At 66.8% G+C, this 57,671-nt stretch carries 48 protein-coding genes and 4 pseudogenes (1 of these 52 running past the window's edge); 35 read left to right on the top strand and 17 right to left on the bottom strand.

Translation table 11 applies throughout. The features are described 5' to 3' along the window. Positions 1-227: the 3' end of a cupin domain-containing protein gene (locus CFB82_RS25805; protein WP_069251544.1), read on the top strand. Its footprint begins 280 nt before the window's first position; 227 of the gene's 507 nt are visible here — the last part of the coding sequence; its start codon lies beyond the left edge, outside the window; its stop codon occupies positions 225-227. 188 nt (positions 228-415) lie between these two features. Continuing rightward, a complete protein-coding gene (locus CFB82_RS25800) occupies positions 416-1,441 on the top strand; it encodes a DedA family protein/thiosulfate sulfurtransferase GlpE (protein WP_089447621.1) in 1,026 nt (341 codons plus the stop codon). 278 nt (positions 1,442-1,719) lie between these two features. Here the strand turns inward: CFB82_RS25800 and CFB82_RS43380 are convergent, their stop codons facing one another. After that, complete coding sequence (locus tag CFB82_RS43380; protein WP_174943684.1) at positions 1,720-1,866, bottom strand: hypothetical protein; 147 nt, start codon at positions 1,864-1,866, stop codon at positions 1,720-1,722. Between the two features lie 21 nt (positions 1,867-1,887). Between CFB82_RS43380 and CFB82_RS25795 the strand changes: the two genes are divergently transcribed. The 9 genes and pseudogenes from CFB82_RS25795 to CFB82_RS25755 all read left to right on the top strand — a co-directional run bounded on the left by CFB82_RS25795 (position 1,888) and on the right by CFB82_RS25755 (position 12,039). Then, positions 1,888-2,133: a helix-turn-helix domain-containing protein gene (locus CFB82_RS25795; RefSeq protein WP_256990472.1), complete on the top strand. Its 246-nt coding sequence runs from the start codon at positions 1,888-1,890 to the stop codon at positions 2,131-2,133. Between the two features lie 133 nt (positions 2,134-2,266). Further along, the gene (locus CFB82_RS25790; protein ID WP_089485832.1) at positions 2,267-5,119 is read left to right on the top strand and encodes a type VI secretion system Vgr family protein; all 2,853 of its coding nucleotides are present in this window, start codon (positions 2,267-2,269) and stop codon (positions 5,117-5,119) included. Between the two features lie 25 nt (positions 5,120-5,144). Beyond that, entirely contained in the window at positions 5,145-6,410 is a 1,266-nt protein-coding gene (locus CFB82_RS25785; protein ID WP_089485831.1) for a VRR-NUC domain-containing protein, read from the top strand. 38 nt (positions 6,411-6,448) lie between these two features. Beyond that, a complete protein-coding gene (locus tag CFB82_RS25780; protein ID WP_089485830.1) occupies positions 6,449-7,792 on the top strand; it encodes a type VI immunity family protein in 1,344 nt (447 codons plus the stop codon). Positions 7,793-7,819: 27 nt separating this feature from the next. Beyond that, on the top strand, positions 7,820-8,389 hold the full coding sequence (locus CFB82_RS42440) for a hypothetical protein (protein ID WP_143750967.1): 570 nt from the start codon (positions 7,820-7,822) through the stop codon (positions 8,387-8,389). Between the two features lie 105 nt (positions 8,390-8,494). After that, on the top strand, positions 8,495-8,782 hold the full coding sequence (locus CFB82_RS25775) for a PAAR domain-containing protein (RefSeq protein WP_089485829.1): 288 nt from the start codon (positions 8,495-8,497) through the stop codon (positions 8,780-8,782). Between the two features lie 66 nt (positions 8,783-8,848). Beyond that, positions 8,849-9,058, top strand: a pseudogene (locus CFB82_RS25770) (cytochrome P460); the annotation flags it as partial. A 444-nt stretch (positions 9,059-9,502) separates the two neighbouring features. Then, on the top strand, positions 9,503-10,885 hold the full coding sequence (locus CFB82_RS25760; protein ID WP_089447622.1) for an amino acid permease: 1,383 nt from the start codon (positions 9,503-9,505) through the stop codon (positions 10,883-10,885). A gap of 218 nt (positions 10,886-11,103) precedes the next feature. After that, positions 11,104-12,039, top strand: a complete 936-nt coding sequence (locus CFB82_RS25755; RefSeq protein WP_089485828.1) for a universal stress protein — start codon at positions 11,104-11,106, stop codon at positions 12,037-12,039. A 550-nt stretch (positions 12,040-12,589) separates the two neighbouring features. Here the strand turns inward: CFB82_RS25755 and CFB82_RS25750 are convergent. Beyond that, positions 12,590-13,024, bottom strand: a complete 435-nt coding sequence (locus CFB82_RS25750) for a hypothetical protein (RefSeq protein ID WP_089485827.1) — start codon at positions 13,022-13,024, stop codon at positions 12,590-12,592. Between the two features lie 555 nt (positions 13,025-13,579). Between CFB82_RS25750 and CFB82_RS25745 the strand changes: the two genes are divergently transcribed. Both CFB82_RS25745 and CFB82_RS25740 read left to right on the top strand, forming a co-directional pair. Then, positions 13,580-13,834, top strand: a complete 255-nt coding sequence (locus tag CFB82_RS25745) for a DUF3562 domain-containing protein (protein WP_089485826.1) — start codon at positions 13,580-13,582, stop codon at positions 13,832-13,834. A gap of 342 nt (positions 13,835-14,176) precedes the next feature. Next, positions 14,177-15,976: a methyl-accepting chemotaxis protein gene (locus CFB82_RS25740; RefSeq protein ID WP_089485825.1), complete on the top strand. Its 1,800-nt coding sequence runs from the start codon at positions 14,177-14,179 to the stop codon at positions 15,974-15,976. 30 nt (positions 15,977-16,006) lie between these two features. Here the strand turns inward: CFB82_RS25740 and CFB82_RS25735 are convergent. Continuing rightward, positions 16,007-17,054: pseudogene (locus tag CFB82_RS25735) on the bottom strand (sigma-54 interaction domain-containing protein). Positions 17,055-17,440: 386 nt separating this feature from the next. Between CFB82_RS25735 and CFB82_RS25730 the strand changes: the two are divergent. Then, positions 17,441-19,432, top strand: a complete 1,992-nt coding sequence (locus CFB82_RS25730; RefSeq protein WP_089485824.1) for a hybrid sensor histidine kinase/response regulator — start codon at positions 17,441-17,443, stop codon at positions 19,430-19,432. Positions 19,433-19,538: 106 nt separating this feature from the next. Then, positions 19,539-20,150, top strand: coding sequence for a DUF4142 domain-containing protein (locus CFB82_RS25725; protein ID WP_089485823.1), 612 nt, complete (start codon positions 19,539-19,541; stop codon positions 20,148-20,150). A 12-nt stretch (positions 20,151-20,162) separates the two neighbouring features. Here CFB82_RS25725 and CFB82_RS25720 read toward each other — a convergent pair whose 3' ends face one another. The 3 genes from CFB82_RS25720 to CFB82_RS25710 all read right to left on the bottom strand — a co-directional run bounded on the left by CFB82_RS25720 (position 20,163) and on the right by CFB82_RS25710 (position 21,758). Further along, on the bottom strand, positions 20,163-20,678 hold the full coding sequence (locus CFB82_RS25720) for a PRC-barrel domain-containing protein (protein WP_089485822.1): 516 nt from the start codon (positions 20,676-20,678) through the stop codon (positions 20,163-20,165). 59 nt (positions 20,679-20,737) lie between these two features. Then, a complete protein-coding gene (locus CFB82_RS25715) occupies positions 20,738-21,169 on the bottom strand; it encodes a CBS domain-containing protein (protein ID WP_069251557.1) in 432 nt (143 codons plus the stop codon). Positions 21,170-21,509: 340 nt separating this feature from the next. After that, the gene (locus tag CFB82_RS25710; RefSeq protein ID WP_069251558.1) at positions 21,510-21,758 is read right to left on the bottom strand and encodes a hypothetical protein; all 249 of its coding nucleotides are present in this window, start codon (positions 21,756-21,758) and stop codon (positions 21,510-21,512) included. A gap of 141 nt (positions 21,759-21,899) precedes the next feature. On the opposite strand from CFB82_RS25710, the gene CFB82_RS25705 reads away from it, so the two are divergent. The 5 genes from CFB82_RS25705 (at position 21,900) to CFB82_RS25685 (ending at position 27,993) form a co-directional block, all read left to right on the top strand. After that, positions 21,900-22,208, top strand: coding sequence for a hypothetical protein (locus CFB82_RS25705; protein WP_089485821.1), 309 nt, complete (start codon positions 21,900-21,902; stop codon positions 22,206-22,208). A 301-nt stretch (positions 22,209-22,509) separates the two neighbouring features. Beyond that, positions 22,510-22,821 (top strand): hypothetical protein, encoded by a 312-nt coding sequence (locus tag CFB82_RS25700; RefSeq protein ID WP_041492268.1) that lies wholly within the window; start codon positions 22,510-22,512, stop codon positions 22,819-22,821. Between the two features lie 205 nt (positions 22,822-23,026). Beyond that, the gene (locus CFB82_RS25695) at positions 23,027-23,905 is read left to right on the top strand and encodes a MipA/OmpV family protein (RefSeq protein WP_089485820.1); all 879 of its coding nucleotides are present in this window, start codon (positions 23,027-23,029) and stop codon (positions 23,903-23,905) included. 96 nt (positions 23,906-24,001) lie between these two features. Further along, positions 24,002-25,696, top strand: coding sequence for a VRR-NUC domain-containing protein (locus tag CFB82_RS25690; protein ID WP_089485819.1), 1,695 nt, complete (start codon positions 24,002-24,004; stop codon positions 25,694-25,696). Beyond that, positions 25,693-27,993 (top strand): ATP-dependent DNA helicase, encoded by a 2,301-nt coding sequence (locus CFB82_RS25685; protein ID WP_089485818.1) that lies wholly within the window; start codon positions 25,693-25,695, stop codon positions 27,991-27,993. Before CFB82_RS25690 ends, CFB82_RS25685 begins: the two co-directional genes overlap by 4 nt. A 105-nt stretch (positions 27,994-28,098) precedes the next feature. On the opposite strand, the gene CFB82_RS25680 is transcribed toward CFB82_RS25685, so the two are convergent. Further along, positions 28,099-28,869 (bottom strand): IclR family transcriptional regulator domain-containing protein, encoded by a 771-nt coding sequence (locus CFB82_RS25680; protein WP_011355232.1) that lies wholly within the window; start codon positions 28,867-28,869, stop codon positions 28,099-28,101. Between CFB82_RS25680 and CFB82_RS43375 the strand changes: the two genes are divergently transcribed. Together CFB82_RS43375 and CFB82_RS25675 are read left to right on the top strand one after the other, a co-directional pair. Then, on the top strand, positions 28,783-29,004 hold the full coding sequence (locus CFB82_RS43375; protein ID WP_179255455.1) for a hypothetical protein: 222 nt from the start codon (positions 28,783-28,785) through the stop codon (positions 29,002-29,004). The genes CFB82_RS25680 and CFB82_RS43375 overlap by 87 nt on opposite strands. Positions 29,005-29,165: 161 nt before the next feature. Beyond that, positions 29,166-29,777 (top strand): hypothetical protein, encoded by a 612-nt coding sequence (locus CFB82_RS25675; protein WP_089485817.1) that lies wholly within the window; start codon positions 29,166-29,168, stop codon positions 29,775-29,777. 86 nt (positions 29,778-29,863) lie between these two features. On the opposite strand, the gene CFB82_RS25670 is transcribed toward CFB82_RS25675, so the two are convergent. Next, the gene (locus tag CFB82_RS25670; RefSeq protein WP_069251564.1) at positions 29,864-31,165 is read right to left on the bottom strand and encodes a UDP-N-acetylglucosamine 1-carboxyvinyltransferase; all 1,302 of its coding nucleotides are present in this window, start codon (positions 31,163-31,165) and stop codon (positions 29,864-29,866) included. A gap of 211 nt (positions 31,166-31,376) precedes the next feature. Beyond that, complete coding sequence (gene shiA, locus CFB82_RS25665; protein ID WP_089485816.1) at positions 31,377-32,684, bottom strand: shikimate transporter; 1,308 nt, start codon at positions 32,682-32,684, stop codon at positions 31,377-31,379. A gap of 357 nt (positions 32,685-33,041) precedes the next feature. On the opposite strand from shiA, the gene CFB82_RS25655 reads away from it, so the two are divergent. Next, positions 33,042-34,169, top strand: a complete 1,128-nt coding sequence (locus tag CFB82_RS25655) for a 4-hydroxyphenylpyruvate dioxygenase family protein (protein ID WP_089485815.1) — start codon at positions 33,042-33,044, stop codon at positions 34,167-34,169. Positions 34,170-34,222: 53 nt separating this feature from the next. Here CFB82_RS25655 and CFB82_RS25650 read toward each other — a convergent pair. Beyond that, positions 34,223-35,458, bottom strand: a pseudogene (locus CFB82_RS25650) (NADH:flavin oxidoreductase). A gap of 218 nt (positions 35,459-35,676) precedes the next feature. On the opposite strand from CFB82_RS25650, the gene CFB82_RS25645 reads away from it, so the two are divergent. Beyond that, positions 35,677-36,894, top strand: coding sequence for a DUF2252 family protein (locus CFB82_RS25645; protein WP_089485814.1), 1,218 nt, complete (start codon positions 35,677-35,679; stop codon positions 36,892-36,894). Positions 36,895-36,920: 26 nt separating this feature from the next. Here CFB82_RS25645 and CFB82_RS25640 read toward each other — a convergent pair whose 3' ends face one another. The 4 genes from CFB82_RS25640 to CFB82_RS25625 form a co-directional block, all read right to left on the bottom strand. Further along, positions 36,921-38,255 carry a type II toxin-antitoxin system HipA family toxin gene (locus tag CFB82_RS25640; protein WP_089485813.1) on the bottom strand — a complete coding sequence of 445 codons (1,335 nt, stop codon included), beginning with the start codon at positions 38,253-38,255 and terminating at the stop codon, positions 36,921-36,923. 2 nt (positions 38,256-38,257) lie between these two features. Further along, entirely contained in the window at positions 38,258-38,686 is a 429-nt protein-coding gene (locus CFB82_RS25635; protein WP_089485812.1) for a helix-turn-helix domain-containing protein, read from the bottom strand. A gap of 152 nt (positions 38,687-38,838) precedes the next feature. Continuing rightward, positions 38,839-39,963: a bifunctional 3,4-dihydroxy-2-butanone-4-phosphate synthase/GTP cyclohydrolase II gene (gene ribBA / locus CFB82_RS25630; protein ID WP_089485811.1), complete on the bottom strand. Its 1,125-nt coding sequence runs from the start codon at positions 39,961-39,963 to the stop codon at positions 38,839-38,841. Beyond that, positions 39,960-40,898, bottom strand: coding sequence for an alpha/beta hydrolase (locus tag CFB82_RS25625; RefSeq protein WP_089485810.1), 939 nt, complete (start codon positions 40,896-40,898; stop codon positions 39,960-39,962). Before CFB82_RS25625 ends, ribBA begins: the two co-directional genes overlap by 4 nt. Positions 40,899-41,179: 281 nt before the next feature. Between CFB82_RS25625 and CFB82_RS25620 the strand changes: the two genes are divergently transcribed. After that, a complete protein-coding gene (locus CFB82_RS25620; RefSeq protein WP_089485809.1) occupies positions 41,180-42,370 on the top strand; it encodes a helix-turn-helix transcriptional regulator in 1,191 nt (396 codons plus the stop codon). Between the two features lie 213 nt (positions 42,371-42,583). Here CFB82_RS25620 and CFB82_RS25615 read toward each other — a convergent pair whose 3' ends face one another. Then, positions 42,584-43,768 (bottom strand): thiolase family protein, encoded by a 1,185-nt coding sequence (locus CFB82_RS25615; protein WP_089485808.1) that lies wholly within the window; start codon positions 43,766-43,768, stop codon positions 42,584-42,586. A gap of 518 nt (positions 43,769-44,286) precedes the next feature. On the opposite strand from CFB82_RS25615, the gene CFB82_RS25610 reads away from it, so the two are divergent. After that, positions 44,287-45,309, top strand: coding sequence for a DNA-binding protein (locus CFB82_RS25610; protein ID WP_089485807.1), 1,023 nt, complete (start codon positions 44,287-44,289; stop codon positions 45,307-45,309). A gap of 116 nt (positions 45,310-45,425) precedes the next feature. Here the strand turns inward: CFB82_RS25610 and CFB82_RS25605 are convergent, their stop codons facing one another. Beyond that, positions 45,426-46,997 (bottom strand): hypothetical protein, encoded by a 1,572-nt coding sequence (locus tag CFB82_RS25605; protein WP_089485806.1) that lies wholly within the window; start codon positions 46,995-46,997, stop codon positions 45,426-45,428. A 307-nt stretch (positions 46,998-47,304) separates the two neighbouring features. Between CFB82_RS25605 and CFB82_RS25600 the strand changes: the two genes are divergently transcribed. The 8 genes from CFB82_RS25600 to CFB82_RS25565 all read left to right on the top strand — a co-directional run bounded on the left by CFB82_RS25600 (position 47,305) and on the right by CFB82_RS25565 (position 57,199). Beyond that, positions 47,305-47,925, top strand: coding sequence for a TetR/AcrR family transcriptional regulator (locus tag CFB82_RS25600; protein ID WP_089485805.1), 621 nt, complete (start codon positions 47,305-47,307; stop codon positions 47,923-47,925). A gap of 234 nt (positions 47,926-48,159) precedes the next feature. Next, positions 48,160-49,218, top strand: a complete 1,059-nt coding sequence (locus tag CFB82_RS25595; protein ID WP_089485804.1) for an NADP-dependent oxidoreductase — start codon at positions 48,160-48,162, stop codon at positions 49,216-49,218. Between the two features lie 99 nt (positions 49,219-49,317). After that, positions 49,318-49,617 (top strand): putative quinol monooxygenase, encoded by a 300-nt coding sequence (locus CFB82_RS25590; RefSeq protein WP_069251575.1) that lies wholly within the window; start codon positions 49,318-49,320, stop codon positions 49,615-49,617. Positions 49,618-49,752: 135 nt separating this feature from the next. Beyond that, positions 49,753-50,208: a (2Fe-2S)-binding protein gene (locus CFB82_RS25585; RefSeq protein WP_089432687.1), complete on the top strand. Its 456-nt coding sequence runs from the start codon at positions 49,753-49,755 to the stop codon at positions 50,206-50,208. 1 nt (position 50,209) lies between these two features. Next, positions 50,210-52,432 carry a xanthine dehydrogenase family protein molybdopterin-binding subunit gene (locus CFB82_RS25580; RefSeq protein WP_089485803.1) on the top strand — a complete coding sequence of 741 codons (2,223 nt, stop codon included), beginning with the start codon at positions 50,210-50,212 and terminating at the stop codon, positions 52,430-52,432. A gap of 15 nt (positions 52,433-52,447) precedes the next feature. Then, the gene (locus CFB82_RS25575; protein WP_089485802.1) at positions 52,448-53,746 is read left to right on the top strand and encodes a c-type cytochrome; all 1,299 of its coding nucleotides are present in this window, start codon (positions 52,448-52,450) and stop codon (positions 53,744-53,746) included. 152 nt (positions 53,747-53,898) lie between these two features. Continuing rightward, positions 53,899-55,344 carry an NAD-dependent succinate-semialdehyde dehydrogenase gene (locus CFB82_RS25570; RefSeq protein ID WP_089485801.1) on the top strand — a complete coding sequence of 482 codons (1,446 nt, stop codon included), beginning with the start codon at positions 53,899-53,901 and terminating at the stop codon, positions 55,342-55,344. A 376-nt stretch (positions 55,345-55,720) separates the two neighbouring features. After that, on the top strand, positions 55,721-57,199 hold the full coding sequence (locus tag CFB82_RS25565) for a sensor domain-containing diguanylate cyclase (RefSeq protein WP_089485800.1): 1,479 nt from the start codon (positions 55,721-55,723) through the stop codon (positions 57,197-57,199). A 54-nt stretch (positions 57,200-57,253) separates the two neighbouring features. On the opposite strand, the pseudogene CFB82_RS25560 reads toward CFB82_RS25565, so the two are convergent. Beyond that, positions 57,254-57,427 (bottom strand): annotated as a pseudogene (locus CFB82_RS25560) (type VI secretion system-associated FHA domain protein); the annotation flags it as partial. A 10-nt stretch (positions 57,428-57,437) separates the two neighbouring features. Between CFB82_RS25560 and CFB82_RS25555 the strand changes: the two are divergent. Then, positions 57,438-57,671, top strand: a 234-nt coding sequence (locus CFB82_RS25555) for a hypothetical protein (protein ID WP_218829056.1), incomplete at its 3' end; no start/stop codon positions are given.

The raw sequence follows: 57,671 nt of genomic DNA, 5'->3' as shown, positions 1-57,671 counted from the left end.
GCAACCCGCTCACGCATCCGGGCACCGTGTTCCAGGCGGTCGTCCGGGCCGGAAGCTGGTTCGGCGCGCGCTGCGCGGCGCCGGAGCACGTCGCGCTCGTCGGCTGCACGGTGGCGCCGGGCTTCGAGTTCGCGGAATTCGAACTGGCCGACGCGGCCGCGCTGGCCGCCGCGTTTCCCGACTACGCGGAACACGTCGGGCAGCTCGCCCAGCGCACGGACATGTGACGACGGTCACGGCGGTGCCGCCAAGGGCGCGAAGCCCGTGCCGACGGTGCGTGTTCCGCGCGGTCGCGGCCAAACCCGTTTAGAATGCCGTGGTGCATCGGGTCGGCCGCGGGCGTGCCGCGGCAGCCGTTGCCCAGCAGTGCCGACGGCCCTCGTCGCACGGCTGCATGCCTTCCAGGAGCGCCGCCGTGTGGCACTTTCCCATCGCTATTCCATCGTCGCTCGGCCCGTGGGCCGTGTTCGCGAGCGTGTTGATCACGCAGCTCGGCGTGCCGGTGCCGGCCGTGCCGATGCTGATTCTCGGCGGCACGATGGCGGCAATGGGGCAGGCGTCCTGGGTCAGCATGTTCGCGGCGGCGATCGGCGCGACGATGCTGGCCGATTCGCTGTGGTTCTTCATGGGCCGCACGCGCGGCCGGCGCCTGCTGAACGGCCTCGTGCGCTTCTCGCTGTCGCTCGACACGACGCTGCGTTTCGCACGTAACGTGTTCGAAAGATACGGCGCGCCGCTGCTGGTGCTGTCCAAATTCCTGCCGGGCCTCGGCCTCGTGTCGGCGCCGCTGCTCGGCACGACCGCGATCGGCGTCGGCGTGTTCCTGTTCTGGGACCTGGCCGGCGCATCGCTGTGGGCCGCGTTCTGGCTGGTCGGCGGCGCGGCCATTCACGACCAGATCGTCCAGTTCGTGCTGTGGGTGCGCGCGAGCGGCGGCACGATCCTCGATGCATTCCTCGCGATCTTCATCACGTTCCTGCTGTACCGCTGGGTGCGTCGCGTGCAGTTCCGCCGCTATCTCGCGCAGGTGCGCATCTCGCCGCCGCAGCTCGTCGAGATGATGACGTCGGACGAGCCGCCGCTGATCTTCGACGCGCGGCCGAAAGCGATCCGCGAGCGCGAACCGTACCGGATCGCCGGCGCGGTGCCGGTCGATCTCGATTCGCCGGACCTGCTCGATCCGGAAATGCTGAAGCGGCCGATCGTCGTCTATTGCGTGTGCCCGAACGAGGCCACCGCGAAGCGCTTGATCGCGAAGATGCAGCGCAAGAAGATGATCCACAACATCCGCGCGCTGAAGGGCGGCCTCGATGCGTGGGAGAAGCACGGCTATCCGGTCGAGCCGATGCCGGCCGATCTTGATGCGTCGCGTTATTTCGTGCGGCCGGATCACGCTGCGATCGAAGGCGAATACACGGTGCGCGCGACGCTGTCGAAGTGATGCCGGGGGGGCGTTCCTGACAGAAAGTGTCCAAAAAGTGCACCAAATTTTTGTCGGTAGCATGGACCGCGCTGGATCGTTGGTGCAGATATCGGCAGAACAATGGAGCAGTCTGGAAAAAGAAACTGCATGCCTCGCGTCGCCTTTCCGTACAACACTCTTAGGTTTAGATTGCGCGCGAACTGCTTTCAGCCGTTCGCGTGCGTTCCTTGCAACCTCATCAGGCGGGATGCTTGGCAGGGCGCTCCTCAATTGATCCCAAGTAACAGGCGGGGCCGTCAATCAACGGCCGCATGTACCGCATGCGTCGCATCGAAACAGATCGCCGCGTGACTTTCTGGCGGCAAAAACAACTCCTTCACCCGCCGCATGATTTCCCGCTGCTGGTCGGACATCAACGCTGAACGCAGTTCCGATTTCAACAAGACGCTCTGCTTGCGTCTCGTGTGGGGGAGGCTATTGCGGAAATTCGCCGCGCACGCGGCCTGACGCAAGCCAAGCTTGCGGAAATGATCAATCTTGAGCAGGAAGCGATTAGTCGATGGGAGCGCGGGAGGCGCGCCCCGACGCTCTACCGACTACAACAATCCAGTGATGCACTGGATTGTTCGGTAGATCAGCTTTTGCAGCGTGGGTCGAAGCATCTACGCTTTCCGGTCGTGCGCCCTGTCTTGATATCTCGGCCGCGTTAATTTTCGCCAAGTCGGTAAATATTCCTCAGACTTTAGCTACAATGACGCGAGAGCGACGTTACTTCGCCGCTGGCTGACCGTTTTTGTGTCGTTTCTCTGACGGTAGCTCGAACCTGAGAGAAGGACGACAAAGATGGCACTCAGACCACCCGCATCCGGGGACCTGAAGAATCGCGACCTTTACGAGGCCGTTCATCGTGGCTTGTTACAGCACGACCGGCTGTTGATGCTGGATACCCCACTCGGCAAGAACGCGTTGACCCCGTTGCGGGCGCGCGGATCGTCCGGGATCGGTGGTGACTACCACTGGACAATCGACGTTGCATCGCTGCGCAGTGATACCGATTTGCTGTCGCTGATGCATCAGCCCGTCACGCTGTGGATTCAGCAGCGAACAGCGCCTTACGTGGATTCGGTCTATCGGCCCGTGCACGGCTTCGTGCATCAGGTTGGATACTTGGGGGGCGACGGTAGCGTATCAACTTACCAGCTTGAATTCTCGTCCGCGCTGATTTTCCTGAGCAAGACTCACAACGACGAGGGTTGGCTCGAAAAGGACGCGCGCGAAATCATTTCCGACGTTCTCAATCGCTATCCGCAGTTCCAAGGGCGGTTCCGGTTCGACCTGACGCGTGAGCCTGCTGTGCGCTCATGGTGTCGTCAAAGCGAATCCGACCTGCATTTCGTACACCGCCTTCTCGAAGATGAAGGCTGGTACTTCTATTGGGTGCACGAACCGACGAAAGAGGGTGAGCCGCCGAAAACGACGCTCGTCATTCTTGATCGCGTGTCGTCGCTGCCGGACGCAAAACCAGCCGAATACTATCGCGGCAACGCTGATCACGAAGCAGACGGATTTACACAATGGGCGGTCGTGCAGACGATACAGAGTCTGCGCTACATGTCGCGCGCGTTCGACTACAAACGACCGACTTCGCATTTCCAGACAGACAACGCCTTGCAATCCACTGTCTACGAGGCGGGCGATGGCCGGCAGTCGGAATCGCGCAGCGTTCCTGCTGCGCCCATGACCGTCTACGAGCCGACCGCATATGGATACCCAAATTCGGACAGCGGTGCGGCGCGCGCACGTCGCCGTGTAGAGGGATGGGATGCGCGCGCTCGGCGTTACTTCGGTGTCGGTGGTCTGCGATGGCTTGATGCCGGATTGCGATTCACGCTGAACAATCATCCCCGCCATCCCGACAGCGATCCGAAGAAACGGGAATTTCTCGCCATCGAGACGCGGTGGTACATCGAAAACAACGTGTCGATTGGTCAACAGGTGACCGAATATCCGCGCAGCCTGCGCACCATGCTGGCCGAACAGCAGGCAGCACACAGAATGCGTTTCAAGACACCGGAGCACCCGCAAGATGGAACGGCGGGATTTTTCGTCATTGAGGTTGAGGCGCAAGAGGCGAGTGTTGAATATCGCAGCCCGCTCGCGCACACGAAGCCGAACATGTCGATCGAACACGCCATCGTCGTGACGCAGCAAGGATCGGAAGCGTGGACGAACGAGCGGAACCAGGTGCGCGTTCATTTCGCATGGGACCGCAAGAACCCTGATGGCGCGTTCGCTTCGTCGCCGCTGCTGTCGACCATGCAGGCTGATACCGGCAACGGTTACGGATCGGTACACGTGCCACGCGCCGGTGAATGGGTTTTGGTCGCCTATTGGGCAAACGATTGCGACAAACCGTTCATTTTGGGGCGCGTCAACGGTGGCACGACGCCTTCCCCATGGCATTCGAATGTGCTGATGTCGGGTTTTCAGTCGCAAGGGTTCGGCGGTACGGGGGCGTTTAACGCGTTCGTCCACGATGATGCGACGAACCAAGGTGGTACGCGGCTCGTCAGCTACACGGGCAGCAGCTACGCATCGATCGCGCAGGGCTATTTGATTCAGCAGAGCGGCAACACGCGCGGGCGGTATCTCGGGTCGGGGTTGCTGCTGCACGCTGACCATTACGCGTCGATGCGCGGGAGCCGTGGCGTGTCGATTAGCGCGCACCCTGTTTCGCGCGACAGCGATCAGTTGGACGTTGACGAGGCGCGAGAACAGCTTACGCGCTCGAAAAACTTGCTCAGCAGCATTTCGGATGCGAGCGAACAGCATCAAGCGGAGAGCCTGAAACCCGGCGTCGATGCGCTGACGGCGTTCACCGACGCAACGAAGCAGTCGGCCACGGGCGAGTCGTCCGGCGGCCATACGGCGGGCGGAGGAACAGGTAACGCCAACGCATTCGCTGAACCGCTGTTGTTGTTCGGCAGTCCGGCCGGGATTGGCCTGTCCACGCACCAGTCCTTACACGCAAGTGCAGACCAACAGGCGAACTGGATCAGCGGTCAGGATTCGTATCTTGCGGCAGGCGGCTCGATGCACGCGGCCGCGATTGATCACCTGAGCCTGTTTGCGCGTAATCAAGGCATCAAAGCCGTAGCTGGCAAGGGCAAGGTCGAAATACAGGCGCAGGATGGCGATCTTGAAATGATCGCGCAGCAGCTTGTGAAGCTGCTGTCAGTGGCCGGACGGATGGAAATCGCAGCCGACCAGGAACTGGTCCTGTACTGCGGTGGAGCGACGATTCGCGTCAAGGGCGGCAACGTCTCGATACACGCACCGGGTAACGTTGACTTCAAGGGTGCGTCATTCAGTTTCTCCGGGCCGGTCAGCGACTCTTACGCGATGCCGCAGTTCAAGCCGTCGTATCAGGCGCAATACGTCCTCAAAAACGAGAAAGACGGCACGCCGATGATCCGACATGCTTACGAAATGAAGCTGCCATCGGGACGAACCGTGGTCGGGCACACAAACGATCTTGGAGAAACAGTGCCGGTTTTCACGCCGAGTGCGCAGAGCGTGAGTCTCAAAGCGTTCGAGCAGGAAAAGCAGGATGTCGAGCCGTGGAAGTATGCAGGTGGTGGGGAACCCGACATTTGGGCCGATTACCTGAAGGTTGACCCTGACGAGCGCACGTGAGCGCCGACGACACTAGGAGAACACAATGGGCGGATCACTTCAACCGGCTGGCGCGTGCGAAACAATCAAAGAGCGTGTACCTGAATACGCGCTTCTGCCGCCGGGAACCAAGGGATACTTGCAGGAGAAGGTCGAGACTGCGCTGAAAACGGCGAAATACATTCCCGTCAAGTTGCGCGATGGATCGATCGTTCACCGGTTGCTCATGCAGTCCGCGATGAGTGTGCCGATGATGATCGAGGAAGAATTCAAGTCGAAGTGGCTATTCAAGTACAAGGCCGAAGTGAGCTTCGACATGATGCCGTTCTTCGCGACAGGCGGCGTTGCCGCTCCGATTCCCTTCTTGAGTAATGAAAAGCCCCACGGTACAGAGCGCCGTCGAAGCCGGAACCCGTTTCCGCCCGGAGCGAAGGTAGGTGCTCTTCGGCGACCCGACGTGATCATTGTGGAAAGTGAGGCGATTCTCTGGCCCGGGCGTGGAACCGTCGATCGCGAAGGCGGGCATCACGGCAATAATATGTTGCGATTGGTCGAAGTCAAATTCCCGGGTGACAATTGGGGGCCGGGGCAAGAGGAAGCTTACCGAGCGATTTCCGGCGACTTCAAAAACCGCATGACCGTTATTGACGTGACTGACTGCAATGGGGACTTGCAGAAAATCCCTAAGCCAGCGCCCATTCCCGCACCGAAAGCCAACGACGAGAAGGAGCGGCAGACAGTACCCATTCGCAGTATTCCCGCTGTCCCGCACCATGTCTGGTACGAGGACTGGTGGCAAAAGGCACATGAGTTCGGCGAAGAGGTTGAACACGCTGTCGCCCCTGTTTGGGATGCCGTTCATCGTGGGTATTCATACGTGTCTGCTGAAACTAGCGCGTTCCTGCATCAGCATGCGGCATGGATGTTTACGGCTGGTCAGTGGGTCGCCGACAAGGCGCATAGCGCTTGGGTGTGGGTTGACGAGACCGGGCACGAAATATTCCGCTACACAGCTGCGCAACTCAAGGCCGGGTGGGAAGCGATCGTACGTATGACCGATATGACGTGGGACGTGCTCACGCATATCGATTGGGCGCAGGTCGGCGTGACGCTGCTGAAGGGAGCCGCGATCGCGGTGGCCATTGTCGTCGGCGTCGCGATCGTCATCTTGTTGTTACCTGAGTTGATCGCGATCTTTGCTGCGCTGTGTGCAATTATCGCGGCTGGTGCGGAAGCCGCTGCGGCATTGGCTGCAACCCTTGGTGTAGTGGTCGGCGGTGGGAGCGCAGTTGCGGCGCTTTCCGCAAGCTGACTGAATTCATGTGCGATTGATCAATAGACGATCCGATTATGACTTTGAGTGATCCGAAACCTGTCTTGACGCCGTTGCAGGCGCTGTCCCGCTATCAGGAAGATTTGAGCGTGCGCCTTGCCGACAACTCGATGGGTGTGTTGCCGGGTGTCATCGGTACAGTGTTCTTTGAGCGTGGCTCGCAGCCTGAGGTGCGTCAGGCGATCCTTGACTGCTTTGACCGCTTTGACGAAATGTTCGGCGAGCATCTGAAGGGAGGGAAGGATGCTGACCTTGGAAAATTCACGACGCGAAATGCCAAGGGTGTGGAGAAGATTCGTCGTGCAATTTCCGATACACCATCATATATGCAGGTCAGTGTGTTGCGTTCCAGTGCAACCGACCAAGATACAGCGGCAGAATACAATATCGGGGTGCTAACCGGGACGGCACTTCAAGAGAACTACGTTTCGCCCACCGGACGATTGAGGGTGCCTAAGGGACGGGAGACGGGTTTATCGCATTTGAAATTCAATGTGCCGATGAACTTGGTCACTACCGCCGAAGGAATCGCGAAGTACGAGGAATTTCTGCGTTATGTGTGTAACAGACTCGTAGTGCGCGGTGGCTATGGTGGGTTGGCGCCTGTTCTTGCGTATAGCTACCACCGATATATGCCGCAAGAATGGGCACTTGCGGAACGTTTCAGCGGGTTAGACATTGACAGTACCGCGCACCTGCAGAAACAAGAGTACGACCCGGTGTCCTACGAAGGCGAATCCAAGGACGATCTAACCGCCTCCTATGATCATTTGCATCCCGGCGCGAAAGTCGGCCGGTGGGGCTTCATCAAGGGGGTGAACTGGTACACGATCCTAGGTGAACTGTTCATCGATCGCTTGGGCGGCGAGGTCGCGATCCGGGAAAAGCTTGATCGTCCCGACATTCACATCGAGCGCGCGAATGCGTGTTTGATGATCCGCGCGGGCGCTTTCCCGCGCCTTGGTGCTCCTGAAGAAGGGTTGCCCGAGCCGTACGTGTTCGTGAACAGTGTCTTGCGTGTGCTGCGTGATCCGAAGCCCGATGCGCTACACACCTATATTCCCGATCTTCCGAGCGCGGATGTGAAGAACGCGCGCAAGTGGGTAGCTCGATTTGATTTGCCTGACGCCCCGCCGATCCCTGAGCCGCCCACGATCGTTCCGCCGCCTGTGAGTCGCGAACCTGCCCGCAGGAGCGTGCGGGGCGGCAACCCGTGCCCTGAAGCTGGCTGGTGGCACACACCGGCAAAGGCGGGAAGCCGCCGTTACTTCGAAGCTGGCGAAATCATGCCCGTGATAGAAGGCAGTTCGTGGGGTACAACGAATTGGCACTGGTCGCCGGACGAGAAGCAAGGTGGGTAACGTGGCTTATTCGACCCGGGGGGACGCATGGCGGATGAGATTGAAGTGATCGTCAGGAAAAATATTTCAGGTGTATGCGATTCGTTTGTCTTGAGTACAGTGTGTACCGCGCTCAAGGACAACGGTTTTGTCGAGGCTGCGGGGCAGAATCTGTCCTGCGTCCGAGCAATTCATCGAGCCAGTGAGCGAATTTGTCCGGAAGTCATTAAAACAGACTTGCGATTCCAAAGGTATTTGTCTGAGCGCATCATGGCGGCGAGCGTGAGGCCGCAGCGACACTGGCTTATCGAGGAGCTTGAGAATTTGGATTCGTGTGTCGATAGATGCAACATTCTCAAGCAAGCAATTACACCGAAAACGTCTCTGCTGACGTTGGTTTGGGGAATTCCTGCTCTTTTTGCGGATGTTGCGTTAGGGATTCGAGTCAACTTTTTTCGTCAATTTACTGCGCACGGGAAGCTCGACAGGCTGCTGGAAGAGCATGTGAACTCTGAGAAAATTGACGAGCGTGTGATATTCGAAGAGTTGCTGGCCGGAAATGACGGAGTTCCTGCACGATACCGTCAGGGAGTTGAAGAGGCTTTGAGGACGTATTGATCTAAGCAGGGGCATGGCTACTTCAGGGCTGGCGAAGTTACGCTTGTCATCGAAAGGAGCCAGCGGCGTGCGGTACCAGAGGAAAAATACACCAGCTAACCGATCATGACTCGATACCTGATTCTCGACGGTGATCACACTACAGTGGCGGGAACGGTGCAAGCCAAGGCTACGCCGTTCGCGCTTGACGGCAGGCACATCGCGCACGAGAACGATGATGTGTTCTGCACGGTGTGCAAAACGATCGGCAAAATTCAATGCGTTGGTCCGCGACTTCCAATGACCGGGCCAGACGGTCGTCGCGTAGCGCTGAGTGACGATCTGTGCGTTTGCAAGTGTCCGGTGCCACCGCTGCTCATCGCGTCGCAGCACCTCATGTCGGTTGATGTCTGAAGCGACAGTCGTTGGTTGCGAATGTAGTCGCCAAGAACGTCAACAAGTACAAAGGGGATGGTATGGGCCACCGCGAAGCGCCTGATCGCGAAGATGCAGCGCAAGAAGATGATCCACAACATTCGCGCGCTGAAGGGCGGGCTCGATGCGTGGGAGAAGCACGGCTATCCGGTCGAGCCGATGCCGGCCGATCTTGATGCGTCGCGTTATTTCGTGCGGCCGGATCACGCTGCGATCGAAGGCGAATATACGGTGCGCGCGACGCTGTCGAAATAAATCCGCGCGCGAGAGTCGCGCGCATTCGAATTCCACTACCGGTTTCACGTCCCCGCGATTTTTCCGAAAATCGACTGGCGTGAAACGGCTTCTCCTCCCTATAATCCCGCCTGCATATTGCGTGCGCCTGATCGCGCACATTCGACGCGTGTTCGTTCACGCCGAAAGCGATTGATCCCGTCGCCGTCCGTTACGCGCACAGCCGCGTCGAACGGGCCGCGCGGGCGTATTCCGCGAAAGGCCCGATCCGTTTCCCGGATTGTTCCGGAACCTACGGATAATCCGCGGCGATTCCTGTCGGATTGACGCAGTATCCGTGTCGTTTCTAATTTGGAAAACGACGGCGGAGATTATTTCGTTTTCGGCATGCCGGAATCGGCATGAACGGTCGCGCATTGACATCGACAATGACGGCGGCTCGTTCACGGCTGCCAGGAGACGGACTTGAAACAACCAGAAGACCAGTTGCATAGAGGGCTGGAAGAGCGACACATCAACCTGATGGCGCTCGGCGCGACGATCGGCGTCGGCCTGTTCCTCGGCTCGGCCACCGCGATCCGCGTCGCCGGCCCGGCCATCCTGCTGACCTACCTGCTGGGCGGCATCGCGATTTTCCTGATCATGCGCGCACTCGGCGAGATGGCGATCGCCAATCCCGTCGCCGGCGCGTTCAGCCGCTACGCACGCGACTACCTCGGGCCGCTGGCCGGCTACCTGACCGGCTGGACCTACTGGTTCGTGTGGATCGTCACCTGCATGGCGGAAATCACGGCGGTCGGCGTCTACATGCATATGTGGTTCCCCGGCGTGCCGAACTGGATCTGGGCGCTCGCGGCGCTCATGGCGATGGGCTCGGTGAACTTCATCGCGGTCAAGCTGTACGGTGAATTCGAGTTCTGGTTCGCGCTGATCAAGATCGTCACGATCGTGCTGATGATCATCGGCGGCGGGTTGATGATCGCGTTCGGGATCGGCAACGGCGGTGTCGCGATCGGCCTGTCGAACCTGTGGGCGCACGGCGGCTTCATGCCGAACGGCATCGACGGCGTGGTCGCCGCGTTGCCGATCGTGATGTTCGCGTATCTCGGCGTCGAGATGCTCGGCCTCACCGCCGGCGAGGCGCGCAACCCGGAGAAGTCGCTGACGAAGGCCGTGAATTCGGTGTTCTGGCGCGTGCTGATTTTCTACATCGGTGCGCTGTTCGTGATCATGTCGCTGTATCCGTGGGACCAGATCGGCACCCAGGGCAGCCCGTTCGTGATGACGTTCTCGCGGCTCGGCATCCCGGCCGCCGCCGGCATCATCAACTTCGTCGTGCTGACCGCGGCGCTGTCGTCGTGCAACAGCGGCCTGTTCAGCACCGCGCGGATGCTCTACAACCTCGCGCAGCAGGGCCAGGCGCCGAGCAAGCTCGGCCAGGTCAATCGCCACGGCGTGCCGGTGTACGGCGTGATCGTGTCGGTCGCGCTGCTGCTGATCGGCGTGCTGCTCAACTATCTCGCGCCGCAGCACGTGTTCACGTGGCTCACGTCGGTGTCGACGTTCGGTGCGATCTGGACGTGGTGCGTGATCCTGATCGCGCAGATGCGCTTTCGCCGCACGCTGTCGGCCGACAAGATCGCGCGCCTGCCGATCCGCGTGCCGTTTTATCCGCTCGGTTCGTTCGTCGCGCTCGGCTTTCTGGTGCTGGTTGTCGTGCTGATGGCGTTCACGCCCGACACGCGCGTCGCGCTCGTGATCGGGCCGGTCTGGATCGTGCTGCTCGGCATCACGTATGCGCTGTTCTACGCGAACCGTCCGGCGGCATCGGTGCCGACGAAGTCGTAAGCAGCACGGGCAGGGGCCCGCACGACCCTTGATCGCGATCATGCACGCGCGGGCCGAACGACCTATGCTGAACGAATCGATTGTCCGCGCTTCGCGTGGCAACCCGCCGATCCCCGTGACCGCCGCGACCGCGGCGGCGGTCCGGCCGCCGTGCGCCGCTTCCGCGCGAAGCTCCCGTCGTCGTTCCGCGACGACGCGCACGCACGGAGGCCTTCGCCATGCAGCCTGCCCAGCCAATCCCGACGCTTGCGCGGATCGCGCTGGCCGTCGATCCGACGCCCGAATCGCTGTCCGCCGCGCGCTATGCGCGCACGCTGCTGCGCCCCGGCATGCGATTGCGCATCGTCTGCGCCATCGACAACCCGCGACTCGTATTGCCCGACATCCCGCGCATCGACGCACTGCTGACGTCCGCGCGCGAGGACATGATGCGCGAGGCGCAAGCCATCAACGAACGGATCGCGGCGATGTTCGCCGACAGCGGGATCGAGGTCGAGCAGGCCATCATCGATACGTCGGTGACGGGCGGCTCGGTGGCCGATGCCTTGGTGAGCGATACGTCGGCATGGCATGCGGACGTGCTGATGGTCGGCGCGAATCCGCATCACGGGCTGCTGCGGCTCGTCGAAGGCGCGATGTCGGACACGTTGACGACACGCGTGCGCTGCGCGTTGCTGATCGTGCCGGCAGACTACGTACGGCCGTCGGACGGCGGCCTGCAGCGGCTGATGTTCGCGGTCGACGGCAGCGAGCCGTCGCTGCACGCGGTGCGCGTCGGGCTCGGCTTCGCGGCGCCGACGACGTTGCTGTACGCGGCCTACGTGATCGATCGCGCGGTTCGTCTGACGGATATCGTGCCGGTGCGCGCGCTCGAGGATGCCTATCGCGCGGAGGGCGAGGATGCGCTCGCGAAGATCGGCCCGCTGTTCCATGCGACCGGGAACCCGAGCAAGCGCGGTGTCGTCGAAACGCGCCCGACCAGCGACGACGTGGCCCATGCGCTGATGCGCGACGCCGTGCACTGGCGCGCCGAACTGCTGGTGGTCGGTACGCATGGCAGGCGCGGCATCGCCGCCTGGCTGATCGGCAGCGTTGCGCGCCGCATTGCGCATCTCGCACAGGTGCCGGTGCTGCTCGTGCGGGGTAGCGAATGAATCGCGCGGTGTCGCGATCGAAGCAGGCTTGGCTTGACCTGCATCAGAAACGGCGCGCCTCGCGCGTGAGACATTGACGGAACATCCGGCAACGCAGCCGGTCCGTCGTGCACGTACCGCGCGGCCACACTGCAACACGCGTGTCGATGGCGGTGATCGACGGTGCATTCGCAGCCGTTACATCAATTTCCGGAGCCGCAACGTGCGATGCACGGCGCGTCATCCGACCGAGAACTCTCCGGCACGAGGGTAGGCAGCCACGGTTGCCTTGGAGGACGGGCGGGGTGCAAGTCACCCCGTCCGCTTTCCGCGCTCGTGTTGTAGTTGGCCCCGTCTGGATTGCTTTCCCCGCAGGAATCGTCGTCATTGCGGCCGTGTCGAACGGCGCGTCATGATGCGCGGTGGCGCGCGGTGACGCCGATGCGGATCGGTGAGGGTCGCGGCATATGCACCGGCGTCGTACAGGCACCGCGTGCGGCAGGCGCTGCCGACGTTGCGAGCGATTCAGCCGTTGCACGGCCCCCGTGCCGGACAACGGCTGCTTGCACGCTCAGGTGACGCGAAGCGTCGACCGCAAGTCGTGCCGTCGGCCGGCACCGCGGCGCACCTGCGGACGCTGGCGCCCGACATGCAGCGGCGCGCACGCGCTGCACGCGCGGTTGCGCAGGCGGTTCGCGTGCGGCCAGCCGGGGCGCGCCTTGCGATGTGGCTCGGCATCGGCCGGCGCGTCGGGTGCGGCCCGCGCGCAGAGTGCCGCGGCGAACCGTTGCAACGCGAGCACCGAACCCGCGACGCTCTGGTACTTTTCGCGGCCGATCTGCCCGTCGAGCGTGACGAGCAACCCGGCTTCGCGTGCGAGCGCAAGCAAGGTGTCGATATTGTCGGACGGAAGGTTGCCGGCCGACACGGCCTGGGCGGGCAGGGCGCGCGTTTTGCCCGACGCGCGCCGCTGGCCGTCCCGGCCCGGTAAGTTGCGATGTGTCATGGTTGGTCTCCTGCGCCAGGCCCCGCATGCCGGCTCGATGGCCGGCTAGCGATGACCCGTATGAACGTTTCGTCCATGTCACCAGTATCGTGTCGCGCCCGTGCGCTGCCAAGCAGCGCGCGCTGAAGTCGCTGTCAGGTATTGCGCTGCGACTATCGGAATCCGCTGACAAGCCAATCGGCCGATCGGCCGTCCCGGCGACTCGCCGGCCCGTTCGTTCGGACGAATGGGAACGCGTGGAGGAGATTGCTTGACGCATGATTTCGGCCGGTCTAACTTGGCCAGTGCATCGGCGTCGGGCGGCGTTCCATCGTTAGCCTCTGTCAGCCGGTGCCGCGCCCCGGGGTGGCGTGGCAGGGCTTTCAGTCTCGTTCGCGGGCAGTTTGCGCCGCGAATCTTGCGCGGCCGGTTCCGGGACGGATCGGCACGGCGGCACGCAACGGGCCGTTGATCGCGCGCAAACACGCGCCGGCGCATCGCACGCCGCGCCGCCATTCAGTCTTTAAGCTTCCGGTACCTTCTTCTTTTCGTTCCTCGACCGTCAGGAGTCCGTCGATGTCCAAGGACAATTTGCTCGATTCACTCAAGGAAGCCGCCAAACAGCGCGCGATCGGTTCGGATCAGTTGCGTGCGATGCTCGATGACGAAGTACGCGCCCTGTCGTCCGACGCGCGGGTGCACGACTACATCCACGTATTCGCGATCCGGCACCTGCGCGAACGGATGCGCCGGCAGGACGATCTCCACGACGACACGCGTGCCGATGCGCCATCCGCGGACGCCGATCCGCGTCCGAGCCATCGCCTGTGACGGGCCGGCGCCGCGGCTGATGCCGCGGCCGTGATACGACCCGTCGCCGAGCCGGGGCCGGATCCTGATCGACATTCATGTGTCGATCGACAGCGAACCGGCCCATTCCAACGCCTTTTTTGATTGCCGTGCCCGGGATCGACGGTGCCGTCGTCGCGTCCGCGGGCGGTGCGCGCACGGCGCCGTGCGGCGTGATCATCCTGACGATCCGCTAACAACCGGCCTGCGTTTTGTCATACGTTTCACTGAATTGTCACGGCGGCCTCAAGTAAGTGGCGCGATTGCCGTTTACCCGGTGAATTCGTCCACCGGGCGTTCGCGCTCCCTTACCGAGTCGTTGCCATGCTCTCGTCCATCCGCGCCCGCATCCTTGCCGCGTGCGTCGCCATCGTCGTATTCGCGCTGGTCGCCACCACGCTCATCAACTATTTCATCGCGCGCTCGTACAACGACGACGCGATCGACCGCAACCTGACCTCCGTCGCCAGCGGCCACGTGGTCGGGATCGCCGACTGGGTCGCCACCCGGAGCCGGATGATCGCGTCGCTGCAGGATGCCGCGTTGACGCCCGACCCGCTTCCGGTGTTCAAGCAGATGGCCGCGGCCGGCGGTTTCACGAACGTCTACGCGGGCTACGCCGACAAGGCGTTCCACTTCTCCGACCCGACCGGCATTCCGCCCGACTACGATCCGACCGGCCGCCCGTGGTACAAGCAGGCCGCGCAGGCCGGCAAGCCGGTCGTCACGCCGCCGTACGTCGACGCCGGCACGGGCAACCTCGTCGTCACGTTCGCGGTGCCGATCCTGCGCGACGGCGCGCTGAAGGGCGTCGTTGCAGCGGACGTCTCGATGGACACCGTGATCGCGAACGTGAAGACGATCCACCCGACGCCCGCGAGCTTCGGGATGTTGATCGACAGCAACGGCCACGTGGTCGCCCACCCGGACGCGAAGCTCACGCTGAAGCCGGTTGCCGACGTGTCGCCGGAACTCGGCGCGACGAACGGCGCGACGATCGCGGCCGCGACCGCGCCCGTCGAGGTGAGTGTCGGCGGCGACGCGAAGCTGGTGCGTGCGCGCCCCGTGCCGGGCACGGACTGGTACGCGCTGGTGCTGCTCGACAAGAACGAAGCGACGGCCGGGATGCGCTCGCTGCTGACCGCTTCGCTGATCACGCTGCTCGTGATCGTCGGTGTGGCGTCGCTGATCATCGGCGCGATCACCGCGACCGCGTTCCGCCGCCTGTCGCAAGTGCGCCAGGCCATGGCCGCGATCGGCTCGGGCGCCGGCGACCTGACGCAGCGCCTGCCGGCCGACGGACGTGACGAAGTGGCCGACATCGCCCGCTCGTTCAACAGCTTTGTCGACAAGCTGAACGACGTGATGCGCCAGATCCGCGACGCGAGCGAATCGGTACGCACGGCCGCGAACGAGATCGCGGCGGGCAACCAGGACCTGTCGTCGCGCACCGAATCAGCGGCGGCGAGCCTCGAGGAAACGGCCGCATCGATGGAAGAGATCACGGCGACGGTCGGTCAATCGGCAGCCGCCGCCGGCCAGGCCGACGAACGCGCGGCGGCCGCGTCGCGGATCGCGTCGCATGGCGGCGTGGTCGTGTCGGACGTCGTCGCGACGATGGAGAAGATCGAGGAAGCCTCGGGCCGGATCGGCGACATCATCGGCGTGATCGACGGGATCGCGTTCCAGACCAACATCCTCGCGCTGAACGCGGCCGTCGAAGCGGCACGCGCGGGCGAGCAGGGCCGCGGCTTCGCAGTCGTCGCGCAGGAAGTGCGCAGCCTCGCGCAACGCAGCGCGCAGGCCGCACGCGAAGTGAAGGTGCTGGTCGAATCGACGGTCGCGAGCGTGTCGGCCGGGTCCGGGCAGGTGCGTCAGGCGGGCGACACGATGCGCGAGATCGTGTCCAACGTGTCGAACGTGACGACGATCATCTCCGAGATCACGCACGCGGCGAACGAGCAGACGCGCGGCATCCAGGAAGTGAATCGCGCGGTCACGCAGCTCGACGAAATGGTGCAGCAGAACGCGGCGCTCGTCGAACAGTCGACTGCCGCCGCGACCGCGCTGCAGTCGCAGGCGAACGCGCTGGCGACCACGGTCGGGAGGTTCAAGGTCGCTTGACGCGGCTGGTGGGAAAGTCGGCCGCGCCCGTCAGGAGCGGCCGTTGTCGCGCATCAGCGCGAGCCGGTTGTAGAGCGTTTTCAGGCTGATCCCGAGCGCTTTCGCGGCGCGCGGCTTGTTGCCGTCGAAGTGGCACAGCGTCGCCGCGATGAAGCGCTGCTGCGCATGGTGCAAGGTCGCGCCGAGCGGCAGCGCCATCGTGTTCTCCGACAGGCGCTCGGGCGGCATCGCCGGCTTCGGCAGTGTGACGTCGATGCCTTCGTCCGCCAGGATGTACGCGCGCTCGATCGTGTTGTGCAGCTCGCGGACGTTGCCGGGCCACGAATACGCGCGCAGCGCGGCGATCGCCGCGTCAGTCAACCGCTTGTGCGCATGGTGCCGCGCGTTGAGCGCGTCGACGAATTCCAGTGCGATCGTCTCGATGTCGCTGTCGCGCTGGCGCAGCGGCGGTACGTACAGCGCAAACGCGGCGAGGCGGTAGAACAGGTCCTCGCGCAGCCGGCCGTCACGCACGGCTTCGGCCGGGTTGTGGCGCGTGGCCGACACGATGCGCACGTCGAGCGGAATCGGCTCGGTGCCGCCCACCCGGACGATCACATTCGATTCGATCGCCCGCAGCAGCTTCACCTGCAAGGGCGCGGGCATTTCCGCGATCTCGTCGAGCAGCAGCGTGCCGCCGCGCGCGGCTTCGAAGAACCCTTCGCGCTGCGCAATCGCACCGGTGAAGCTGCCTTTCTCGTGCCCGAACAATTGCGATTCCGCGATATCGGGCGGAATCGCGCCGCAGTTCACGGGCACGAACGGGCCGTCCCGCCGGGCACTGAGATCGTGCAGCCGGCGCGCGACGATATCCTTGCCGACCCCGCTTTCGCCGGCAATCATCACGCTGGCGCGGGTCGGGGCGATCTTTTCGATGCGGCCGAGCAGCGTGCGCATCGCGGTGGACCGGCCGGACAACTGGCGGTCGTCCGCACGTTGCTTCGACCGGTTTGCGGTGTCTCCCATTGGCATGGATCGGCATTGGCGGGGCCGTTTTGAAAATCGGCACCACACGCTCCGTTGATTGCAATATTTTCATCGACAGCGAAACGACCCGGAAGGTGCCGCAAAATAGAAATTTCCAATGTACGCGGCGGGGCCGGAAGAAACAGGCCATCGACTCCTGACGCGCTTCGCGGCGTTGCTGTGCCATCCAGGGTCGTATGAGTGCTTTTTTACAGAATTTCGATGAAAAAACGGTCGCACCCGGCGAGCGTCGATGCTGCAGCGCGCGACACCGGCCGGCGCTCGACCGGTCACGGCACGCCCGACAGCGGGGAATCGGGCAGGCGGCCATCCGCGGCCCGCGTCGGGCATGCCGCTTGCGGCTGCGGTCAGGCTCGCCCGGCACGCTCGACGGCGGGCCGGAGGGTCGACCCGCGGCATGACGCCGTGCGACCGGAGCCGGCGCGAGGCAAGGATGCAATGAGGACCCTGACCCGTGAGCTGTTACGGCAGGGTGCATGGATCGTGCTGGCTGTCGGGCTGGCGTCCGCGCTGCAGGCGTGGGCGGTTCGCGTCGTCGGGGAGCACGCGCCATTTGCGCCGCTGCCTTTTTATGCAGGTGTTGCGGCTGCCGCATGGCTGACGTCGTTCGGCGGCGGCCTGGTCGCGGCCGCGTTGAGCGTGGCCGTGATCGGCACGCTGTGGTGGCGTGATGCGCCGCTGGCCACGCTGCTCACGCAGGCCGGCACATTCGTCGCGATCAGCTTCGTCGAGTGCCTGCTCGTGATGACCGTGAAGCCGCTGCTCGCGAACGATCGTCTGCGCGAACCCGATGACGACGGCGACGCCGATGCCCGCGCGCTGCATCGCGAACCGGCGCCGGCCGCACGCGTGCCGGTGCCTGACGATCGCCTGCTGCGCCGTGTGGTCGATGCTTCCCCCGATGCGATCGTCGGGGTCGATACCGCACGCCGGATCACGAGCTGGAATCCGGCCGCGCGAAGGATCTTCGGCATCGACGCGGCGCAGGCCGCCGGGCGCGACGTCGCCGCGATGATCGCGCCGCGCTGGTTGCGGCGCCATCCGTTGCCCGCGTCGTTCGCGAACCTGCACGCGCCGGTCGGTCCGCTCGACGTGCTGTGCGTGCGACGCGACGGCGGCCGTTTTCGGGCGACCTTCGCCGCATCGCCGATGGTCGACGCGCAGGGCAACTGCACGGGCCTGTCGATGACGCTGCGCGACGCGCACGAACGGCGCCGCGGCGAGCGGCGCAACCTGCGCTCGCTGCGCGGCGCCCACGACGCACGCGCACAGGCGGACACGTCGAACCGGCTGAAGGACGAACTGCTGGCCACGGTGTCGCACGAGCTGCGCACGCCGCTGAACGTGATCTACGGCTGGATCGAGGTGCTGCGTAATGTCGACGGCCAGGGGCTCGCGCTGCAGGCCGTCGACGCGATCGATCGCAGCGCGCGGTCGCTGTCGCACATGGTGGCCGACCTGCTCGATGCGTCGTCGCTCGCGACCGGCCGGTTGCGCCTCGAGCGCGTGCCGGTCGATCTCGTGCGCGTCGTGCGCGATGCCACGCGCGAACTCGACGCGACGGCACAGGCGGGCGGGCTCACGCTGTCGACCCAATACGCGATGCCGACCTGCGTGATTCCGGCGGACCGCGAGCGCGTGCGCCAGGTCCTGTCGAACCTGTTGTCGAATGCGATCAAGTTCACGCCACCGGGCGGCCGCATCGTCGTGTCGCTGGCCCGGGCGGGCGAGCGCGTGCGGCTGTCGGTCGCCGATACGGGGCAGGGCATTGCGCCGGAATACCTGCCGCACCTGTTCGAGACGTTCAGCCGGCCCGAACGCGCATTCGCATCGCCGGCGCGCGGCCTCGGGCTCGGCCTGTCGATCGTGCGCAACATCGTGCAACTGCACGGCGGCGATGTCGTCGCGACGAGCGCCGGCACCGGGCGCGGGACGACCGTCACGGTCACGCTGCCGGCTGGCTGGGACGTCGACGATCCGGCCGAAAACCTGCTGCACGCGGCGGACTCGCCGGACCCGGTGACGCTCGGCGGCCAGCGCGTGCTCGTCGTCGACGACGACGCGACATCGCGCGCGAGCCTCGCCGCGGCCCTCGAAACGATGGGCGCGCAGGTGTCGACCGCGCAGTCGGGGCACGACGCGCTCGACGCGGTGGAACGGCAGGCGCCGAACGTCGTGCTGTCGGATCTCGCCATGCCGGACGGTGACGGCTTCTGGCTGCTCGACCGCATCCGTCATTTGCCGGGCAGCAGCGGGCATCTGCCCGTCGTCGCGGTCACGGCCCACGCCGACAACGCCGACCGGCACCGCGTGATGGCGGCCGGGTTCGACGCGTATCTGCGCAAGCCGGTGGACATGCCGACGCTGGCGAGCGTGATCGCCGATGTCGCGCCGGAGGCCGCGCACGACCGGAAAGGGCGTGGCCGGTAGCAGCCGGCGTGGCCGCTCGCCCGGTCATGACGAGGGAAGGAGGCGCGATGGATGCAACGGCAACCCGCGCGGCAGGCCCGCTCCGTCGCGACACACGGAGGTCCGGATGAAAACGAATCGAATCCATCAACCGGCGGCGATCCTGCTGGCCGGTACCGTCGGCGCATCGATCGCCGTATTCGCCCATGCTCAGGCGGTACCTGCTTCGTCGGCCCAGGTCGCGCCGGGCGTGATCCGCCCCGGCACGACGCCCGATGAGGCCGGCATGACGCAGCGGCCGACCGGTATCGATGTCGAATTCATCGACAAGGCCGGCATGATCGACAAGGTCGAGCGGCAGGCCAGCCAGCTCGCGCTCGACCGCTCGTCGAACCCCAACGTGAAGGCGTTCGCGCGCCGCATGGTCGACGATCACGGACGGATCGCCGGCGAATTGCGGCAGCTTGGCGCGACCAAGGGCGTACCGGTCCAGTCGCGGATGCTCGTCGATCCGGCCGTGACCGCGTTGCGAACCAAGGAAGGTCATGCGTTCGACACGGCCTATGTCGCGCTGGCGGGCCCGAGCGCGCATGAAGCGGCGATCCGGCTCTACGAAACAGAAGCGCGGAACGGCCGCGATCCGCAGTTTCGCACGTTCGCGGCCAACGCGTTGCCGACGCTGAAGGCGCACCTGGCCGCCGCCCGGCAACTCGCGCAGACGGTGGCGGCCGCACACTGAGCGGCGATCGCGCTACCGCTTGCCGCCGTCAGCGCTTTCAGGGGTGTCGGGGCCGCCCGGCGACGCCTCGTGCGGCGGAGCGTCCAGCGCCGTTTCACCTTCCTCGATCAGCCAGTACGGCGAACTGCCGTAGTACGCATGCAGCGCCTCGGCCCACTCCGGATCGGCCATGGCGGGCCAGCGGTTCCTGTCGAAGCCGGGGGCTTCGCGCACGCGTTCGGTGGCGACAGGCAGCACGAAGCATTGGCGCTCGACGTCGAGCACGAGCACGTTCCACGGCACCGCGAGCAGCTTGTCGCCGATCCCGGGCGGGCTGCGCGACGACACGACCGCATACGCGATCCGGCCGGAGCGCACGTCGAGCATGATGTCGGCGACCTGGCCGACGTCGTCGCCGTCCATCGACAGGACGCGATCGCCTTCGAGCGTGCGGGCGGCCATCACGTCGGGCCCCGGCCCGCCGCCGGCCGTGCGGCGGTTGCCGCCGACGATGCGCGTGTCGTCACGCGACGGTCTGTCCGTTGTCATCGAACACCTCCTGGTCGAAGCGGCACCCGGGCGGGCCACGCAGTATCAACGGGCGCCGGTCAACGCCGGCGCGGCAGCGACACGTCCTCCAGCGTATTGGCCAGCTCGTCGCGCTCGGGGCCGCCAGCGCGCGTCGCGATGTCGCCGAGCGACACGATGCCGACCAGCCGCCGGTTGCGGTCGAGCACCGGCATCCGATGCAACTGCACGTCGGCCATCCGCTGCTGGACGTCGCCGACACCGTCGTCCTCGACGCACCACTGCACGGGTCTGGACGCGACCGCCTGCACGGGCGTATCGGACGAATGGCCGTGCGACAGTCCGCGCACCGCGAGGTCGCGGTCGGTCACGATCGCGACGAGTTCGGAACCGTCGCAAACGGGCAGCACGCCGATATCGAAGCGCCGCATCAGTTCGGCCGCGTGGCGAATCGTGTCGGTCGGCGCGACGCACACGACGTCGCGCGACATGATCTCGGTGACGCGATACATGAACGTCTCCTTCGTGAGCAGGACTATCGGGGAGCAGATGGCGTGCCGCGCGCGGGCGGCACGCGCCGGGCTTCGCCGGCCAGGCGACGGAGAAATTTGCCAGCCCGCTTGTACATCTTCCACGGCGACCGCCGCCAGCGAGCGGGGCAGGACGTCAGTGACCGATGCCCGTCATCGCGACGATCGCGAGCACCACTGCGCTTTCGATCGCCGCCAGCGCTGCGACGCCGGCGGCGCCGCTGATTTCATGCCATCTGCGTTCAAGGCGTTTCATCACATCAACTCCGGATTGCTCCGGCACGCCGCTGCGCCGCCGCGCAGCACGGGCCGGTTGCCGCCGTCAGCCGTGATCGCGGGGCGGTGAAGGGACGTGCGGCGAGCGGCGTTCGTGCTCGCCGGACGGCTTGGCAGGATCGATACGGGTCGCACCGCCAACGGCGGGCGGGTCGCTGGCCGGAAACGTCTCCTCGAGTCCCTCGTCGATGCGTTCCTCCGTCTTGTCTTTGGACGGCGGGCGCGACGTGGCGAGCCAGAGCAGTCCGGCAGCCGGTGACACGGCATCGTGGCGGCCGGGGGCGTGAACGGTCATGGTCGAACCTCCTTTGTCATCGATGGGGGCGCAAGCGCCATGCCTGCGCGGGCCGACGGTACGACGCTTGCGCTTTGGCGAAACCGCACGGGGCGCCGCGCAGCCACGCTGCGCCGTCGGCGTGGACAAGAGGACAACGTGATGAATGCACCTAGGGAAAGGATACGTTACGACGCGAACGTATGCGGCGGCGATTTCGCCCACGTGCGCGAGCGTTTCGACACGTGGAAGCGCGAGTCGCTGGTCTATCGGCCCGAGCGGCGCATGTTCGACGGCAAGGACGAGCTACGCGTACTGAACGAAACCGTCTACGACGGCCCCGAGCGTGCGCAGCGGGCGCAGCGGGCGCTCGTCGCGGAATGCACGCCGTCCGACCGGTTCGCGCTCGCGGTACGGCTCGCCGCCGACGGGCGCACGATGTGGCTGGTGATGGCGGGCTACGACGACTGAGCGCACGGCAGCGCTCGATCGGAGCGGGCACGCCGCTTGCGCGCGATGCCGGCGCCATCGAGATGCGCGCGCCGTCGCGCAGGAGAGACATGAATACGCCATCCATGCTGCACCGCCCCGAGCCGACGACGCCCGATGTCAACCCGGACCCGCCCCCGCCCGGGCACGACGATCCCGTCGATCCGCCGGTGCCAGAGGGGCTGCCACAGGGCGACCCGCCGTCGCACCCGCCACCGATACGGATGCCGGGAGGCGGTGCATCACAACCGTCCGCGCGAACACTGAAAAAAGGAGGACCATCATGGACATTCACGTGCAATCGCCAGACAAGCGCGCGATCGCTCAGGTGCTGGGCCGCTATTTCGAGTCGCGCTCGTTGCGCTATCACATCGAGGAATTGCCGGGCGGCGTGCTGCAGATCGGTTTTCGCGCCAGCGGCCGCCCGGTCGCCGTCACCGTGTCGTTCGACGATGCCGCGTACGACACCTATACCCACTGGGATGCGAGCCAGAAGCAGCTCGCGCTCGGGCGGCTCGCCGACGGCTTCTCGCGGATGATGTCGACGCGCAGCCCGGCCGCGCTGGCCGGCGACTATCACGTCGAGCGATTCTGATTCCACCACGCGTCACCGGACGGTCCCCGCGTACGGCAAAGTGCCCGCACGCAGCGGGCGCTTTGCGTCTGCGCGTGTGTCGCGTAGGATGTCCGTAATTCAGCGCATGCTACGTTCGCGCCGCAGGCTGCCAGCCGCTGCAGCCGAAGAGGCGCCATGCGCTTCTTTAATTCAGGTTCGTTTCGCGCAACCGACGGGGACCTTGATGACTGTTGCTCGCCCTTTGCTGTCACCCGGCGCACGCCGGTTCGTTTCCGGGGTGTCGGCCTGCGCGGCGCTCGCCGCGGCCGGCGCCCGCGACGCGTCGGCCCAGACGCCTTCACCGCTCGGCGAGTGGCAATACTCGGCCGGCGTGCCGCTCCAAAAGCTGTACGAGCCGAACATCTCCACCTGGGATATCAGCATGGGCGCCGCAATGACGCTGCAGCCGCGCTATGCGGGCTCCGATCGCTATCGCGTGATGGGCGGCCCGACTGTCGACATCCGCTATCGCGACCTGTTCTTCCTGTCGACCGGCGAAGGGCTCGGCGCGAACGTGCTGCGCGGGCCGAACTGGCGCGTGAGCCTGTCCGTCGGTTACGACCTCGGGCGCCGCTCGGCCGACGACATCCAGCACCTGAACGGCCTCGACAACATCAACGCGGCTCCGGTGATGAAACTGGCGGCCGATTACGTGATCTCGAAGGAATTTCCGCTCGTGCTGCGCGCGGATATCCGGCGCAGCATCGGCGGCTCGAATGGGTGGGTCGGCGATTTCTCCGCGTACATGCCGCTGCCCGGCAGCAACGAGCATTTCTTCTGGTTCGCGGGGCCGACCGTGTCGTTCGCCGATTCGCGCTACATGAACAGCTGGTTCGGCGTGAGTCCGGGCGGTGCCGCGCGCTCGGGGCTGCCGGCCTATTCGTCGGGGGCCGGGTTCAAGTCGGTCGGTGCGGGCGTGACGATGGCCTGGTTCCTGAACAAGCACTGGTTCGTCACGATCGACGGCGCGATCGAGCAGCTCGTCGGCCGCGCCGCGCACAGCCCGATCACGCAGCAGAAGACCAACGGCGTGTTCGACATGTCGGTGAATTACCAGTTTTGAGCGGGGCCGGGGAGCCGATCGCCGACGGGGCGTGCAGCAGTTGCCGTCACATTTGATATGATTCCGACCTGTACAAATGTACAGTGATCAATCCCCGTGACGCCTGCATCGCCGACGCCCCCGGCGTTTTACTACCTGACCAATTTCGAACGCGCGCTGGCCTGGCTCGGCGCGCGTTACGACGACCTGTTCGACGAGCACGAGCACGCGTTCGTCCGCCAGTTCGCGACGCTGCCGCAGGCGTCGCGCGCGCTGCTCGTGCGGATGCTGATGCGCAACGGGTCCGACTTCCGCGCCAGCAAGCTCGTCTACGACGAAATCGGCTGCGCGCTCGACGCGGTCGCGCCGCTCGTCGCACTCGGCTGGGTCGATCCGGCGCCTGCGCTGACGCTCGACGAACTGTTCGCGCTGTCGACCAAGGCCGATCTGCTGCGCATCTTCCCGGCACTCGCCGCGCATGCGGGCGAGCGCAAGCCCGAATGGCTCGAACGGCTGCGGCCCGCGCACGACGTCGCGCAACCGCTCGACGCGTGGTGCGCACAGGCCGGCGACCGCGTGCTGCGCGTGACGGTCGGCGCGCTGTGCAACCGGCTGCGCCTGATGTTCTTCGGCAATCTCCATCAGGACTGGAGCGAGTTCGTGCTCGCCGATCTCGGCGTGTTCCAGTACGAAAGCGTGCCGATCGCGCCGTCGTCGCGTGCGTTCCAGCAGCGCGGCGACGTCGACGCGTATCTCGCGCTGCAGATGTGTCGCGACGCGCTCGACGCGTGGCCCGACGATCTGCCGTTCGACGACCTGATGCGCGCCATCGACGCGGTCGGCTGCGCACAGCCGTGGCTCGCGACGCGTCGCGCGAAGCTGCTGTTCGCGCTCGGGCAGACGTGTGAGCGCCGGGCCGACTGGGACGGCGCGCTCGACGCGTATGCGCGCAGCGCATGGCCCGGCAGCCGCCATCGGCGCATCCGCGTGCTCGAACGCTGCGGGCGCGACGACGATGCACTCGCGCTGGCGCTCGATGCGCGCGGCGGCTTCGAGAGCGACGAGGAGCGCCAGCGTGTCGAGCGCATGCTGCCGCGCCTGCAGCGCCGGCTCGGCCAGCGCGTCGAACGTGCTGCCGCAGCGGCGGACGTGCCGCGCGAGACGCTCGTGATTGCGCGCCCGGATGCATTCGTCAGCGTCGAATTCGCGGTGCGCGACCATCTTGCGCAGCCGGCTTCGCCGGTCCATTACGTCGAAAACACGCTGATCAATTCGCTGTTCGGGCTGCTGTGCTGGGAGCCCGTGTTCGCCGCGGTGCCCGGTGCGTTCTTCCACCCGTTCCAGCGCGGCCCGGCCGATCTGCACGCACCCGATTTCGCCGCGCGCCGGATGGACGCGTTCGCTGCGTGCTTCGCGCAACTCGATTCGGGTGCGTATCGCGACACGATCCGCCGGCATTTCGCGACGAAGGCGGGGCTGCAATCACCGTTCGTGTTCTGGGGCGTGCTGACGGACGCGTTGCTCGACGAGGCGCTCGCGTGCCTGCCGCCCGAGCACCTGCGGCTGTGGTTCACGCGCCTGCTCGCGGATATCCGCAGCAACCGCTCGGGGTTGCCCGATCTCGTCCGCTTCTGGCCCGGCGAGCGCCGCTACGAACTGATCGAGGTGAAAGGCCCCGGCGACCGCCTGCAGGACAACCAGACGCGCTGGCTCGCGTACTGCGTCGCGCACGGCATCCCGGTGCGCGTGATCGATGTCGAGTGGGCCGGTGAAGGCGTCGCGCACGCCGAAGCGGCGGGACTGTCCGCATGAGCTACGTCGTCGCGGTGCGGGCGATGTGCGAGTTCACCGCGCGACGCGGCGACCTCGACCTGCGCTTCACGCCCGCGCCGACCGCGCTCGAAGGCATCGCCGGCCACGGTGCGGTCACGTCGAACCGCGGCGCCCGCTACGAAACCGAGATCGCGCTGACAGGCACCTGGGGCACGCTCACCGTGCGCGGCCGTGCGGACGGCTACGATCCGGTAGCGAACCGCCTGGAGGAAATCAAGACCTATCGCGGCAGCCTCGATGCGATGCCGGCCAACCACCGCGCGCTGCACTGGGCGCAGGCGAAGGTCTACGCGCACCTGATGTGCGACGCGCGCGGCTTCCAGGAAATCGACGTCGCGCTCGTCTATTTCGACATCGTGTCCGAGCGCGAGACGGTGCTGACGCAAACGCTGGGGGCGGCCGAGCTCGCGACGTTCTTCGCCGAGCAGTGCGCATGTTTCGTCGGTTGGGCCGAGCGCGAGACGGCCCATCGCGCGGCGCGCGATGCGGCGCTGCGTGCGCTGGCGTTTCCGCACGGCCAGTTCCGCAGCGGCCAGCGCGAGCTGGCGGTGGCCGTCTATCGCGCGGCACGCGACGAGCGTTGCCTGATGGCGCAGGCGCCGACCGGCATCGGCAAGACGCTCGGCACCGTGTTTCCGCTGCTGAAGGCCTGCGGGGAGGGCAAGCTCGACCATGTGTACTTCCTGACCGCGAAGACGCCCGGACGCGCGCTCGCGCTCGAAGCGGCGACGACGCTCGGCGCCGGCACGCCGGCGCTGCCGCTGCGCGTGCTGGAACTCGTCGCGCGCGACAAGGCGTGCGAGCATCCGGACAGCGCATGCCACGGCGAATCGTGTCCGCTCGCGAAAGGCTTCTACGACCGGCTGCCGGCCGCGCGCGATGCGGCCATCGAGGCCGGGCTGCTCGACCGCGACACGGTGCGCGCGGCCGCGCTTGCGCACGACGTCTGCCCGTACTACCTGTCGCAAGAGCTCGCGCGCTGGTCCGACATGGTGATCGGCGACTACAACTACTACTACGACGGCAGCGCGATGCTGCACACGCTCGCGCAGCAGAACCAGTGGCGGGTCGGCGTGCTCGTCGACGAAGCGCACAACCTGCTCGATCGTGCGCGCAAGATGTACAGCGCGTCGCTCGATCCGTTCGCATTCGCGGCCGCACGCGAGGCCGCGCCCGCGGCGCTGCGCAAGGCGTTCGACCGGCTCGCCCGCGCCTGGGGTACGGTCAGTCGCGCACAGGCCGAGCGCTATGCCGCATATCCGGAGATACCGGGCCCGATCGTGTCGGCCGTGCAGAACCTCGTCGCGGCGATCGGCGAACACCTGACCGACGCGCCGCGCGCGAACGGCGACGCACTGCTGCGGTTTCATTTCGAGGCGATCCAGTTCGGCGTGCTGGCCGAGGCGTTCGACAGCGCGTCGATCTTCGATGCGACGCAGCACGGCGAACCGATGCCGCGCCAGCCGGCGCTCGACGGCGTGGCGTCGGCCGGCCGCCGGCGCCGCGTCCAGTCGACGCTGTGCGTGCGCAACGTGATTCCGGCCGGCTTTCTTGCGCCGCGCTACGAAGCCGCGTGCGCGACCGTGCTGTTCTCGGGCACGCTGAGCCCGTTTCATTTCTATCGCGACACGCTCGGGTTGCCCGGCGACACCGGCTGGCTCGACGTCGACGGGCCGTTCCGCGCCGAGCAACTGACGGTGCGCGTCGCGAGCCACGTGTCGACGCGCTGGCGCGATCGCGACCGTTCGCTCGAACCGATCGCCGACCTGATCGCCGCGCAATACGCGACGCGGCCCGGCAACTACCTCGGCTTCCTGAGCAGCTTCGACTACCTGGGGCGCGTGGTCGCGCTGATGCAGACGCGGCATCCGGACGTGCCCGTCTGGGCGCAAGCGCCCGGCATGGCCGAAAGCGAGCGGGATGCATTTCTCGCGCGCTTCGACGCAGGCGGGCGCGGCGTCGGCTTCGCGGTGCTGGGCGGCGCGTTCTCGGAAGGCGTGGACCTGGTCGGCGAGCGGCTGATCGGCGCGTTCATCGCGACGCTCGGGTTGCCGCAGGTCAATGACATCAACGAGCAGATGCGGCGCGCGATGGACGCGCGCTTCGGCAACGGCTACGACTACATGTACCTGTACCCGGGCTTGCAGAAGGTCGTGCAGGCGGCCGGGCGGGTGATCCGCACCGAGCACGACGAAGGCGTCGTGCACCTGATCGACGATCGCTACCGGCGGCGCGAAGTGCGCGACCTGCTGCCGCGGTGGTGGCGGATCGGGTGAGACGGAAGAAGCGCTTCCGGCAGACCGCCGATTCCGGCAAGTGGGCGCCATCCGTCGCGTAGCGAGATCGGGCGGCCGCGGACGCGGCCCGGGTGGGCGCTGCCGCTACAGCACATTCAGCATCGCGAGCGCGGCTTCCTGCAGATGCGGCAGGACGCGCCGCACGGCCGCGTCGGTCGTCTCCGCGCCGATCGGCATGTTCGTGCTCAGCGCGGCGACCACTTCGCCGTGACGGTTCTTCAGCGGCACCGCGATCCCGCGCACGCCGACCTGCAATTGCTGCTCGATCGCCGCGAAACCGGCGTCGCGTGCCTGGTCGACCTGTTCGAGCAGGCGCGCCTTGTTGGTGATCGTGTGCGGCGTGAACGGCGGCAGTTCGGTGTCGTCGAGCCATGCGCGCACGGCTTCGCGATCGGGATGATGAGCGAGCAGCACGACGCCCGGCGACGTCAGCGGCGCCGGCACGCGCGCGCCGAGCACGAAGCCGGTCGTCATCACCCGCGACACGCCGTTGCGCGCGATGAACACGAGTTCCCAGCCGTCGAGCACGCTCACGTACGCCGACTCGTTCAGCGACGCGCTCAATTGCTGCAGATAGGGCTGGACCGTGCGCGGCAGGCGGGCCGAATCGAAGTACGACCAGCCGACCCTCAGCACGCGCGGCGTGAGGCCGTACAGCTTGCCGTCGGTGTACACGTAGCCGAGCGATTCGAGCGTCAGCAGGTAGCGCCGCGCGGCCGTGCGCGTGAGGCCGGTGCGCGCGGCGGCCTGGGTGGGCGTCATGCGCGCATGCTGGCTGTCGAACGCCTCGAGGATCGCCAGGCCTTTTTCGAGGCCGGCAATCCAGTCGCGTCGGTCGAGTTCGGGCTTTTTCATCGTCGGGAGCAGGCGTCGGAATGCGCGGTCATCGCGCGTGAATGGGCGATTATCGCGCAGATCGGATCTGCCGCGACGCTCGATCAGGGCGCGAATGATTCGACGGCGGATGCGCGCCCCGAACCCGGAACATGACCGTCGACGACAATCGGCAACACGCAGAACCACCGGCTCAGCCTGACGTGCGCGACCCATGCGGAAGCCATGCCGCCAGCCTTGCCGCTGTTCCGCAGCTCGCAGGCACGATTGCGCTCGCGAAGCCGCGCTAGAATCGCCGCCTCGACTGGAACAGAACGATGAAAATTCGTGAATCCATATTGGCCGTGCTCGTCGCGGCCGTGCCGCTGCTTGCCGCGGCGAATCCTTCGTCCGGCACGCCGCTCCCGAAGCCGGCCGTCGACGTCCGTGCGTGGCCGCGCATGACGTCGCCGAAATTCGGCTGCTACGTCGAAACGACCTTCGGCTACCGTGACAAGCGCTTCAATTGCGCGCTGAAGAAGTACCGGAACACCGGCGACGCGTGCAAGAGCACGAAGGCGTACTACGAGGGCCCGGCGTTCCCCGACCGGCTCGCGGCCAGCGTGCATCCGCTCGCGACGAAGGTCGATCTCGACTGGGAGCAAGGCAGGCTGCAGATGGTCACCGTCACGCTGAAGGGGACGTGGAACGAAGCGGACGTGCGCAAGGCTTTCGGGCTGCCGCGCGCGGAAGGGAGCAAGCTGACCGAAGCGGAGTTGCGCTCGGAGCCGGGCAACCTGATGGACACGAGTGTCCAGTATCCGTCGTCTCCACTCGCTGAAAGCCTGGCGAAACGCCCGAGCAACCCCGCGCGCGGCACGACGGCCGTGATGCTCTACGGGTTCGACCACATGGGCGGCGGCGATGTCGATTGCGGGGGAGGCGAGTAACGCGGGAGGGCGCGGCCGGCGCAGGCGCCGACCGGGTGGGGAGGGGGTACGGCTGTTCGCAGCGCGTGCGCCGTACCGTCAGGGCTTTACTCGCTGCTCGTCCACTCGACGTTCGCGCCGACCGAGCGCAGGTTCTCGACGAAGTGCGGGTGCGCACGGCGGATCGGCAGCGCGTTCATGATTTCCGAACGGCCTTCGATGCTCGCGGCCACCATCAGCAGCGCGATCGCGACGCGGATGATGTACGGGCTCTCGACGCGCGCCGGCGTCAGTTGCAGCCCGCCGAACGTGATCAGCCGGTGCGGATCGGACAGCAGCACGTGTGCGCCGAACTTCGACAACTCGCCGGACCAGCCGAGCGCGCCGTCGTACACCTTGTTCCAGAACATCGCGCTGCCTTCCGCACGCACGCCGAGTGCGATGAAGATCGGCAGCAGGTCGACCGGCAGGTACGGCCACGGCGCGGCTTCGACCTTGGTGAGGATGTTCTGCGTGAACGGCCGGCGCACGCGCAGCGGGCCGTCGCGTTCCGCGCGCGACCAGCCGTCGCGGTGCGTGACGTTGACGCCGAACTTCGCGAACGTGCGGTCGATCAGCGGGAAATGCTCGGGCGACGAGTTGCGCACCGTTATGTCGCCGCCGGTGATCGCGCCGAGCGCGAGGAACGTCGCGATCTCGTGGAAATCCTCGGCGAAGCGGAACTCGCCGCCGCCGAGCTTGCGGCCGCCCGTCACGCACAGCCGCGACGTGCCGAGGCCCTCGATCGCGACGCCGATCATCGCGAGGAACTGGCAGAACTCCTGCACGTGCGGCTCGGAAGCCGCATTCATCAGCGTCGACGTGCCGTTCGCGGCCGTCGCGCACAGCGCGAAGTTCTCGGTGGTCGTGACCGACGCGTAGTCGAGCCAGTGGTCGTTGGCCGTCAGCGGGCCGTCGGTGCGGACGATCAGCGAATCGGGCGTGCGCTCGATGTGCGCGCCGAAGCGCTCGAACACCTCGACGTGCGGATCGATCTCGCGCACGCCGAGCGTGCAGCCCTTCACGTCGTTCTCGAGGCGCGCGACGCCGAAGCGCGCGAGCAGCGGCGGGATCAGCATGATCGACGAGCGCATCGCTTCCGGCAGCCGGTGGACGGCCGGGTCGAATTTCGTGTCGCGATGGTGGAGTTCGAGCAGGCCCGTCGTGAAGTCGACCGACACGTCGCTGCCGAGCGTGCGGAAGATGTCGAGGATCTTGCGCACGTCGGTGATGTCCGGCACGCCGATGAGGCGCAGCGGCTGATCGGTCAACAGGGTGGCGCACAGAATCGGCAGGACGGCGTTCTTGTTCGCGGACGGCTTGATGTCCCCGCGCAGCGGAGTGCCGCCGTGGACGATGAGATTCGACATGATATGGGGGCGTATCGGTGACTGACGTAGGCCCATATGATGCCATTGGTCGGCGGGCGGCGTGGCATGTTCAGCGGGGAAAAGGGGAATCGACGCGTGTAACTGACAGTGTTTGACGCCATGCACGCGAAGCAGCGGGGTCGTTGCCCGCTGGCGCCGAGCCATGCGTGATGGCCGGCCACAGGTCGTGGCCGGCCATCGGGGCAGGGTGTTACTGCGCCGCCCGCATCCGCGCGGCGACCACCAGCGAGATCAGGCAGCCCACCGCGAGATAACCGGCGACGAGGTGCCACGAGCCGCCGGCCACGCTGACGAGGCCGACCGCGATGAACGGCGTGAACCCGCCGCCGACCACGCTCGCGAACTGGTAGCCGACGCCCGCGCCGCTATAGCGGTATTCGGCGCCGAACAGCTCGGTGAACAGCGGCTGCTGGACGCTCACGACCATGTCGTGCGCGGCGTTCGCCAGCAGGATCGAGAAGATCACGATCCACGCGATCGACCGCGCTTCCAGCGCGACGAAGAACGGGATCGCGGACGCCAGGCCGATCAGCGCGCCGATCAGGTAGATGCGGCGCAGGCCGTAGCGGTCGGCCAGCCACGCGAAACACGGGATCGTCACGCAGCTCACCGCGCCCACCAGCAGGCCGATGTTCAGGAACAGGTCGCGCGACATGCCGAGGTTCGTCGTCGAATAGCTGAGCGCGAACGCGGTGACGATATACATCGTGAACAGTTCGGCGAGGCGCAGCGCGATGATCAGCAGGAACGCCTTCGGATGGCGCGTGAGCGCTTCCAGCACCGGCAGGCGCAGCTTGCGGTTGCCGTGTTCGACCTTCTCGACGAACTCCTGCGATTCGTCCATGTTCTTGCGCACCCACAGCCCGATCAGCACGAGCACGATGCTGAACACGAACGGCAGGCGCCAGCCCCACGACTTGAATGCGGCCTCGCCGAGCGTGTGGCTCAGGATCGACACGATGCCCGTGGCCAGCACGAGGCCGACGCCGTAGCCGACCTGCACGCCGCTGCTGTAGAACGCCTTCTTCTGCTTCGGCGCGCTTTCGACGGCCATCAGCGCCGCGCCGCCCCATTCGCCGCCGACCGCGAAACCCTGGATCGCGCGCATCAGCACCAGCAGCACGGGCGCCCACCAGCCGATCGTCGAGAATGTCGGCAGCAGGCCGATCGCGACCGTCGACAGCCCCATCAGCATCACGGTCAGCACCAGCATCCGCTTGCGGCCGAGCCGGTCGCCGTAGTGGCCGAACACGACGCCGCCGAGCGGCCGGAACAGGAAGCCGACGCCGAAGGTCGCGAACGCCGCGAGCGTGCCCATCGTCGGGCTGACTTTCGGGAAGAACTCGGAATTGAATACCAGCGCGGCGACGATCCCGTACAGCAGGAAGTCGTACCAGTCGACGACGGCGCCGACGAAGCTGCCGATCGCAGCCTTGCGCGCCTGGTTGCGCATGCGGGCGCTGGCGGCGGCGTCGAGGGTGTCGAAGGTTGGGGTCATGGCGATGTCTCCTGGCACGGCGCATCGTGGAATCGTGGCGGCGCCGCGTCCGATGCTGCATTGAAGTCGATGAGTGAACGGAGAATAGGGCGCGCGCCGCATGGCGGCAATTGGCCAATCGGACAGAGTGCGCGATTATCGTTCAAATCCGTGCGATTATCGAACGCTTTCCGGGTTTGCACTAGGCGGCGTGACGATATCCCGTTTGGCCAGGGTGTGCCGCCGTGAACGAACTGGTTAAAATTGGCAGCATTGAAAACTCGCCCGTTCGGGGCGGATGCGCGGTCGCCACCCTGGCCGCGCATGCCGCACGCAACGAGCGCCATCCCCATCGACCGCATGCCCCCGGAGACTGGAATGCCCGGCAATTCCCACCCCCTGTCCAGCGATACGCCGCCCGTTGCCGATCCGGCTGCCAATCCGCTGGGGATGGCCGGCCTCGAGTTCGTCGAATTCGCGGCGCCCGTGCCGGAAGCGCTCGCGCAGCGCTTCGAGCAGCTCGGGTTCAAGGCGATCGCGCGGCACGTCAGCAAGAACGTCACGCTCTACCGGCAAGGGCAGATGCACTTCCTGATCAACGCCGAGCCCGATTCGTTCGCCGCGCGCTACGCGGAGGAATATGGAATGGGCGTCTGCGCGATCGGGCTGCGCGTGGCCAGCGCCCGGCGCGCGTTCGAGCGGGCGATCGAGCTCGGCGCGTGGGCGTTCGAGGGCGAGAAGGTCGGCGTCGGCGAGCTGAAGATTCCGGCGATCCAGGGCATCGGCGATTCGCACCTCTATTTCGTCGACCGCTGGCGCGGGCGTGACGGCCAGCGTGGCGGCGTCGGCGATATTTCGATCTTCGACATCGATTTCCGGCCGATCGACATCGCGACCGCGCATACCGACCTCGACTGCGTGGGCGTCGGGCTGCAGCAGGTCGATCATTTCACGCAGACCGTCGGCGCGGGGCGCATGCAGGAGTGGCTGGATTTCTACCACGACCTGCTGCATTTTCGCGAGATCCACGAAATCGACGCGCACTGGCATGTGTCGGAGGAATCGCGCGTGATGGTGTCGCCGTGCGGCGCGGTGCGGATTCCAGTCTACGAGGAAGGTACGCGGCGCACCGAGCTGATGCATGCGTACCTGCCCGACCACCCCGGTGAGGGCGTGCAGCACGTCGCGCTGGCCACCGACGACATCCTGTCCTGTGTCGATGCGCTGCGTGCGAACGGCGTCGAATTCGTCGAGCCGCCGGCCCGCTATTACGACGACGTCGACGCACGGCTGCCGGGGCACGGCGTCGATCTCGACGCACTGCGCCGCCGCGCGGTGCTGGTCGACGGCGAGATCGGCCGCGACGGCGCGCCGCGCCTGTTCTTCCAGACCTTCGTCAAGCGCCGGCCCGGCGAGATCTTCTTCGAAATCGTGCAGCGCAAGGGGCACCACGGGTTCGGGGAAGGGAATCTCGCGGCGCTCGCCCGCGCACGCGACGCCGGCTGAGCGGCCGCGGCGCCCGCATCAGACCTCGGGCGTCACGCATTACACGTCAAGCGTCACGCGCTGGCGGCCGGCACGCGGTTCGGCGCGGGGTCGTTCGGCTCGTGCAGCACGCATGCGGTCCCGCCCGGCGTGTACATCGACACGACACAGCGGTTGCATGACGTACAGCCCGACTGCGCGAGCCGGCCGTCGCGCAGCCCGTTGACGAAATCCGGCTCGAACACGAGCGCGCGTGCGAGCGCCACCGCGTCGAACCCTTCGCGCATCGCCCGCTCGACGTTCCCGCGCGAACGTACGCCGCCAAGGTAAGCGAGCGGCATCCTGACGGCCGCGCGCACCTTCTTCGAGTGCTCGAGGAAATACATCTCGCGAAACGCGCCCATCTTCGGCTCGGTGAGCTTCTGCAGCGCCATCGCGGTACGCACGATCGCGTTGTCTGCATTCGCGCGCGCGTCGCCGGGCAACGGGCTGCCGAACAGCTACCACACCGATTCGACGTTCATCCCACCGCTGAGCACGAGCAGATGCGCGCCTTCGGCTTCGAGCCGCCGCGCGATTTCGCAGGCATCGTCGGCCGTTCCGCCGCCGCGCACGCCCTCAGTCACGCCGATCTTGCAGACGACGGCGAGGTCGCGGCCCACCGCATCGAGCACGCGGCGCAGCACCTCGGCCGGGAACGCGGCACGCCGCGCCGCGTCGCCGCCATACGCATCGCGGCGGCGGTTGTACAGCGGCGACAGGAACTGGCTGAGCAGATAGCCGTGGCCCATGTGGATCTCGACTGCATCGAAGCCGGCGTCGCGCGCATGGCGTGCGGCCTGCGCGAATTCGTCGGCGACCGTCGACATCTGGTCGCGCGTCATTGCCTGCTTCAGAAAGCGGCCGCTCATCACGCCGACCTTGTTGAAGCCGCCCGACGCACTCAATGGCCGTTTGGTCGACAGCGACGGCAGGAACGTGAAGCAGCCGCCGTGCGTGATCTGCGCGGATGCGGCGGCGCCGTGGCGATGGACGGCGTCGGTCAGCGCGCGGAACTGGCGGACCGTCGGCACGTCGAGCCGCGCCTGGTCGACGAACGTGCGGCCGTCGTCGCTGATCGCGCAGTACGCGACGGTCGTCAGCGCGGCGCCGCCTTCGGCGATGCGTTCGTGAAAATGCACGAGCGCACGCGACGGCACGCCGTTCGGCGTCATGCCCTCGTTGGTGGCGGACTTGATCAGGCGGTTGCGCAGCGTCAGCGGGCCGATCTGCAGCGGGCTGAACGCGGGTGACAGTTCGGTGGGTTCCATGTCGGTCGGACGTCGGGAATGGGCTCGACGATCATTGTGCGCATCCCGCGCCGCCGCGCATCGTCCGGGTGGATGGCCCGATCCGGCCGAATGAAGCATGAGACGGCCGCCCGTGGCATTCGGGTATCGGCGAGGCTGCCGGTTTGCAGAAACGCATCGATCAATGGCATCGTGACGAAGCGGCATGCCGCACACGTCAGGACCATCCGGAGAACCGCATGACCAGCCAGTCACAGCCGAAGCAGAAGCGCATGCCGAAACCCGCCGGGCGCCAGGCGATCCTGACCGAGCAGCGCCGCCGGAAGATGGCACGTTCACCTCACGCGTACGTGCGCGGCAATACGGCGCGGTTCTACGAATGGCTCGTCGAAACCAACGGCAGCGCACTGCCGCACGGGCCGTCGATCTGGATCTGCGGCGACTGCCATACCGGCAACCTCGGCCCGGTCGCGAACAGCGATGGGAAGGTCGACGTGCAGATCCGGGATCTCGACCAGACGGTCGTCGGCAATCCCGTTCACGACCTGATCCGCCTCGGGCTTTCGCTTGCGACGGCCGCGCGCGGGTCCGCACTGGCGGGCCTGACGATCGTGCACATGATGGAGGCGATGACGGCCGGTTATGCGTCGGCATTCGGCAGCCGACACGCGAAGCTGCCCGAACGTCCCGAACCGGTGCACCTCGTGATGAAGCAGGCCATGCGCCGCTCGTGGCGGCAACTTGCTGTCGAACGGATCGAAGGGCTCGCGCCGACGATTCCGCTTGGGCGCCGCTTCTGGCCGCTGAGTGCGAAGGAATCCCGTGCGATCGGCAAGCTGTTCGGCGACCATGCGATCGCGACGCTCGCCACGAGCCTCAAGGGCCGCAACGACGGGGGCAGGGTCGACGTGCTCGACGCGGCGTACTGGGTGAAAGGCTGCAGTTCGCTGGGACGGCTGCGCTACGCGGTGCTGCTCGACATCGACGGCGACGTGATCGACGGCGACGACCTGTGTCTGATGGACATCAAGGAGGGCGTGACGGCCGCGGCACCGCGCGACGAAACGGCCGCGATGCCGCGCGACAACGCCGAGCGCGTCGTGGAAGGCGCGCGGCATCTGTCGCCTGCCCTCGGTGAGCGGATGCGGGCCGCGCGCCTGCTCGATCGCGCGGTCGTGATCCGGGAACTGTTGCCGCAGGATCTGAAGCTCGACATCGATCTGCTCGCCGAGGGCGATGCGCGTGACGTCGCGCGCTATCTCGGTGCGGTGGTCGGCGCCGCCCACGCGCGCCAGATGGACAAGCCGACACGCACGGCGTGGCGCACCGAACTCGGCCGCAACCGCGCGAAGACGATCGATGCTCCCATGTGGCTGTGGAATAGCATCGTCCAGCTCGTGAGCAGCCACGAAGCGGGGTATCTGGAGCATTGCCGGCGCTTCGCCGCCGGTGTGTAGCGGGTCGCCGCGAGCGACGACCGGGACTACCCGGCCGCGCCGAGCTTGCGGGCCTGCTGTCGCATGCCATCGAAGATCGCCTCCGCCACTTCCGCCGGAAATTCCGCCGGGATCTGCGCTGCAGCCTCGGCGATCGCGGATTCCGTGCGCGCGACGACGGCCGCCATCGCGGCGTGCACGTCATCTTCGGTCAGGCCGACACGCCGGCCCTGCTCGATCCAGTGGCGTGGCTGGATCTCGCCGATCACGTAGTGCCGGTTCTTCCCGCACACGGCCATCGCGAGCCGCGCGCGGCGCGGCGGAAGCTGGTTGCGGCGCGTGCCGATGATCGGATGCGCGGACAGCACGTCGTACAGCGGCGTGCTGCGGTAGGTGTTGCCGGGCAAATGCGCGATGCTGAAGTTCTTCGCGTGGCCGTCGATCGCTGCCAGCACCCAGAACGCGAGCTGCGTGACGAAGAAATTCATCCGGTCGCGCGCAGCGTCGGCCGAATTCGCGAGGATGCCCATGATCGTCTCGATGCCGGGGCCGCCGTCGGATTCGTATTTCGCGCCTGCGGGCGTGCCGGTCGCCTGGCACATGTCCTCCTGCGGCAATCGCAGGATCCACGTGCGGTCGCGCGATGGACGCCGGTCGAAGCGCTCGACGATCAGCGCTTTCTGGTCGTCGAACCGGCCGATCTCGCACGGTGCGACCGGCAGGCCGTACGCGGCGACGAGCGTCGAGCACAGCCATTCGTTTTCGACGGACGTCCGCATTTCGGCCTGCATGTTCCCGACACGTCCGAGGGGCAGCTTGAAGATGTGCGTCGTCGGCGTGCTGCCCGAGGGCCGCAGCCAGCGGTTTCCCTGACGCAGCAACGCGGTCTTTTCCTGCGCGCCGGCAATCGACAGGCGCAGGTCACCTTCCAGTTCCGCGCGGCCGGGCAGCGGCGTGGCGGTCGCGTGGCGCAGCACGTCGGCGACGGCCGCGTCGTCGAGCGTCATGCCGTCGATCGCCTCGAGATCGACGGGCGTCTCACCGGGCGGCAGCATCTGGATCGCGCCGACGCAATCGCGGCCGATCGACGCGAGCAGTTCGAACGGCGCCGTCGAGCGGAGCCGGTAACGCTGCGCAATGCGACGGCGGATCGGCTCGCTGTCCGGCAGCAGGTTGTCGAAGTAATCCGCGACGATCGCGCCCTGGTGCGGCTGGTTGCCGGGCGTGAAGGGCAGCGACAGCGACAGCGGCCGCCCCTGTGGATCGTCGAGCCATTCAGGCAGGTAGACGAGGCGCTCTACGCCGCGCCGCACTTCCCAGTAGCCGACCGGAATGCCATTCATCCACAGGTCGAGCCGGTCGTGGCGGGCACGCGTGGCCATCGTCACCAGTCCTCCCGCTTCGAAACCCGGGGCTTGCCGGGTGCTGCGTCAGTGGGCCGCTTGCGCTTGGCGCCGGTTGCAGGTTTGGCTGGATTCTTGGCGGGCGCGGTGCCGCGGGCCGTTTCCTGTTTGCGTTTGCTCGAGGCCGGTTTCCGAACCGCGGGCGTGGCATCGGGCACAGGCACGGGATCGGCCGATGCCGCCAACACGTCCTGCTTGCCCAGTGCGAGCGTCATGTGAACGCCGAGCGCGTTCAGCACTTTGAAGAGCCGCTCGATGCTAACCGCCGACGGGTTGGCCTCGAGCTGCGCGTAGGATTGTTGCGTGACGCCCAGACGGGCAGCCAATTGCGCCTGCGTGAGGCCCGCGGCTTTCCGGAAGCCGACGAGTATCGGACGCAGTTGGGTCAGGGTCTGGACAGGAAAGGCCATCGGGCGCTCCGCAGGATGACAAGCGATCGTTTGTAATCTGAAAATACAGCCTATGGCATGTATTGTCAAAATACAAATCATAGGCTGTATTCAATAAAAACAAACGATAGCCTGTCAAATGAAGACCCCGCCGGCCATCCCGCGTCAACGCCTCACGCCGCCCGCAGCGGGCTCGCGTGCGCACTCCGCGCGCTTTCCGGATCGTCGTCGCCGAGCGGAATGAACGCCATGATTTCCAGGTCGTGCCCCGACAGCGCGGGCAGCCGGAACGGGCTCGACAGCACGTTCAGCCGCCGCACGCCGAGCTCGCGCAGGATCTGCGAGCCGATTCCCGTCACGCGTCCGTCGCGGCGCGCATGGCCGGTCGGCACCCGCATCGCGTCGCCACGCATGTCGCAGTCGAGCAGCACCGCCACGCCGCAGCCGGCCGCATCGATTCGTTGCAGCGCGGCGTGCAGCGGCCACGAATGCGCGGACGGCTCCGCATCGAGCAGGTCGAGCAGCGAATGGCACTCGTGCACGCGCGTCAGCACCGGCGTCGACGGATCGGGCTCGCCGCGCACGAGCGCGAGATGCGGCGCGCCGTGCACGGTGTCGCGATACTCGATCGCGCGGAAACGTCCCCAGGGCGTATGCAACGGCCGCTCGCCGACGCGTTCGACGAGCGATTCGTGTTCACGTCGGTAATGGATCAGGTCGGCGATCGTGCCGATCTTCAGCCCGTGATGCGCGGCGAACGCCTTCAGCTCGGGCAGCCGCGCCATCGTGCCGTCGTCGTTCATCACCTCGCAGATCACCGAGGCCGGCGTGAGCCCCGCGAGCGCGGCGAGATCGCAGCCGGCCTCGGTGTGCCCCGCCCGGACGAGCACGCCGCCCGGGCGCGCGGCGATCGGGAACACGTGGCCGGGCTGCACGAGGTCGTCCGGGCGGGCGCCGGCCCGCACCGCCGCACGGATCGTGTGTGCGCGATCGGCCGCCGAAATGCCGGTCGTCACGCCTTCGGCCGCCTCGATGCTGACGGTGAACGCGGTGCCGAACGGTGTGCCGTTGTGATCGGCCATAGGCGGCAGCTTCAACTGCTCGCAGCGCTCGGCGGTCAGCGTGAGGCAGATCAGCCCGCGCCCGAAGCGCGCCATGAAATTGATCGCGTCGGGCGTCACGTGATCGGCCGCGATCACGAGATCGCCTTCGTTCTCGCGATCCTCTTCGTCGACGAGCAGGACCATTCGTCCCGCCCGCAGTTCGTCGACGATCTCCAGCGTGCCGGCGAGCGTCATGGCGCCTCCGTCACATCGAACGCGCGGCGCAGCGCGTCGGCGCCGAAGGTCAGCACGCGGTCGGCTGCATCGATCGCGCCGAGCATGCTCGCGAAACCATGAAGCTGGCCCGGCCAGCGCACGAGCGTCACCGGGGTGCCGGCCTGCGCGAGACGCAGCGCATACGCTTCGGCCTCGTCGCGCAGCGGATCGAATTCGGCGCTGATGATCGTCGCCGGCGCCGCGCCTGCGACGTCCGGCGCGGCAAGCGGGCTCGCGAGCGGCGACGCGCGATCGGCGCCGTCGTCGAAATAGTGCTGCTTGAACCAGCGCATCGCGTCCGCCGTCAGGAAATAGCCGTTGCCGAGCGTTTCGTACGACGGATGCTCGGTCGCGCAATCGACAACCGGATACAGCAGCAACTGGTGTGCGATCGCGATGCCCGAGCCGCGCAACTGCAGCGCGGCGACGGCCGCGAGATTGCCGCCGGCGCTGTCGCCGGCCACGGCGATCGCCCCGGCGCGCGCGCCGAGATCGCGCGCACTGGCGGCGGCCCAGCGCACCGCGTCGCATGCGTCGTGCGCGGCCGCCGGGAAGCGCGCCTCGGGCGCAAGCCGGTAGTCGACCGACAGCACGAGCGTGCGCGCCCGGGTTGCGAGGCTGCGGCACAGGTTCGCGTGCGTATCGATCCCGCACGACACGAAGCCGCCGCCGTGGAAGAACACGGTCAGCGGCAACGGCCCGTCGGCGGCGGGCCGATACAGCCGTGCGGACAACTGACGGCCCGACAGGGGAATTCGCCAGTCCTCTTCGGCGGCGACGGCATCGCCCGGGGCAAACGCGCCGCCGGCGGCAAGACTCGCGCGATACGCGGGAACGGTGAGCTGTGCGAAATCGATCGCGGGTGCCTGGGCGAACGCGGCGAGCAGCGCCTGCGCCTGTGGGTCGAGCGGCATGGGGACTCCTGTCTGAATCGGATGCGTTTTGAATCAGGTAAACCCGTGTCGCGGTTTTCCCTGAGTCCGCGCCGGACGCTTGCCGGCACGGCCTGACGGGCATTCCAGCGCAGCGGGCAGGGCGCCACATCATCCGATCGGACGATGGTTCGTTCGCACGGCTGGCCAATTCTCTCCATTCAGTGAATCTCCCGATGACGCCGGAATTTAGACGCGTCTTAATCATGGCGGCGCGGTTGGGTCGCGCCGGAAACATGCCGTATGGAGGATGGAGCGTGCTGATGGAGACGAGATGGGCTCCGCAAGAGAGCCAGGCAACCAGTGACGAAGCCGACATCGGCGTCGCGGATTTCAGCGAACTGATGGCGCGCATCTACCAGGGGCCGCTGGAGACGCCGCCGTGGGCCGGCGCGCTCGAACTGGTCCGCCGCTGGCTGCAGGCGAACTACGTGACGCTGATCCTGCGCGCGGCCGCGAGCGACCGCCGCGCGCCGCTGTCCGTGCACGCGTCGGAATTCGGCCCGGTGGTGCCGGGCGACGGCGAGGCGTCGTACAACAACTACTACTATTCGCTCGACCCGTTCGTCGGCCTGCCGGCCGATCGCGTGGTCACGGTCGACGACGTGTTCGGCGACACGGGCTGGTTGTCGAGCGAGCTGTACAAGCAGTTCCTGAAGCCGCAGGACGTGCGCTATATCCTCGGCGCCGACCTGCGCACCGCGTCGGGCGTCGAGTGCCGCTTCCGCGTGTGCCGCAACCATGCGTCGAAGCAGTTCTCCGCGCGCGACAAGGCGATCTGCGCGCTGCTGCTGCCGCACCTGAAACGCGCGGTGGAACTGCATTCGCGGCTCGACACGGCCGAGGTCGAACGCTCGATCTATGCGAATGCGATCAACCGGATGCAGATCGGCACGATCACGCTCGACGAGAACGGCGCGATCATCGACCTGAACAGCGTGGCCGACGAGATCCTCAAGCAGAACAACGGTCTGACGATTGCGCGCGGCACGATCGAGGCAACCGATGCGCAGGAGAACCGCACGCTGAAACGGCTGATCCGCCATGCGGTGATGGGGCACCACGGCACGGCCGCGGCGACCGTCGAGGCGATGCCGATCACGCGCAGCTTCGACAAGCCGCGCCTCGGGCTGCTGGTACGCACGGTGCTGCTGTCCGACTGGTCGGAGGACAACAAGCGGCGGCCGGCCGTCACGCTGTTCCTGCGCGATCCCGACCGCAAGCCGCAGGGCGCGCAGGAAATCATCCGCAAGCTGTTCGACCTGACGCCCGCCGAGACGTCGCTCGCGCTGCTGCTGACGAACGGGCTGACGCTCGAAGAGGCTGCGGAAGAATCGGGGATCAGCAAGAACACGGCGCGCACCCATCTGCGCGCGATTTTCTCGAAGACGGGCGTCACGCGCCAGGCGACGCTCGTGCGGATTTTGCTCGGGAGCGTCGTGCCGCTCGGGTAAGCGACAGCCAGGGCCCAGATCGGTGACACGGGCGGAATCGCCGAATCCGTGCGCGATGCGGTCGAAAACCTGCGGGCCGCCCGCCGATGTGGCGACGTGCCGCCGAGAAGGTGGCTGGCTGCACCGTGACTCGGGAAGCCCCCACCGCGGGCCGCATCGCCCGCGGCGTTTTCCTTTCCTCCGAATCGTCGATGCGACCGCGTCAGCTTCGACTCAAAGCGTCTCGATCGCCAGCGCGATGCCCTGGCCGCCGCCGATGCACAGGGTGACGACGCCGCGCTTGATGCCGTCGCGCCGCATCGAATGGATCAGGCGGGTCGTCAGCACCGCGCCCGTCGCCCCGATCGCATGACCGTGCGCAATCGCGCCGCCTTCGACGTTGACGATCTCCTCGGCGATGCCAAGCTGCGCCGCCACCGCGATCGGCACGACCGCAAACGCTTCGTTGATCTCGAAACGCTCGACGTCGGCCAGCGTCCAGCCCGCCCGCTCCAGCGCGATCCGGACGGCCGGCACGGGGCCGAGCCCGAACATGCCGGGTTCGACGGCGGCGACGCCGAATGCAACCAGCCGCGCACTCGGCGCAATCCCGTGCGTGTCGGCGAACGCGCGATCCGCGACCAGCATCGCCGCCGCGCCGCTGTTCAGGCCCGGCGCATTGCCCGCGGTAATCGTGCCGTCCGGGCGGAACGCCGGCTTCAGCTTCGCGAGCGCTTCGAGCGTCGTGTCGGGGCGCGGCGTCTCGTCGCGCGCAAACGCGACGCGCGTCTTGCGCTGCAGGACGTCGACCGGCACGAGTTCGGCGTCGAACTTGCCGTCCGCCAGCGCGGTGGAAAAGCGCTGCTGCGAGCGGAGCGCCCAGCGATCCTGGCGATCGCGCGAGATGTCGAGCTGGCTCGCGAGATCTTCGGTATGCCAACCCGAATGCTGGTCGGAAAACGCATCGACGAGGCCGTCGCGCAGCATGCTGTCGCGGATCGGCGCGTCGCCCATCCGGTAACCCGAGCGTGCGCCGTCGAGCAGGTACGGGGCGCGCTCCATGCTTTCCATGCCGCCGGCGATCGCCGCATTCGCGTAGCCCAGCAGGATCTCCTGCGCGGCGTTGACGACCGCCTGCGCGCCGGAGCCGCAGACACGGTTGACCGTGAGCGCCGGCACCTTGACCGGCAGGCCCGCTCCGATGGCGGCCTGCCGGGCCGGATTCATCTTGTTGCCGGCCTGGATCACGTTGCCCAGCACGACCGTGTCGATCGCCGCGCCGTCGAGGCCGCTGCGCCGCAAGGTTTCGCGGATGGCGATCGCCCCGAGCTCGGTGGCCGGGGTGTCCTTCAGGGACCCGTTGAACGTACCGATCGGTGTCCGGACGGGGTGGCAGATGACGACTTCGCGTGTACTCATGTTGCGTTCCTGATCGGGTTGCAAGCTGGGCGGACGAGTCGTTGGCGAACGGGGGCGCGCCGCGCCATTCGCGTCGCCGGTTCGATTGCACCGTGACGCCGGCAGGACCGCCGGCCCGGTGCAAGGCGGCCGTCTCCGATGACCGGATCACGCGCCGCTCCATGACGGAACGGTATCTATGCATATGCATACTGTCAACGGGGGCTTTGCGTATGAGATTGAGGGGCAGGGCGCGCGACCGGGGAGGGGCGCGCATGACGATGCGCACGTCGCGGCCGGCGGTCGGCTTTCAATCGCGCAGTGTTGACGGTTTTTTTGCGCCGATTGCAGAGGCGTTTGGGCGTGCGGGCGGGTTGGGAGGAAGTCGGGATGACGTGTTGTGCTCGGCAAGCTTGTACGCGATGCGGAGTTCAGTTATCTCGACATTATAGAAATAATGTCAAATAAACCACCGTGATGAATTGGATATTTAACGGTTTACGTTATATTATTTACAAAATCACCCGCCCAACCCCGCCATGTCCGATCTCGCTGCCGACGAATCCCGCCTGACCGCCGAAATCGAGCGCCTCAAGGCCGACTTCCCGAAAACCCGCGAGCTGTATCGCGAAGCCTGCGCGCTGCTGTTCTTCCGTTTCGGCATCACGCCGACCGCGAACCGCCTGTACCAGCTCGTCCGCAAGGGCAGCATGAGCACGCCGACGGCTGTCCTCGGCGAGTTCTGGGCCGAGTTGCGGGAAAAGAGTCGCGTGCGCATCGAGCATCCCGATCTGCCGGCCGATCTGCAGGCGGCCGCCGGTGAACTGGTGGCGGCGCTATGGAATCGGTCGAGCGCCGACGCGGCCGGCGCGCTCGACGCATTGCGCGCGGAAGTCGAGGCCGAGCGGGCGGTGGCGAAGGCGGAAGTCGCGGCACTGCAGGCCGAACTGGCCCGCACGGAAACCGCGCTGGAGCAGCGCACGGCCGCGCTGCTGGCCGCGCAGGTGCGCATTCAGGAACTGGAACAGGCGAGGGCGGCGGACGACGCATCGCGGCAAGCGCTGCAAGCGGACATCGAACGCCTCACGGCCGACAACGCGGAAGGCGACCGCGCACTTGCGCAGGCACGGGCGGATTTCACCACCCAGCTCGACCGGCTGCGCGACGATGCCGGCCGGGCCGAGGAGCGCTTGCGCGCGTCAGAGAAGCGGGCGCTTCAGGAGATCGATCGCGAGCGGCTCGCGGCCGCGCGGATGCAGAAGGAACTCGAGGCAGCGGCATTGCGCACGGAGCAGCGCGATGCGCAGCAGCGGAAGGAGGTGGCCGCGCTGCAGGCGCAACTCGGCGACGCGCTGCATCGATGCGGCGTGCTTCAAGGGCAACTCGACGGCGCGCAGGCAGCCGATGCGGCACGGGCCAAGGAACTCGATGCGCTGCGGCGCGAAATGACGGCACTCTCGCGCCGGTCGGCGCTGCGTGGCGCCAAGGCAGCGCCAGCGGCACAACGGGACGAGCGGAGGGCACGCACGCGAAAGCGCGCGGACGAAGCGCCGCCGCGCTGAAGGAGAAACCACGAGCGTGCGTCAGCCGAAGGCGACGCACGCCAGAAGCCTGAAACGGGCAGGCAAGCGACCGAGCCCCTTGCACCCCCGGTCGCCCGCCCATCCACCGATACCCATCAACTCGACACATACCGCGACGGCAACGCCGGCGCATCCGCCGGAATCGTGACGAGCGACGTGTCGAGCCAACCCTGCGGCGAGCCGTTCGACTGCGCATAGGCGCCGACGTACGGCATCATCCGCGTCGTCTGATAGATCTGCGGCGTCCACCCGGCCGGCGCGAGGAAGATCGACGTCGCGCGCTTCTCGCTATACGCGGACGCACCGTACGTCGAGATGTTCCACAGCGTCTGCTGATACGTCGCATAGTCGGCGTTGTGCCGCGAACCGCCAGCCTGCCAGCCTTCGAGCTGGATGAACGTGTTGTAGGTGCCTGCGCCCGCGAGCAGGTTGTTCACCGTGCGCCCGTACAGGAACGACAGGATCAGCCCGCAGTTCGCCGGCGCGAAATCGCTGCCGACGCTCAGGTAATAGCGGCCCGTCGTGTTCAACACCGACGCGTAGTGCGAGTTGCCGATATCCGTCGACGTCGTCAGCCCGCTCGCGCCCATGAAGCTGTCGAACGCCTGCATCGTGACGCCCGCCGGCAGGTCGCCCGTCGCGCTGATCGCAACGATATGCGAGCCGGCCGCCAGCAGCGTCAGGAACGCGGACAGCGTGCTCGTGTTCCAGTTGCCCTGTGCATCGACGAACGGAAACGCGCGATAGCCCGTCAGCGCGAACACCGCCGGATCGGAGCCGGCCTGCCACGCGATCTGCGGCACCCACATCGTCAGCGGGCCGGCGTTCGACGCGCCGGACACGTACTGCTTCAGCGCGTCGATGAGTTGCGCATCGGCAGCGGGCAGCACGCCATAGGCCGCGCCGCTCTGCCAGCGCTGCACCCATTGCGCGACGAAGCCCGCGAGCTGGCCGCCGGTGAAGTCGGCGGGCGGCACGTAGCCGAGCGGGCCGGTGCTTTGATAGGCGGACTGGATGGCCGCGGCCGTGCGCACGTTGCTGCCGAACATGCTGTTCGCGAAATCCTGGCAGTTGTTGGCCGGCGGCGTCGCGAGCTGCGCGAGCGGGACGACCCACGCGCCGTTCGCGGTCGGGACGCCGCGATACAGCGTGAGATTCGCGACCGAGTCGTGACCGGGAAACGTGGCGGCGTCGGCGCCCGACACGTAGCCGGCCGACGGGGTGACGCTGACGGTGGTCGGTTGCGACCCGAACGGATGCGTGTATGAAATGGCAAACGATGCGTCGCCGCCGGCAAGGCCGAACGATCCCGTGCAATCGCCCCAGCTGTTCGACGCACTGACGGCCGTCGATTGCCCGGTCGCGACCTGCGTTTGCGACGCCTGCGGCAGCGAGCCGCTCTGGCTTGCCGCGTTGCCGTACGCGAGCGTCGTCGACGGGATCGCATTGACGACGTTGATCGTGATCGAGCGGTCGGCGATGCCGTAGCTGCGCGCGGATGCGTCCGCGGCGCCGGCGGCGGCGAACGACGACGCGGACGTCGGGTTGCCGTCGCCGCCGCAGGCAGCCAGCGTGCCGACGAGCGGCGACAGGGTCAGCGCGGCGCCGCGCTGGATGAAGCGCCGGCGGTTCGGCGCGGACGGGCGTTCGGGTTTCGAAGCGGTCATGGACGTTCCTGGTCACGGTTTCGGGAGGCGACAACGACGATCCGGCGCATTGCACACGTGTGCAATGCCGGTCGAAACGGCTCGATTGCCGGCATATGCGCCGCGCGTATTTATGCGGGAGATCGATGAAACGCCTGCGACGAAACCGAGTCGTGCGTGTGACGCCACGCGTGCGGGAGGGCGGGGCAGGAGCGAGGCATGCCGCCGCGACGTTTGGGCGGCCGGCGGGGATCGGGTAAAGTGCCGCTCAACATGCCGTCTCGACGTTACTAGACGACCGGTCTAATCGTTGCTAACATACGCCATCATGAATGCATCTTCGGGCGCGGAAGTCCGCCAGCACATCCTGAATATCGCCAAGCCGATTATGCTCCACAAGGGGTTTTCGGCGGTTGGCCTGAACGAGATTCTCGCTGCGGCGGGCATCCCGAAGGGCTCGTTCTACCATTACTTCGGCTCGAAAGAGGCATTCGGCGAAGCGCTGCTCGAATCGTATTTCGACGGCTATCTCGCGCACCTCGACAACCTGTTCAAGCATCAGGCCGGCACGGGCGCCGAGCGCCTGATGACGTACTGGCGCAACTGGCTGCACACGCAATGCGCGGACGATCCGGAAGGCAAGTGCCTCGCGGTGAAGCTCGGCGCGGAAGTGTCGGACCTGTCGGAAGCGATGCGCGCGGTGCTGCGGAACGGCACGAGCCAGATCATCGAGCGGCTCGCGGGCGGCATCGAGGCCGGGCTGGCCGACGGTTCGCTGAGCGGGGTCGCCGATCCGTCGCATACGGCCGCCATCCTCTACGAGCTGTGGCTGGGCGCGACGCTGCTGGAAAAGATTCACCGCAACCGCAAGCCGCTCGAAAGAGCGATGATCGAAACGCGGCGCATGCTGAACCTGCCGCCGCTCGAGCCGAGTGGCGTGCAGTCGTAACCCGGGCGCGCATCGGCGCGCCTTGTTTTTACCCTGATTCTAGACGACTGGTCTACTCAACCACGCATGACGAACGTGTCACACCGCGTTACGCTGTCCCGATTGATTCAACCGCATGCACGCAGCCGCGACGGCCTGAGCGCCGATGCAGCCGCCTGCGTGCGTCTCCCGCTGGTCCATCCCTGATCCGATCGTGCCCACGAAGCACGTCCATTCCTGTTGACGGAGGCTCACATGCCGCAAAGCAAGACCGCAAATCGCCAGATCATCCTGAATTCGCGCCCGGTCGGCGCGCCGACGCCGGGCAACTTCCGCACCGAATCCGGTGACGTCCCGACGCCCGGCGCCGGCCAGGTGCTGCTGCGCACGGTCTGGTTGTCGCTCGACCCGTACATGCGCGGCCGGATGAGCGACGCACCGTCCTATGCACCGCCGGCCGAACTCGGCCAGCCGATGGTCGGCGGCACCGTCAGCCAGGTCGTCTCGTCGAACCTGCCGGCGTTCCGCGAAGGCGACCTGGTGGTGGCGGGCGCCGGCTGGCAGGACTATGCGTTGTCCGACGGCCGCGACCTGATTCCGCTCGGCCGCGACTTCGCCCATCCGTCATACGCGCTCGGCGTGCTCGGCATGCCGGGCTTCACCGCCTATACCGGACTGCTGAAGATCGGCGAGCCGAAGGCCGGCGAAACCGTGGTGGTCGCGGCGGCGAGCGGTGCGGTCGGCGCCGTGGTCGGCCAGATCGCCAAGCTGAAGGGCTGCCGCGTGGTCGGCGTCGCGGGCGGCGCCGACAAGTGCGCGTACGTGACCGATACGCTCGGTTTCGACGTGTGCGTCGACCACCGCGATCCGGCGTTCGCCGCGAAGCTGAAGGAAGCGTGCCCGAACGGCATCGACATCTATTTCGAGAACGTCGGCGGGGCCGTGTTCGACGCGGTGTGGCCGCTGCTCAACGACCATGCGCGCGTGCCCGTGTGCGGGATCATCGCGCACTACAACGATGCGGCCTACGACGACAAGGCCGTGTCGACCGGCCGCGACCGCGTGCCGGCACTGATGGGCACGATCCTGCGCAAGCGCATCCGGATGCAGGGTTTCATCATCATGGATCACTATGCAACCGGCTATGCGACGTTCATGAAGGAAATGAGCGAATGGGTCGCGCAGGGCAAGGTGAAGACGCGCGAGGACGTCGTCCCCGATCTCGCCGATGCGCCGGAAGCACTGATCGGCCTGCTGGCCGGCAAGAACTTCGGCAAGGTCGTCGTGCGCGTGGGCCCGGACGAACTGGCCTGACGCCTCGCCACGGCGACATACAACGGCTGCACGCTGGCGTCACGCGACGCCGGCTTGTGGCATGCTCGATTCCGCTATCGACGATAGGAGAAAGACAAGATGGCGCTTCACGTGATTGCTTCCCTGTTCCTGAAACCCGAACACGCGGCGGCCGCCGAGGCCGAGCTGCGCAGCATGGTCGCGAAGACGCGCAACGAGCCGGGCAACCGGCGCTACGACCTGTTCCGCGAGCAGGACGGCTCGCCGAACCTGCACCTGTACGAGATCTACGACGACCAGGCCGCCTTCGACGCGCACCTCGCGAGCCCGTATTTCGGCGAATTCCGCACGAAGTCGGCCGACTGGTTCACCGCGCCGCCGGTCATCAAGGTGCTGTCGGGCATCGACGTCGCCGAATAACCAGGCAGCATCCCCGTCGCGGCCCGCTCCCACCCGGGCCGCACGGCACCCGCCGCCCAGCGTGCGGCGGCGATGACAACTCCACGTGGCGCATCGTTCGCGTCGCTTCCCCCATACACCGGCCCCGGAGGCTGAATGATCACCCTCAACATCAACGGCGAAACCCGCTCGGTCGACGCCCCCGACGACATGCCCTTGCTCTGGGTGCTGCGCGACGTCGTCGGCCTCACCGGCACGAAGTTCGGCTGCGGGATCGCGCAGTGCGGCGCTTGCACCGTGCATCTCGACGGCGTCGCCGCGCGCTCGTGCGTGCTGCCGGTCGCGGCCGTCGCCGGCCGCAAGATCACGACGATCGAAGCCGTCGGCGCGACGCCGGCCGGCCACAAGGTCCAGCAGGCATGGCGCGCGCTCGACGTCGTCCAGTGCGGCTATTGCCAGTCGGGGCAGGTGATGGCCGCCACCGCGCTGATCGCGTCGAACCCGAACCCGAGCGACGCCGACATCGACGCGGCGATGGCCGGCAACATCTGCCGCTGCGGCACGTACAACCGGATTCGCGCGGCCGTGAAGCAAGCCGCCAAGGAGGCCTGACATGTCACGAGGACTGATCGAAGCCGGTCGGGCCGGCGCGGGCGTGTCGCGCCGTTCGTTCCTCAAGCTCGGCATGTCGCTGGGCGCGGCGGCCGGCGGCGGATTGCTGCTCGGCTTCAGCATGCCGGCCGCGGGTGACGATGCGCGTCGTTCGGTGATCGGCGGCGACGCCGCCGAACCGGCTCAACCGGGCGTCTTCGCACCGAACGCGTTCGTGCAGATCGACCGCGCCGGCAAGGTCACGCTGGTGATGCCGAAGGTCGAGATGGGGCAAGGCGTCTATACGGCACTGCCGATGCTGATCGCGGAAGAACTTGAAGTGCCGCTGTCGAGCGTGACGCTCGACCATGCGCCGCCGAACGAGAAGCTGTTCCTCGATCCGCTGCTCGGCGGCCAGCTCACCGGCGGTTCGACGTCGGTGCGCTACGCGTGGGAACCGCTGCGTCGTGCCGGTGCGACCGCACGCACGCTGCTGGTCGCGGCCGCCGCGAAGCAATGGAACGTCGACCCGGCAACCTGCCGCGCCGCGAACGGTGAAGTGCAGCATCCGCCGAGCGGCCGGCGCGCGTCGTACGGCCAGCTCGCCGACGCGGCGGCGAAGCTGCCGGTGCCGAAGGACGTCGCGCTGAAGAAGCCGGCGGATTTCAAGCTGATCGGCACGCCCGCGAAGCGGCTCGATTCGCCGGAGAAGGTCGACGGCACGGCCCAGTTCGGGCTCGACGTGCGCCTGCCCGGCATGCTGTACGCGGTGATCGTGAACAGCCCGGTGTTCGGCGGCACGGTCGCGAGCGTCGACGACACGGCCGCGAAGAAGATCCCCGGCGTGCGCCAGGTCGTGCGCGTCGACAACGCGGTGGCGGTGGTCGGCGATCACACGTGGGCCGCGAAGCGCGGCGCGTCGGCGCTGGTCGTGAAGTGGAACGAGGGCGCGGGCGCGAAGGTCTCGACGAAGGATCTGTTCGCGGATCTCGCGCAGGCGGCGGCGAACGGCAAGGGCGCGGTCGCACGCAAGGACGGCGACGTCGACAAGGCATTCGCGAATGCGAAGACGCGCGTCGACGCCGTCTACGAACAGCCGTTGCTCGCCCACGCGACGATGGAACCGGTGAACTGCACGGTGCACGTGCGCGGCGACGGCTGCGAGATCTGGGTCGGCACGCAGGTGCCGACGCGGGCACGCGACACCGTGCAGCAGCTCACGGGCCTCGCGCCCGACCGGATCGTCGTGCACAACCACCTGCTCGGCGGCGGCTTCGGCCGGCGGCTCGAGACGGACATGATCGGCCAGGCCGTGAAGGTCGGCAAACAGGTCAACGCGCCGGTGAAGGTGGTCTGGACGCGCGAGGAAGACGTGCAGCACGACATGTACCGGCCGTGCTACTACGACAGGATCTCGGCCGGCCTCGACGCGAACGGCAAGCCGGTCGCGTGGCAGCACCGGATCGTCGGCTCGTCGATCCTCGCGCGCTTCGCGCCGCCCGCGGTCAAGGACGGCGTCGATCCCGACGCGATCGAAGTCGCGGCCGAGTTGCCGTACGACCTGCCGAACCAGCTGGTCGACTACGTGCGCCAGGAGCCGCGCCACGTGCCGACCGCGTTCTGGCGCGGCGTTGGCCCGACGCGCGGCACGTTCGTGGTCGAGAGCTTCATCGACGAACTGGCCGCGCAGACCAAGACCGACCCGGTGCAATACCGCCGCGCGCTGCTCGGCAAGACGCCGCGCGCGCTCAACGTGCTCGACGTCGCGACGAAGGCGGCCGGCTGGGGCGGCCCGGCGCTGCCGACGGGGCAAGGGCGCGGCGTCTCGGTGATGCATGCGTTCGGCAGCTTCTTCTCGATCGTCGTCGATGTCGCGGTGGATAACGGCGAGGTACAGGTGAAGCGTGTCGTGTGCGCGGTCGATTGCGGCATGGTCGTCAACCCGAACACGATCGAGGCGCAGGTGCAGGGCGGCATCATTTTCGGGATCACCGGCGCGCTGTACGGCGAGATCACGATCGAGGAGGGCCGCGTCGTGCAGAGCAACTTCACCGACTACCGGATGCTGCGGATCAACGAGACGCCGCCGATCGAGGTCCATCTGGTGAAGAGCGGCGAGGCGCCGGGCGGGATCGGCGAGCCGGGTACGGCCGCGACAGCCGCGGCGGTGTCGAACGCGATCTTCGCGGCAACCGGCAAGCGGCTGCGCAAGCTGCCGGTCGGCGACCAGTTGAAGACGGCTTGAGGGGAGGCGACGAACATGCAAAATCTCACCCTGAAGATGCTCGGCAGGTCGTTGCTCGCCGTGTCCGCACTGCTGGCCGGCACGGCCGCGCATGCCGCGCAGGCGGCGCCGGCCGACAGCGCCCTCGTCGCGCGCGGTGCGTATCTCGCGAAAGCGGGCGACTGCGTCGCGTGCCACACCGCGCCGCGCGGCACGCCGTTCGCCGGCGGCCTGAAGATGGTCACGCCGATGGGCGCGATCTACACGACCAACATCACGCCCGATCCGGAGACGGGCATCGGCGGCTATACCGAAGCCGACTTCGCCGGCGCGTTGCGCAAGGGCGTCGCGAAGGACGGTCACAACCTGTATCCGGCGATGCCGTACCCGTCGTACGCGAAGCTGAAGGACGACGACGTGAAGGCGCTGTACGCGTATTTCATGCACGGCGTCGAACCGGTGAAGCAGGCGAACCGGCCGTCCGACATCCCGTGGCCGCTCAACATGCGCTGGCCGCTCGCGTTGTGGAACAAGGTGTTCCTCGACACGACGCCTTACGCCGACAAGCCGGCCAAGGACGCGATGTGGAACCGCGGCGCGTATCTCGTGCAGGGGCTCGGGCACTGCGGGTCGTGCCACACGCCGCGCGGCGTCGGCTTCCAGGAGAAGGCGCTCGACGAAGGCGGCGCGGCGTTCCTGTCGGGCGCGCCGATCGACAACTGGTTCGCGTCGAACCTGACCGGCGAGCCCAACACGGGGCTCGGCCGCTGGAACGAGGCGGAGGTCGCGCAGTTCCTGAAGACCGGCGCGAACCGCCATGCGACCGCGTTCGGCTCGATGGTCAGCGTGATCAACCACAGCACGCAGGCGCTCTCCGACGACGATCTGACGGCGATTTCGCGTTACATGAAATCGCTGCCGGCGGCGGGCGGCACGGGCGCGCCGCCGTACAGCTATGATCCGAAGGCGACACAGGTCGTGCTGGGCCGGCCGGCGGCCGATCCGGGCGCGAAGGTGTATAACGCTTACTGCCTGCATTGCCACGGCGCGGACGGGCGCGGTTACGCGCCGCTGCTCGCGCCGCTCGCCGGCAATCCGAACGTGCTCGAAGCCGATGCCGCGTCGCTGATCAACGTGACGCTGAACGGCAGCGAGACGCTCGTGATCGATGGCGTGCCGTCCGCGTATCCGATGCCGGCATTCTCGAACCAGTTGAACGACCGGCAGATCGCCGACGTGCTGACGTTCATGCGCGCCGGCTGGAACAACGGCGCGCCGGCCGTGCAGGCGGCGGACGTCGCGAAACTCCGCAAGGCGACGGCGGCCGCGCGCTGAGCGCGGCCCCATGCGGAACGAGGGCGGGCCGGCGTGCCCGCCGTCACTGCCGCCGGGTGCGTGCCCGCGCCGGCGGCGTGGCTTTTTCTGTCAACCGGCGCGCGGCCGTTCGCGGCAGCGCGCGTTTATCGACGCAATGTAGGGGTGTCTGGATGGCTAACGTGACTTATACGGATACGCAACTGCTGATCGACGGCGAGTGGGTCGACGCCGCGAGCGGCAAGACGATCGAGGTCGTGAACCCGGCGACCGGCAAGCCGATCGGCAAGGTGGCCCACGCGGGCATCGCCGATCTCGACCGTGCGCTCGCCGCCGCGCAACGCGGCTTCGAGGCCTGGCGCAAGGTGCCCGCGCACGAGCGCGCGGCGACGATGCGCAAGGCGGCCGCGCTGGTGCGTGAACGCGCCGACGCGATCGCGCAGCTGATGACGCAGGAGCAGGGCAAGCCGCTCACCGAAGCGCGCGTCGAAGTGCTGTCGGCGGCGGACATCATCGAATGGTTCGCGGACGAAGGCCGCCGCGTGTACGGCCGGATCGTGCCGCCGCGCAACCTCGGCGCGCAGCAGACGGTCGTGAAGGAGCCGGTCGGCCCGGTCGCCGCCTTCACGCCGTGGAATTTCCCGGTCAACCAGGTCGTGCGCAAGCTGAGCGCCGCACTGGCCACCGGCTGCTCGTTCCTCGTGAAAGCGCCGGAAGAAACCCCCGCGTCGCCGGCCGCGCTGCTGCGCGCCTTCGTCGATGCAGGCGTGCCGGCCGGCGTGATCGGCCTCGTGTACGGCGATCCGGCCGAAATCTCGTCGTACCTGATCCCGCACCCGGTGATCCGCAAGGTCACGTTCACGGGTTCGACGCCGGTCGGCAAGCAGCTCGCCGCGATGGCGGGCCTGCACATGAAGCGCGCGACGATGGAGCTGGGCGGGCACGCGCCGGTGATCGTGGCCGAAGACGCCGACGTCGCGCTCGCGGTGAAGGCGGCCGGCGGCGCGAAGTTCCGCAACGCGGGGCAGGTCTGCATCTCGCCGACGCGCTTCCTCGTGCACAACAGCATCCGCGACGAATTCACGCGCGCGCTGGTCAAGCATGCCGAAGGGCTGAAGGTCGGCAACGGCCTCGAGGAAGGCACGACGCTCGGCGCGCTCGCGAACCCGCGCCGGCTGACCGCGATGGCGGCGGTCATCGACAACGCGCGCAAGGTCGGCGCGAGCATCGAAACCGGCGGCGAGCGGATCGGCTCGGAAGGCAACTTCTTCGCGCCGACCGTGATCGCGAACGTGCCGCTCGAAGCGGACGTGTTCAACAACGAGCCGTTCGGCCCGGTCGCCGCGATTCGCGGTTTCGACAAGCTCGAGGACGCGATCGCGGAAGCGAACCGCCTGCCGTTCGGTCTTGCCGGCTACGCGTTCACGCGTTCGTTCGCGAACGTGCACCTGCTCACGCAGCGCCTCGAAGTCGGGATGCTGTGGATCAACCAGCCGGCGACGCCCTGGCCGGAAATGCCGTTCGGCGGCGTGAAGGACTCGGGCTACGGGTCGGAAGGCGGCCCCGAAGCGCTCGAGCCGTACCTCGTCACGAAGTCGGTGACGGTGATGGCCGTCTGACGGTCGTCGATCGATCGCGTGCGCGGCGCTGCCGGCGTCGCGCACGCGATCGGCGTGGGCCGGGCAGCGCGCCCGGTCGCTTGCCAGCGTCTCGCTCCAGCCGTGCATTCGAACGGCAACCCCCTCGGCATTTCAATATGCGTGTCACTGCGGGCGGATTGTTTCAATTCCGTCACCAGCAACGACGCGCGCCGCATCCCCCCCCGGTGAATGGACGCCGGCCCCTTCCGCCCGATACTGTTCAGCTCACATGACCGGCAAGCTGGCAAGTCCGGACTGCACCTCGTACCCGAACGTCATACTTTTTGGTATAGCTTCTTCAGAAGAAACCATAACAACCGGTGCGTCAGCATCGGCCCAACCTGAGAGGACACGGATGCATCCGCGGTCGGCAGCGCCGTACTACGTTGTGCTGGCGGGGACCTTGATAGCGTGCGCGCTGATGGGCCTCTGCGTGTTGCAGTTGTTTCAGAGCCGTCAGGACGCGCTCGACCGCGCACGCGAGACGTCGCGAAATCTGGCGCTCGTCGCCGAGCGCGACATCGAGCGCAATATCGAGTTGTACGGCCTGTCGCTGGAGGCGGTGATCCAGGGCCTCCAGCGACAGGACGTCATGGCGGCCACGCCGGCCCTGCGGCGCGCCGTCCTGTTCGATCATGCGATGACCGCGCAATTTCTCGGCTCGATGCTCGTGCTGGATGCGGCCGGCAACATCATCCTCGATTCGGCGAACGACGTGCCGCGACAAGGCAATTTCGGCGACCGCAAATACTTTACGGTTCACCGGGACAATCCGAACGCCGGGCTTTACATCAGCGATCCGTTTGCGTCCCGCCTGCGCGGCGGCTCGCTCAGCGTGGCACTGACGCGCCGCGTGTCGAATCCGGACGGCTCGTTTGCCGGCATTGCGCTGATCGCGGTCAATCTCGAGTATTTCCATACGCTGTTTGCCGGCCTCGCGCTCGGCTCGCACGGGGCGATCTCGCTGGTCGGCCGGAACGGCATCATGTTCATGCGCCAGCCGTACGACGTGCACACCATCGGCCGCGACATCAGCAAGGCGGCGACGTTTCGCCACTTCATGACGGCGCCCGAAGGTTCGTTCATCGAGACCTCGACGATCGACCACGTGCGCCGCCTGTACTACTTCAAGACACTGCCGCGCCTACCGCTGATCATCATGGTCGCCGAGGCGGAGCAGGACATCTACGCGGCGTGGCGGCGGCGCGCGATCACGATCGGCGCGCTGGTGGCGACCTTCGGCGCGGCGTTCATCGTGCTGTCCTTTTTGCTGGGCACCCAGCTGCGGCGCAGGATGCGGGCCGAATCCGAGCTGGTGATGCTCGCGCGCACCGACGGCCTCACCGGGCTCAACAATCGCCGCTCGTTCGGGGAAGTGCTGGACCTCGAATGGCGCCGCGCACGCCGTGCCCGCTCGGTGTTTTCGCTGCTGTTCGTCGACGTCGACCGTTTCAAGTCCTACAACGACACGTATGGCCACCAGGCCGGCGACGACGCGCTGGCCGCGGTTGCACGGTGCATCGGCGACAACATCCGGCGCCCCGCGGATACCGCGGCCCGCTATGGCGGCGAGGAATTCGTCGTGATCCTGCCCGATACGCCGGCCACGGGCGCGACCGAGATCGCCGAACGGATTCGGGCGGCCATCGACGGGCTCGCGATCGAACATGCGGAAAGCGAATTCGGGCGCGTCACCGCGAGCATCGGCGTGGCCAGCTGGGTGCCCGAACAGGAAGAAGAGGTCGAGTCGGTGATCAAGGCGGCCGACGAGGCGTTGTACCACGCGAAGGAAACGGGGCGAAACAAGGTCGCCTCGCATGAAACGGGCACCTGACGCCGCCGCCGGCACGCACCGCCCGCTACCGGCGCCGGGTGTGCCGTTCGACGCTCAATGCCGGCCGCTGCCGCGATAGCTTTCCACTTCCGCGTCGTACGCCGCCAGAAACGCCTTGCCGAACACCGACGCGAAATCGTCCTCGATCGCGAACACCGTGTCGCGATGGGTCGCCGCGTAGCGATCCCACATCCTCGCCTTGTACAGCACGGGCACGCGCTTCTCGTAAGCCTTCGACATGAAATGTCTCTACAATCATGGTTCGAACTGGACGGGACGAGCAACGAAGCTGATGGCATTGAAAGCGCTGGAACTGACGCAGGAAGAACGTACAAAGCTTGAAGCGATGGCGAGAAGCCGTCGTGATTGGCGAATACGAGACCGGTCGCGGACGATTCTGATGTTCAGCGACGGCGTGCGAGCGAAAGAGATCGCCAGACGACAGGAACTGACGTTGGAGGCGGTGTATGAG

It is taken from the genome of Burkholderia sp. HI2714, assembly GCF_002223085.1.
GTDB classification, from domain to species: domain Bacteria; phylum Pseudomonadota; class Gammaproteobacteria; order Burkholderiales; family Burkholderiaceae; genus Burkholderia; species Burkholderia lata_D.
The sequence above is the reverse complement of the archived record's forward strand: the minus strand, read 5'-3'. Positions and strand labels throughout refer to the sequence as shown.

Excerpts from the sequence above, each read along its gene's own strand:
- CFB82_RS25790 (WP_089485832.1), top strand. The coding sequence starts at position 2,267 with ATGGCACTCAGACCACCCGCATCCGGGGACCTGAAGAATCGCGACCTT.
- CFB82_RS25785 (WP_089485831.1), top strand. The coding sequence starts at position 5,145 with ATGGGCGGATCACTTCAACCGGCTGGCGCGTGCGAAACAATCAAAGAG.
- CFB82_RS25780 (WP_089485830.1), top strand. The coding sequence starts at position 6,449 with ATGACTTTGAGTGATCCGAAACCTGTCTTGACGCCGTTGCAGGCGCTG.
- CFB82_RS42440 (WP_143750967.1), top strand. The coding sequence starts at position 7,820 with ATGGCGGATGAGATTGAAGTGATCGTCAGGAAAAATATTTCAGGTGTA.
- CFB82_RS25775 (WP_089485829.1), top strand. The coding sequence starts at position 8,495 with ATGACTCGATACCTGATTCTCGACGGTGATCACACTACAGTGGCGGGA.
- CFB82_RS25755 (WP_089485828.1), top strand. The coding sequence starts at position 11,104 with ATGCAGCCTGCCCAGCCAATCCCGACGCTTGCGCGGATCGCGCTGGCC.
- CFB82_RS25750 (WP_089485827.1), bottom strand. The coding sequence starts at position 13,024 with ATGACACATCGCAACTTACCGGGCCGGGACGGCCAGCGGCGCGCGTCG.
- CFB82_RS25745 (WP_089485826.1), top strand. The coding sequence starts at position 13,580 with ATGTCCAAGGACAATTTGCTCGATTCACTCAAGGAAGCCGCCAAACAG.
- CFB82_RS25740 (WP_089485825.1), top strand. The coding sequence starts at position 14,177 with ATGCTCTCGTCCATCCGCGCCCGCATCCTTGCCGCGTGCGTCGCCATC.
- CFB82_RS25730 (WP_089485824.1), top strand. The coding sequence starts at position 17,441 with ATGAGGACCCTGACCCGTGAGCTGTTACGGCAGGGTGCATGGATCGTG.
- CFB82_RS25725 (WP_089485823.1), top strand. The coding sequence starts at position 19,539 with ATGAAAACGAATCGAATCCATCAACCGGCGGCGATCCTGCTGGCCGGT.
- CFB82_RS25720 (WP_089485822.1), bottom strand. The coding sequence starts at position 20,678 with ATGACAACGGACAGACCGTCGCGTGACGACACGCGCATCGTCGGCGGC.
- CFB82_RS25715 (WP_069251557.1), bottom strand. The coding sequence starts at position 21,169 with ATGTATCGCGTCACCGAGATCATGTCGCGCGACGTCGTGTGCGTCGCG.
- CFB82_RS25710 (WP_069251558.1), bottom strand. The coding sequence starts at position 21,758 with ATGACCGTTCACGCCCCCGGCCGCCACGATGCCGTGTCACCGGCTGCC.
- CFB82_RS25705 (WP_089485821.1), top strand. The coding sequence starts at position 21,900 with ATGAATGCACCTAGGGAAAGGATACGTTACGACGCGAACGTATGCGGC.
- CFB82_RS25700 (WP_041492268.1), top strand. The coding sequence starts at position 22,510 with ATGGACATTCACGTGCAATCGCCAGACAAGCGCGCGATCGCTCAGGTG.
- CFB82_RS25695 (WP_089485820.1), top strand. The coding sequence starts at position 23,027 with ATGACTGTTGCTCGCCCTTTGCTGTCACCCGGCGCACGCCGGTTCGTT.
- CFB82_RS25685 (WP_089485818.1), top strand. The coding sequence starts at position 25,693 with ATGAGCTACGTCGTCGCGGTGCGGGCGATGTGCGAGTTCACCGCGCGA.
- CFB82_RS43375 (WP_179255455.1), top strand. The coding sequence starts at position 28,783 with ATGCTGGCTGTCGAACGCCTCGAGGATCGCCAGGCCTTTTTCGAGGCC.
- CFB82_RS25680 (WP_011355232.1), bottom strand. The coding sequence starts at position 28,869 with ATGAAAAAGCCCGAACTCGACCGACGCGACTGGATTGCCGGCCTCGAA.
- CFB82_RS25675 (WP_089485817.1), top strand. The coding sequence starts at position 29,166 with ATGAAAATTCGTGAATCCATATTGGCCGTGCTCGTCGCGGCCGTGCCG.
- CFB82_RS25670 (WP_069251564.1), bottom strand. The coding sequence starts at position 31,165 with ATGTCGAATCTCATCGTCCACGGCGGCACTCCGCTGCGCGGGGACATC.
- shiA (WP_089485816.1), bottom strand. The coding sequence starts at position 32,684 with ATGACCCCAACCTTCGACACCCTCGACGCCGCCGCCAGCGCCCGCATG.
- CFB82_RS25655 (WP_089485815.1), top strand. The coding sequence starts at position 33,042 with ATGCCCGGCAATTCCCACCCCCTGTCCAGCGATACGCCGCCCGTTGCC.
- CFB82_RS25645 (WP_089485814.1), top strand. The coding sequence starts at position 35,677 with ATGACCAGCCAGTCACAGCCGAAGCAGAAGCGCATGCCGAAACCCGCC.
- CFB82_RS25640 (WP_089485813.1), bottom strand. The coding sequence starts at position 38,255 with ATGGCCACGCGTGCCCGCCACGACCGGCTCGACCTGTGGATGAATGGC.
- CFB82_RS25635 (WP_089485812.1), bottom strand. The coding sequence starts at position 38,686 with ATGGCCTTTCCTGTCCAGACCCTGACCCAACTGCGTCCGATACTCGTC.
- ribBA (WP_089485811.1), bottom strand. The coding sequence starts at position 39,963 with ATGACGCTCGCCGGCACGCTGGAGATCGTCGACGAACTGCGGGCGGGA.
- CFB82_RS25625 (WP_089485810.1), bottom strand. The coding sequence starts at position 40,898 with ATGCCGCTCGACCCACAGGCGCAGGCGCTGCTCGCCGCGTTCGCCCAG.
- CFB82_RS25620 (WP_089485809.1), top strand. The coding sequence starts at position 41,180 with ATGGAGACGAGATGGGCTCCGCAAGAGAGCCAGGCAACCAGTGACGAA.
- CFB82_RS25615 (WP_089485808.1), bottom strand. The coding sequence starts at position 43,768 with ATGAGTACACGCGAAGTCGTCATCTGCCACCCCGTCCGGACACCGATC.
- CFB82_RS25610 (WP_089485807.1), top strand. The coding sequence starts at position 44,287 with ATGTCCGATCTCGCTGCCGACGAATCCCGCCTGACCGCCGAAATCGAG.
- CFB82_RS25605 (WP_089485806.1), bottom strand. The coding sequence starts at position 46,997 with ATGACCGCTTCGAAACCCGAACGCCCGTCCGCGCCGAACCGCCGGCGC.
- CFB82_RS25600 (WP_089485805.1), top strand. The coding sequence starts at position 47,305 with ATGAATGCATCTTCGGGCGCGGAAGTCCGCCAGCACATCCTGAATATC.
- CFB82_RS25595 (WP_089485804.1), top strand. The coding sequence starts at position 48,160 with ATGCCGCAAAGCAAGACCGCAAATCGCCAGATCATCCTGAATTCGCGC.
- CFB82_RS25590 (WP_069251575.1), top strand. The coding sequence starts at position 49,318 with ATGGCGCTTCACGTGATTGCTTCCCTGTTCCTGAAACCCGAACACGCG.
- CFB82_RS25585 (WP_089432687.1), top strand. The coding sequence starts at position 49,753 with ATGATCACCCTCAACATCAACGGCGAAACCCGCTCGGTCGACGCCCCC.
- CFB82_RS25580 (WP_089485803.1), top strand. The coding sequence starts at position 50,210 with ATGTCACGAGGACTGATCGAAGCCGGTCGGGCCGGCGCGGGCGTGTCG.
- CFB82_RS25575 (WP_089485802.1), top strand. The coding sequence starts at position 52,448 with ATGCAAAATCTCACCCTGAAGATGCTCGGCAGGTCGTTGCTCGCCGTG.
- CFB82_RS25570 (WP_089485801.1), top strand. The coding sequence starts at position 53,899 with ATGGCTAACGTGACTTATACGGATACGCAACTGCTGATCGACGGCGAG.
- CFB82_RS25565 (WP_089485800.1), top strand. The coding sequence starts at position 55,721 with ATGCATCCGCGGTCGGCAGCGCCGTACTACGTTGTGCTGGCGGGGACC.